Source organism: Lentzea flava (assembly GCF_014648475.1).
GTDB classification, from domain to species: domain Bacteria; phylum Actinomycetota; class Actinomycetes; order Mycobacteriales; family Pseudonocardiaceae; genus Lentzea; species Lentzea flava.
On record NZ_BMRE01000058.1, the window covers coordinates 1 to 45,593 of the forward strand.

Consider the following 45,593-nt stretch of genomic DNA (forward strand, 5'->3'; position numbering starts at 1 on the left):
CATATTACTGGCTGTGTTTCGGCACGCTGTTGAGTTCTCAAAGAACACGCGCTCACCGGATCCAATCTCCATTTCCGGAGAGTTTCACTCGGGGCTGGTGTGTCTGAAGCTTATTTGGTGTTTCTCGCCGGTGTCAAATCGGCCTCTAGGAGGCTTGTTCTCTCCGGCTTGTGCCCCGCTCGTTCCGGTTTTGATTTCCGGCCCGTTCCGCGCTGGCAGAGAGAACATTACACAAGCCCGTTTCGATCTCCAAATCGGGGGGTCCCGGTAGCCGCGGAACGTGCGACTACCAGGACAAATGCCCGAGTCAGGGTGCGGAGACCCCGACATCCGACGGCGTCAGCGGCTTCCGGGAAGCCGCAGAGCTGTACTCGTCCGCCCCCACATCGGGCTTGCCGACGCGCGACTGCGGGTCGAAGTCACGCGTCACGTAGGAGTAGGTGCCCGCGGAGGTCTCGATCGCGGGACTGCTGGACGACAGGCGCAGCAGCCCGTTGGAGTCCCGCACGAGCTTCGGGTCGACCGAGCGGTAGCCGGACGAGATGCCGGCGGTCCCGCCCCAGATGATGTTGCCCTCGTACTTCACCGTCGAGCCGCTCATCATGTCGACGAACTTCGACGACGAACCCTTGATGATGTTGTTCGCGAGGATGCAGTCCTTGGGTGCGTAGGTCCCGGTGTCGCTGTCGACCACCGCGCCCGTGCCGATCAGGGTGTTGAACGTGACGGCCACGCGGTCGGGGCGGTCGTGCGACGTCGAGGTCGGGCCGCTGTCGGTCTCCGAGCCCTTGCCGAACACGACCGCGCGGTCGCCGGTGTTCTCCACGTAGTTGTTGAACACCTTGTGGTCGTTCCCGTGGAACCGGATGCCGCTGCCGAACAGCAGGTTGCCCTCGACGGTGGAACGGTTGCCGTGCCGCAGGACGATGTAGCCCTTGCTGTTGCGGATCGTGTTGAAGCGGATCGTGTTGTCCGAGGACTTCACCGAGATGGCCTCGGGGTCGCCGTTGGCCTTGTCGAAGAGGTTGTGCTCGATGGTCGCGTACGCCGAGAGCGCCTGCTTGAAGCTGTAGCCGAGCCGGATCGACTCACCGCCGTTCGAGCCGGTGAAGCTGTGGTTGTAGAAGTAGTTGTGGTGGACCTGGGTGCGCTGGGCGATCGCGCCGTCGGGTCCGGTGATCTGCAGGTAGACGCCCTCGTTGGTGCGGTTCGAGAACGTGTTGTGGTCGACTTCGACGTCGTTGGCGCTGACGGTGAGCGAGGCACCGCTCTTGTCGCCGTTGAACGTGGTGCGGGTGATGCGGGTGCCCTCAGCCTCGGCCGGCACCGACAGGGTGCTGGTGCCGGAGAAGACGAAGCCCTCGACGGTCACGCCACGCACGGCGCCGAACTCGAAACCGCCGGTGTTGAACACCGCACGGCCGGCGCGCCTGGCCGCGATGGTGATCTTCGACTTCGTGATCTTGATCGGTTTGTCGGCGCGATGCACGCCGTCCGCGAGCACGATGCGTTGACCGGCTCTGGCGGCGTTGATCGCCGCTTGCAGGGCGGTCGCGTTCGGCACGCTGACGACCGCGGCGTGCGCGGGCGCCGGGAGCAAGGACGACAGCAGGGCGGCCGCACCCACTGCGGCCAGTGATCGGATCATTCGCCAACTCCTGTGGTGGCACCTCTGCGGCGGTGGACCGAAAGTACTGAGGAGTTCCGGCGGACGGGGCAGTTCGGCAAGGGCCGCTTGCCCCGTCCTGCGGAGACGGATCCGATGTCTGCCCTCAGGGGCTACGGCGCCGAGGGACCGACGTCCGCCTTGGTCAGCGGCTTGCGCGTCGCCGAGGTGCTGTACTCGTCCGCGCCGACGTCGGGCTTGCCGGAGCGTGCCTGCGGGTCGAAGTCACGCGTCACATAGGAGTAGGTGCCTACCGACGCGTCGATGGCAGGGCTACCGGACGCGAGCCGGAACAGCCCGTTGGCGTCCTTCACGAGCTTCGGGTCCACGGACTTGTAACCCGACGACGGCATGCTGCCGCCGGTGCCGCCCCAGATGACGTTGCCCTCGTACTTCACGACCGACCCGGCGTGCATCGAGACGACGCCACCGGACGAGCCGCGGATGATGTTGTTCGCGAGCACGCAGTCCTTGGGCTTGAAGTTGCCGCCATCGCTGTCCACGACCTCACCGGTGCCGATGAGCGTGTTGAACGCGACCGTCACGCGGTCCGGCCTGTCGTGTTCCTTCGAGGTCGGGCCGCTGTCCGCCTCGCTGCCGGAGCCGAACACCATCGCGCGGTCGCGGGTGTTCTCCACGTAGTTGTTGTAGATCTTGTGGTCGTTGCCGTGGAACCGGATGCCGCTGTTGAAGAGCAGGTTGCCCTCGACGGTGGTGCGGTTGCCGTGGCGCAGCACGATGTACCCGCGGCTGTTGCGGATCGTGTTGTAGCGGACCGTGTTGTCCGAGGACTTCACCGAGATCGCCTCGGAGTCGCCGTCCGCCTTCTCGAAGAGGTTGTACTCGATGATCGCGTTCGCCGACTTCGACTGCTTGTGGCTGTAGCCGAGCCGGATCGACTCGCCGCCGTTCGAGCCGGAGAACTGGTGGTTGTAGAAGTAGTTGTGGTGGATCCAGGTCCGCTTGGCGATCTCGCTGCCGGGACCGGTGATCTGCAGGTACACGCCCTGGTTCGTGCGGTTCGAGAACGTGTTGTGGTCGACCTGCACGTCGTCGGCGCTGACGCTGAGCGAGGCGCCGTCCTTGTTGCCGTTGTAGGTGTTGCGGGTGATGCGGGTGGCTTGTGCTCCCGGCGGCACCGACAGCGTGCTGGTGCCGTCGAACACGAAGCCCTCGACGGTCACGTTCCTGACGTCTCCCAGTTCGAACCCGCCGCTGGTGAACACCGTGCCGCCGACGGTCTGGGCGGCCACGGTGATCCCGGACTTCGTGATCTTGACGGGGTGGTCGGCCGCGTGCACGCCGCCGGCGAGCACCAGGCGCTGACCAGGGCGTGCCGAGTCGATCGCGGCCTGCAGGGAGGACACGCTCGACACGCTGACGACAGCGGCGTGCGCCGGTGCGTGGACGAAGGACGACAGCAGGGCGGCCGCGCCGACAGCGGCCAGTGATCGGATCATTCGCCAACTCCGTTGCTGGGCAGTTGGCGGCGGTAGCGCCTAAGTTAGCGCAAGATTCCGGCAGGCGGGGTAGTTCGGTACAAGCCAAGGGCTGTATCGACTGATGGCACGCGGTCCAGTTGTCCGATGTCTGCGAGTGGGAACCACTGCGCGAGGTCGGTCGTGCCGTCCACCTCGAACCGCAGATCGCCGCCCACGATCCGGACCTCGTACATGATCCTCAGCGCGTGGTAGTCGCGGTCGGGCTCCTCGCGGAACTCCGAGTCGATGCCGAGCAGGCGCAGCACCTCGACCTCGAAGCCGGTCTCCTCCTCGTACTCGCGGATGACCGCGTCGTGCGGGTGTTCGCCGTGGTCGATGCCGCCGCCGGGGAGGATCCAGCGCTTGCCGTTGGGGCCGAGCCAGCGCGCGAGCAGGATCTCGTCGTTCTCGTTGATGCACACGCCGTACGCGGCCACGCGCTGCTTCTTCGCCCTCATGCGGATCAGCCTAGCTGGCGATCACCCCGAAAAAGTGATATCACTTAGCTACTACTTCGCTAGGGGGTCTGGATGGTCGACACGACAGTGCACATGCCGGCGCCTGCTGTGCGTGAGAGGCACGCACAGGAGCTGCCCGGTCTGCCGATGTTCTTCGCAGGACTGGTGGTGTACGCGGTGGGTGCTTGGGTGCTCGTGCGGGAAATCGTGCAAGCCGCGGAGAGCGACATGAACCCGTCGACCGTGGTTCTGGTCATCGCGGTGCTGTTGCACCTGGCGGCGTCGCTGATCATGAAGGGGCTGTTCACCGTCGCACCCGGTGAGGCGCGCGTGTTGCAGTTCCTCGGCCGTTACGTGGGCACGGTGCGCACGGACGGTCTGCGGTGGGCGAACCCGTTCACCACGCGGGAGAAGATCTCGACCAGGATCCGCAACCACGAGACTCAGGCGCTGAAGGTCAACGACGCGGACGGCAACCCGATCGAGATCGCCGCCGTCGTCGTGTGGCAGGTGGAAGACACTGCGCGCGCACGGTTCGAGGTGGACGACTTCGTGCGGTTCGTCGGCATTCAGACCGAGACCGCCGTACGGCACATCGCGACCAGCTACCCGTACGACAGCCACGAGGAAGCCGGACTGTCGTTGCGGGAGAACGCGGACGAGATCACCGAGACGCTCGCGATCGAGATCGCGGCGCGCGTGCAGTCCGCGGGGGTGAAGGTGATCGAGTCACGGCTCACGCACCTCGCGTACGCCCCGGAGATCGCGCAGGCCATGTTGCAGCGACAGCAGGCGTCCGCGGTCGTGGCGGCGCGGACGCGGATCGTCGAGGGCGCCGTCGGCATGGTCGAGCTCGCGTTGCAGCGGCTCGCCGAGCAGGACGTCGTCGAGCTCGACGAGGAACGCAAGGCGGCGATGGTGTCGAACCTGCTCGTCGTCCTGTGCGGTGACCGTTCCACTCAGCCCGTGGTGAACGCAGGGTCGCTCTACACCTGATGGCTGACCGCAAAAGCGTTCTGCTCAGGCTCGATCCGGCAGTGCACGACGCGTTGAGCAGGTGGGCGAACGACGAGCTGCGCAGCACCAACGCGCAGATCGAGTTCCTGCTGCGGCGTGCGCTGGCGGACGCGGGCCGGTTGCCCGGCGAGGCGAAGAAGATGCCGCGCCGGGGCAGGCCGCCGAAAAAGCAAAACCCGGACGAACCGCCTGATTAGTGCGTACGTTGGGGTGGGCGGATCTCCAACTGTCTGACGCAAGATCACTCGCGTCGGCTCTGCGGGGGTTGTTCGAGGAGGCCAGGGCCCTGGTCTCCGAGGACGCGGAGTCGACGCTCGTCCGGATGGTCACGGGACACCTCGGGTGCCCGATGACGCAGGTACCGACCGTGACCGCGAGGTTCGAGGGCCGGGAGCACGCGAACGTGCACCGCGGCATCGAGGCCTACGTCGCCGAGCACTCGCCGGAAGCCGAGTGGCACGGCATCAGCGGGAACAAGATGCACATGTCCGTTGTGGACATGCTGGGCGCCCAGCAGCAGCACTTCAGCTTCGAACTGGGCGCGGTCGACTACATGACCGTGGCGACCGGCCCGGACACCACGATCGACGCGGTGCAGCTGGGGCTGATCGCCACGGTCGCGCCGGACGGCAGCCCGGTCGTGGTCGCCGTGCAGGGCCCGCACGAGGAGCGCGGCGACTTCCGCTGCACGCTCCAGGTGCTCGCGGCGTCCAGGGAGGCCTCGACCGCTGTGCGCGAGGCGGTCGAACGGCACATGCGCGAGCACGACGTGTTCCGCGGCCAGGTGATGGCGTTCGGGATCAGTGAGCACCGGGGGAACCAGCTGCTCACGTTCCTGCCCCGGCCGGCGTTGCGGCCGTCGGACGTGGTGCTGCCGGACGGCGTGCTGGACTCGATCGAACGCCACGTCGTCCGGACGGCGTCGCAAAGTGATCGGCTACGCGCGCATGGGCAGCATCTGAAGCGAGGGCTGCTCTTGTACGGGCCACCCGGTACCGGCAAGACGCACACAGTCCGGTACCTGATGGGACGCCTTGAGTCGTCAACGGTCCTCGTGCTGAGTGGTGTCGCGATGCTCCGGTACCTGCGTGCCGCTACGTCTCTCGCACGGCGCCTCGCGCCGTCGGTGATCGTCGTCGAGGACGTCGACCTCATCGCGCAGGACCGCTCGCACACCCGTGACGGCAACCCCGTGTTGTTCGAGCTGCTGAACGAGATGGACGGCATCGGATCCGAGGCCGACGTGACGTTCGTGCTCACCACCAACCGCGTGGACGTCATGGAGAAGGCGCTGTCCGAACGGCCGGGGCGCATCGACCTCGCGATGCAGGTGCCGCTGCCGGACGCCGACGGTCGCGAACGGCTGCTGCGGCTCTACGCGGCCGGCACGGAGCTCGACCTGCCGGACGCGTCGGCGATCGTGGCGGCCAGCGAGGGCGTGACGGCGTCGTTCGTGAAGGAGCTCGTGCGGCGGGCGACGTTGCGGGCACTCGACGACCAGCCGGGCGCCGCCCGCGTGCGGCTGGACGAGGCGGCGATCTCGGCCGCGCTGGCCGATCTGCTCGATGAAAAACAGGCGTTGACGCGCAGCTTGCTGGGTGGCTGAACAGGCGTTTCACCAGCATGAAACCGCTTCCACGGAGTTCCTCCGTTCGGCGGGTGTGCTGCCCGGCTCCTCCACGCGATCGTGTGCGGCGGGCGCACGGGAGCGTGGAGGAGTCTTGTCTTTGTTTTCCCGCAAGCGCGCCGGTCTCGGCGTGCTGGGCGTTGCTGTGCTCTTCGCGTCGCTGACACCCGCTGGTGGTCTCGCGGCGGGCAAGGAGATCTATGTGGACGCTCGGGCGTCGACCGAGCGGCGGGTCGAGGACCTGCTGCGGAGAATGACGCTCGAGGAGAAGATCGGGCAGATGGTGCAGATCCGCGTCGGGAAGCTGCACGGTGACTGCAACAACGCCAACGGACCGTTGGTCGAGTCGTGTCTGAAGGCGGTGCTTTCCGACGCGCACACCGGCTCGATCCTGTCCGGTGGTGGTGACGCACCGGTCGACAACACGCCGCGCGCATGGGCCGAGATGAACAACGCAATCCAGCGCTATGCGTTGGAGCACAACAGGTTGAAGATCCCGATCATCTACGGCGCCGACGGCGTGCACGGGCACAACAACGTCATCTCCGCGACAATGTTCCCGCACCAGATCGGGCTCGGCGCGACGTGGAACCCCGCGCTGCAGGAGCAGATCGGCGTGTCCGCGTCGAAGGCGTTGCGTGCGACCGGGGTGTTCTGGAACTTTGCGCCGGTGTCGGACATCGCGCGCGACACGCGGTGGGGGCGCTACTACGAGACGTACGGCGAGGACCCGTTCCTCGCGGGGCAGCTGGCGGCGGCGAACGTGCGCGGGCAGCAGTCGCATGTGGACGACACCGCGCAGCTGACCGCCACCGCGAAGCACTTCGCGGGGTACTCCGCGCCGGAGAACGGGCACGACCGGTCGCCCGCGCAGATTCCGATCCGGCAGCTGCAGGACGTCGTGCTGCCGTCGTTCCAGGCTCAGTTCGACGCGGGTGTGCGCACGGTGATGATCAACTCCGGGTCGATCAACGGCGTGCCGGTGCACGCGTCGAAGTACATGCTGCAGAAGCAACTCCGTGAGCGCATGGGCTTCAAGGGCGTGGCGGTCTCGGACTGGCAGGACATGAAGTACCTGGTGGACCGGCACAAGGTCGCGCCGGACTACAAGACGGCGATCGCGATGAGCGTCAACGCCGGCGTGGACATGGCGATGGAGCCGTCGAACGCGGCCGAGTTCACGTCGCTGCTGCTGGCGAACGTGCGCGACGGGTCCGTGTCGCGCGGGCGGATCGACCAGGCGGTGCGGCGCGTGCTGAAGCTCAAGTTCGACCTGGGGCTGTTCGAGAAGCCGTACGTGGACCCGGCGAAGGCCGACGGGGCCGTCGTGGGAGCGGACCGGGCGTTGGCGCGTCAGGCGGCCGCCGAGGGCACCGTGCTGCTGAAGAACGACGGCGTGCTGCCGTTGCCGACGTCGGCCAAGAAGATCGTCGTGACCGGCGAGACCGCGGACGACGTGCGCCGCCAGCTCGGCGGCTGGACCGTCGAGTGGCAGGGCGTGCCGGACGACTCGCCGCTGCCGCCGACCGCGACCGTGCTGACCGGTGTGCGTGAGGCCGTTCCAGGTGCTTCTGTCGTGCACGCCGCATCGCCCGCCGCCGCGGTGGCGGAGGCCGCCGGTGCGGACGCGGTCGTCGTCGTCCTGGGCGAGAAGCCCGGTGCGGAAGGTCCTGCCGACACGGAGAACCCGGCGCTGACGGCCGAGCAGCAGGCGTGGGTGGACGCGGTGCAGGCGACCGGCAGGCCGGTGGTCGTGGTGCTGCTGACCGCGCGCCCCCAGGTGCTGGGCGGCGCGGCGGACGCGAACGCGCTGCTCGCGGGCTGGCTGCCGGGCAGCGAGGGTGGCAGGGCGATCGCCGACGTGCTGTTCGGCGCGGTGAACCCGAGCGGCAGGCTGCCGGTGTCGTGGCCCAGGACCCTGGGCGATCCGACGCTCACCTACGACCAGCTGCCGGGCGCGAACACGTCGGCTTCCGCGAAGTACGACCCGCTGTACCCGTTCGGGCACGGGCTGTCGTACACGTCGTTCACGACGTCGGGCACGTCGGTGTCGGTTGATCGCTCGACGGGCGTGGTGAAGTTCACGGTGGCGAACACCGGTGGGCGTGCGGGCACCGTCGTGGTGCCGGTCCACGTGCGGCAGCCCGCCTCGCCCGTTCTGACGCCTGACCAGCGGTTGGTGGGCTGGGCGCGCGTCGAACTCGCCGCTGGTCAGTCGAAACAGGTCGAGGTGTCGTTCAAGCTCGCGCAGCTGGCGCTGACCGTCGGCGACGTGGACGGCGACGGACGCCGTGAGGTCGCGCGCGGTGCGTACGAGGCCGTGGTGGGTGCGGAGAAGGCCGCGTTCACGGTGCGCTGAGCTGGCCTGATATCCTTCCTCGTCGTGAACGCGCGGCACTCCGCCGTGGAGGAGAGCCGGCTCTTGCCGGTGCCGACCAAGCGCGTCACGAACTCCGGTTTCGACACAGAAGGGTGATGTCGCATGGCGAACATCAAGTCCCAGCTCAAGCGGATCAAGACCAACGAGAAGGCGCGCCTGCGCAACAAGTCGGTCAAGTCGTCCCTCAAGACGGCCATCCGCAAGTTCCGCGAGGCTGCCGAGGCCGGTGACAAGGCGAAGGCCCTGGAGCTGCTGCAGGACGCGTCCCGCAAGCTCGACAAGGCCGCCACCAAGGGTGTCATCCACCCGAACCAGGCCGCCAACAAGAAGTCGGCGATGGCTCTGCGCGCGAACCAGCTCGAGGGCTGAGTTCTCGCTCGGTTCTAGCCTCTGCAGAAGGGCCCGCTCCCTGTTGAGCGGGCCCTTTTCGCTGTCCTGGTGGCGATGAGGGTTCGGCGTGGGACCGCTACGGCCGGTGTCAACGGTGCCGATGTTCAGCGTGCGGATGGCTCCCGCGATCACGTCCCGAGCTCAACCACCACATGCACGAGCTGTGGACGAACCCGCTGGCGTTCGACCCGTAGCGGTTCAGCGAGGAGCGCGCCGAGGACAAGGTCCACCGGTGCGGCTGGACGCCGTTCGGTGACGGTCGTGTCGTTCCTGCGCATGTAAGGACGCGCGGAACTGCGGCGGATGGTCGACGGCCTGACCGGCACCGAGACGTTCAACTGGAAGATCGGTGTCGTGCCCGGCTTCACGGGGGCCCAGTACCTGATCGGGGTTCCTCGGCGGTGAGGGGATCTCACTCGCGTGGAGTGGGCCCCTGCCAGTCGCGCAGTTCCGTCGGCATTTGCCGCTCGGGGTCGAACAGTTCGATGCCGAGCAGTTCGCCGTCGGCACCGAAGTCGAGCACGGCGGCGGTGGTGCCGTCCTCGTCTGAGACCGCGAGCTGCTTGACCGCCTCACCGGGTCGGATCTCGCGGAACCCGATGTAGGCGGCGTCCGCCTCGCGATCCCATTTGGCGATGAAGGTGAACACCGGAGTGGCCTACCGACGGCCGTGGGCTGCCACGATCTTGAGCACCGCGCGCTCCAGCGCGTAGCCGGCGTCGGCCGCCACGCCCTTCACGTCGGCGTTCAGGCCCGCGACCACCTGCATCGCGTCGGCGAGGCCCGACTGGTCCCAGCCGCGGGCCTGGGCCTGTGCCTTCTTGATCTTCCACGGCGGCATGCCGAGGGGGCCGGCCAGGCTGAACGGGTCGGCTCGGCCCACGGCGGACACGCGCGCGACTGTGCGCACGGCGTCTGCCAGTGCGTCGGCTACCAGCACGTGCGGCACGCCCAGTTGCATGGCCCAGCGCAGCGCCTCCATCGCGCCCGCTCGGTCGCCAGTCACGGCCTTCTCGGCGACCGCGAAGCCGGTCACCTCGGCCTTGCCCTGGTGGTAGCGGCGGATCTCGTCGACCGTCACCTTGCCGTCGGTGTCGGAGACGAGCTGGGACGCCGCCGCGGCCAGCTCGCGCAGGTTCGTGCCCACGGCGTCGATGAGGGTGGCGACGGCCTCGGCGTCGATCTTGCCGCCCGCCTGCCGCACCTCGTTGCGGACGAACGCCTCGCGATCAGCCGGCTTGGTGATCTTGGGGCACTCGGTGACGACGGCGCCGGCCTTCTTCAGTTGTCCTGGCAGGTCCTTGGCCGCCTTGCTGCGGCCACCGCCCGTGTGCACGACGACGAGCGTGACCCCGTCCGCGGGCGCCTTGGCGTAGGAGACGACCGTGTCCGCGATCTCCTTGCTGATCTCCTGCGCGTTCTGCAGGACGATCACGCGACCCTCCGCGAACAGCGACGGGCTCACCAGTTCGGCCAGCTCGGGAGGCGTGAGATCAGTCACCTGCACGCGGGTCAGGTCGGCGTTCGGATCGGCCTTGCGTGCGGCCTCGAGAGCCGCCCGAACGGCCCGTTCGACCAGCAACTCCTCCTCGCCGACGACGAGGTGCAGTGACTCCGGTGCGCTCACGCTCCGCATCCTCCCACGTCCCGGATCGTGGACGTTGGTGGCTGAGCAACGGACGGTTGCCGTAGCTTGGTCACCACAACTGAACACCGCTCATCCAGAGGGGCAGAGGGACCGGCCCGAAGAAGCCCCGGCAACCGGCGTCAGCGCTGAAGTGCATCACTGCGCGCAGACGATCACGGTGCCAATTCCGACCCGTTCGATTTCGCGGGAAAGATGAGGAGATACCTCGCGATGACTGCTGTCTCTGTGCCCACGAGCACCACCTTCGACCTCGGCCCCGCCCGTGCACTGTTGTGCCGTGAGTGCGGAAATGAGACTCCTCTCGCTCCTGAATACGCCTGTCTTGAGTGTTTCGGGCCGCTGGAAGTGGCCTACGACTTCGGGAAGATCCGGCGCGAGGACATCGAAGCCGGCCCCAGGTCGATCTGGCGCTACCGCGGCCTTCTCCCCGTTCCGTCCACTGTGGAGCAGCACCCGAACACCGAACCCGGCGGCACCCGCCTGGTCGAGGCCCACAACCTCGCCAAGGCACTGGGCGTGCGCAAGGTCTGGGTGAAGGACGACACCGGCAACCCCACCCACTCCTTCAAGGACCGCGTGGTCGGCGTCGCGCTCGCAGCGGCCCGCGAACTCGGCTTCAAGGTGCTCGCCTGCCCGTCCACCGGCAACCTGGCGAACGCGGTCGCGGCGGCCGCGGCCCGCGCGGGCTGGCAGTCCGTGGTTCTCGTTCCCTCCTCTCTCGAGCGCGCCAAGATCCTGATGAGCGCCGTCTACGAAGGCGCCCTGATCGCCGTCGACGGCAACTACGACGACGTGAACCGCCTGGCCCAGGAACTCGCCGCGGAGCACGAGGACTGGGCGTTCGTGAACGTGAACGTCCGCCCCTACTACGCGGAGGGCTCGAAGACCCTCGGCTACGAGGTCGCCGAGCAGCTCGGCTGGCGCCTGCCCGACCAGATCGTCGTGCCCATCGCGTCCGGCTCGCAGCTCACCAAAGTCGACAAGGCGTTCCGCGAACTCGGCCAGCTCGACCTCGTCGAAGCCACCCCGTACCGCGTGTTCGGCGCCCAGGCCACCGGCTGCAGCCCGGTGTCGGCCGCCTACAAGGAAGGCCACGACGTCATCCGCCCGGTCCGCCCGGACACCATCGCCCGCTCGCTGGCGATCGGCGCCCCGGCCGACGGCCCCTACGTGCTCGACGCGGTCCGTCGCACCAACGGCGCCATCGAGGACGTGACCGACGAAGAGGTCGTCGAGGGCATCAAGCTCCTCGCCCGCACCGAGGGCATCTTCGCCGAGACCGCCGGCGGCGTGACCGTGGCGACGGCGAAGAAGCTGATCGAGTCGGGCCAGCTCGACCCGGACGGCGAGACCGTGCTGCTGATCACCGGCGACGGCCTCAAGACCCTCGACGCGCTCGGCGACACGATCGGCCCGCGCGCGACGGTGCCGCCGTCGGCCGAGGCCGTCATCAAGGCGCTGGCTTAGTTCACCTCCTTCCGGTCCGGGGACGCCTCCGCGTCCCCGGACCGCGTCGTACCGCGCGGCGGTCGGTGGTTGCTGTCATGCTCCGGGCATGGAGCTTCCCGAGCCCTGGACGGTCGTCGACGACGAGACCAGGACCGCGCTCGAGGACCAGCTGCGAACCGAAGTCGCCGACGGCCACGCGCTCTTCGGCAAGCCGGTCACAGCGGTTGCCCGCTGCGACCGTTGTGACGAGGTGCTGTACACCGTCGACGAGGAACCCGCGTGGTTCGCCCAGGTTCACCTCACCTGGCGGCGAACTCCGGACACCCCGCCGTGGCCACGGGCGAAGCGACTGCCCTCGCCGTTGACCGGGAGCCTCCTCGACCACCACTGAACCGTTGCGTCAGAAGGAGATCGCGTCCGTCCGCATCCAGCCGGTGCGCGGAAAGCGTTGCAGGCCTTCCATGACGTGCGGCCCGATCGGTTCCACATTCGCGCGCCACGCCACGATCCGTTGCGGCCAAGGGGCTTCCTCCTTCAGCAGGTTGTAGTAATGGGCGTGCCAGTCGTGCGGTGCGATCCGCAGCGCGTCGTCGAACACGTGGTCCGCGACGAGGTCGTACGCCTCTTCCGGCTTGGCGGCCTCGGTGGGCGGCAGCACGTGCGTGACCGTCGCCCGGTAGGTGAGGGCTCGGGTGCCGTCTTCGAGTGTTTCGCAGATGTAGTAACCGAAATCGGGTTTGAGCTCGTCGTGCGGCCATGGCGTCGCCGCGTAGTTCGTCTGCCACATGGCCCACGCGAGTCCGGGCGTGCCACCGGGAACCGGGTGGCGCGCGTTGTACAGCCTGATCCAGACCATCCTCTTCTCCTTCTCACTGTGCGGTTCCCCGGCAACACCGCCAGGTCTCCGTCTTCGTCCGTGCGCAACACCAGCGCACCTCCCGCCCGCAACATGTCGAGCACGTGCGGACTCGGGTGCCCGTAACGGTTGCCCGTGCCAACGCTCACCAGCGCCACCCGCGGCCGCACCGTCCTGAGGAAGGCGGGCAGCGAGTACCGCGAACCGTGGTGCGGCACCTTGAGCACTTCGGCCCCGAGGTCCCGCTCCCCCAGCAACGCCGACTGGCCTGCCAGCTCGACGTCACCGGTGAGCAGCACGCGGCCTGCTCTGGTGTGCGCCTTGAGCACGAGCGAGTAGTCGTTGACCGTTGTGTTCGCGTCGCCTGCCGTTGCCACGCGGCGCGGGCCCAGCACCTCCATTTCCAAACCGGGCCAGGCGAACCGCTCGCCTGCCTTCGGTTCCACCACCCGCACGCCGTGACTGCGGGCCTGCGCCCTGACCTCCTTCCACGCCCACGCGGGCTCCTTGAGCGGGCCGACGGCCACCGCGCCCACCGCACGCCCGGTGAGCACCGCCGGCAGGCCCTGGACGTGATCGGCGTGCAGGTGGGTCAGCACGACGAGCGGAATCCTCTTGATTCCCAACGTCTTCAGGCATCGGTCGACGGCTCCGGGATCGGGTCCGGTGTCCACCACGACCGCACGGTCGGCGTCGTCGGTCGCCAGGACCAGCGCGTCGCCCTGGCCCACGTCACAGGTGACGACCTTCCAGCCGTCCGGGGGCCACGCGGGTGCCACGATCTTCATCGGCACCAGCACCACGAACCCGCCGATCAGCACCGCGACGACCAACGTCCGTGCCTTCTTCAGGCGCAGCAACAACACGACCGCTGCCACGACCACGATCAGCGCGATGGCCCCGGCCCAGCCTTCTGGCCAGCCCACGGACGCGCCGGGCACGGACGCCGCCTGCCGCCCGACCTGGACGAGCCAGGTCACCGCGGGTCCAGCGACGTGCACGAGCAGTTCGGCTGCCGAGCCCCACAGCGGCGCGACGGCTGCCGCCGCCACACCCAGCACCGTCGCCGGTGCGACCACCGGGCCCGCGACCAGGTTGGCCACGATCGCCACGAGGCTGATCTGACCGGAGATACCGGCGACCAACGGCGCCGTCGCCAGGCTGGCGGCCGTGGGTACGACGATCGCCTCGGCGAGGCCGTTCGGCACACCTCGTGCCTTCAGCGCTCGCGACCACTTCGGCGCAACCAGCACCAGCGCTGCCGTGGCCACCACGGAGAGCGCGAACCCCGGATCGCCGCCCAGCGCCGGGTCGATGAGGACCAGCACCAGGACCGCCGTCGCGAGGCTCGGGAGCGTCGACCGCCGACGCCCCAGCACCAACGCCAGCAGCGTCACCGCACCCATGACCGCGGCCCTGAGGACGCTCGGCTCCGGGCCCGCCAGGACCACGAACCCGACCAACGCCGCCATCGCCGCGGCCGCCGCCGTTCGCGGACCGGCCCTGAACCGCTTGGCCAGCAGGTAGACCGCGCCGCACACGATGGCGAGGTTTGCGCCGCTCACCGCCAGCAGGTGAGCGAGGCCGGCGGTGCGGAACTCGTCGACGACGCGCGGCACCATCCGGTCGCTGTCGCCCACCACCAGTGCCGGGAGCAGCCCGGCTTCCTCGTCGCCGAGGACCGCGCTGGCTTCTCGCAGGCCGTCACGGAGATGGTCTGCCCAGCTTTGCCAGATCGGGGGTGGTTGCGGGTTGATCGGCGGGCCGCGGACTCGGAGCAGAGCCGATGTCAGGTCGCCACGCCGAGGCGGCGCGAGCGTGCCCTTGGCCGTGACCTCCTGACCCGGCAACAGGTTTCGCCACCTGTCGGCCGGAGCCAGCAGGACCAGGTGGGCGCCGTTCGCGGTGGCGGTGATGACCACGTGGTCGACGCCTGCCTGATGCCCACCGAAGCCCGCGGCCCTGATGCCTCTGGGTCTGGTGCTGAGCTCGACCGTGAGGGTGGTGGCGCGGCCTTCGTCGGCGGCCAGGCGAAGCGGATGGGTCTCGGCTCTCAGGACGTTGCCTCCCACCCACGCCGCGGCCAGCGGGCCTGAGATCAGCAGGGCCATGGCGCACGTTCTGGTCCACCACGCTCGGCGCCACGCGGCCAGGCCGACGGCTCCCGCCGCCAGTCCGAGGAGGACTGCCGCCTGCCAGCTCAGGAAGAGACCGGCGACGGCGGTGGCCCACACGGCTGTCGCGGCCGGGACCAGGCGGTAGTCGTGGGTTATCGGATGTCTGCGGACCACTGCGGCCTCCGGTGTCCGGCGGGAGGTCGCGGGGACCACTGGCCTGGAGGCCGAGGTGCGGCTTGGCAGGTGATGCGGATGAATCGCATGACGAGGCTCCTGGTGGTGGCCGAGCTAGGTGATGACCGCCGCACACAGGCGGCAGCGCGGTTTCTCCACCAGCGGCGGGGCCGGGAGTGGAGGTGCGACGGGGAAAGAGCGCAGCAGGTAGCGGACCGCGGCAGCCAGCAAGCGGCGGCGGCGACGGCGGCGGAGTGTGCGGGTGCGAGGGTGGTGGAGCGGGAAGGCGAGCTCGATCGGGCGGGACGGGTGGTAGCTGTCGGCCGCCGGCGGGGTGGGCTTCGTCAGGTGGTGGAACTGGGCCTTGGTGCGGAAGTAGAGGGACAGGGCCGTGGCGACGAGGGTCATGTGTGGACCAGGTCGGCCAGTTTGGCGAGTTTGGAGTCGCCTATGCCTTCCACCTCGCGGAGCTGGTCGACCGAGGCGAACGGGCCCTTGCGGGTGCGGTGGTCGACTATGCGCTGGGCCGTCACCGGCCCCACACCGGGAAGGGCGTCCAGTTCGGAGGCCGTGGCCGAGTTCAGGTCCAGCTTGGACGGAACGGCCGCGGGCCCGGCCGGAGGTGGGATGCCCACGGCTATCTGCTCACCGTCGGTGAGTTTGCGGGCCAGGTTCAGGTTGTGGAGATCGGTGCCCGGCTTGATGCCTCCGGCCAGGCGGACGGCGTCGGCCACTCGGGCGCCGGACGTCACCGTCACCAGGCCCGGGGTGGTCACCTCGCCGACCACGTTCACCACCAGCTCAGGCGCCGGGGCCGTGGTGCTCACGAGGGCCAGCGCAGGGGCCGGTTCCGCGGCGGGGCTCTGCCACCAGCTGCCCAGGCCGATCACGGTGCAGGCGACGGCCACGCCCAGGGCCAGAAGGCCTCGGCGGGGAACGCGCGGCAGACGGAAGCGGCGGCGGGGTGTGCCGTGTTCGTCCGAGTCTTCCGAGCGTGCGTAGACCAGGGTCGGGTCGGCGCGGACCTTGGCGGCCAGAGCGGCCAGGCGTTCGCTCGGGCTGTCGGCCGGGTGGGGGCGGGGGAGCATGGGGGCGACGTTACGGAGCGGGGCGGGTGGGGTGGCCGCGTTGACTCCGGGGCTGTGGATTACTCGCGAGTTGTGGACAGGTCGCGATCACTCGGGGCTTGGCGACGGGGAATTGTCGGGGGTCTGTGGGAGGATGTCGGGTCCTCCTGGCAGCACCACCACGCCCAGCACTCCTGGGCCGGTGTGGGCGCCGATCACCGCACCGACCTCGGAGATCACGCACCCCGTCGAGCCGGGCAGCCGTTCGTCGAGACGCGTGGCCAGTTCGGCGGCGCGTTCGGGAGCCGCCAGGTGGTGCACGGCCAGACCCACCGGGCCGTCCCCCGCCGCTGCCGCCGCCAGGTCGACCAGGCGGCCCACGGCCCGGCTCATCGTGCGGACCTTCTCCAGCGGCACGATCCGGCCGTCGTCCATGTGCAGCAACGGCTTCACGGCCAGCGCGGTCCCCACCAGCGCCGCCGCCGTGCCGATCCGCCCGCCGCGGCGCAGGTGGTCCAGGGTTTCGAGGCAGAAGAACATCCGGGTCTGCGCGGCCGCGGAGGAAGCCGCCTCCTCCACGGCAGCGTGCGAACGCCCGTCGGCAACGGCCGCACACGCGCGCAACACCGCGAAACCGAGCCCCATGCCCGTCGAGCGCGAGTCGACCACTCGAATCCGGGACGGGTCGATCTCCTCGGCCGCCAGTCGTGCGGCCTCCCACGTCCCGGACAACTCACGAGAGAGATGAACGGACACGATCGCGTCCGACGACGAGAGGACGTCCCGGTACACGGCAGCCATCTCGCCGGGCGTCGGACGGGACGTGGTCACGCGGCGGTGCTCGGCCAGAGCAGCGGCCAGCTCGAAAGGACCGAAGTCGACGCCGTCGAGGCGTCCAGCACCGTCCACCGCCACGTGCAGCGGCACAACGGTGATCGAATGGCGCTTCGCGAACCCCTCGGGCAGGTATGCCGTGGAGTCGGTGACGATGGAGATGCGCACGAGCGACGAGCCTACGGGGCTCACTCCTCCGAGGGACTCAACGCCACGGACGAGGAAGAGATCAACTCCGCCATCGCCCTGCCCACCAGCTCGTGGCCCTCCCAGCCCCAGTGCATCCCGTCCGGATTCCCGGCGCCGGACCGCACGTGCTCCCCGATCACGGCAGGAAGATCCAGCAACGGCACCCCCGCACGTGCGGCCCACCCACGCACAGCCGCAACCGCAGCCGCGTGCCCGTCGTGCACGAACCGGTACGTAGGAGCCCGATGGACAGACGGCACGATCCCCACGGCCGGCATCTTGTACTCGAGATTGCGCACCGACTGCAGCATGTCCCGCAGGTACCGCGCAGTCAGCGCCGGAGGCAACGCCGTGCGCGCGTAGGGCGCCAATCGCGGCTGAACGTCCAGATAACGCGCACGCACCCACCGTCGTAGCCAGTCAGGCCGCACATAGCGCAGCCCCTCGCGCAGATACGTGGGCAACGGCGACGGAAGCGTGTCCATGCTGCCCACCGCGAACACCAGCACGTCGGTGCGAGGCAGCAACGACCAGATCCGCGGATCCCCGGTCAACGCCCACCAGGCGTCCCGCGCCGTCCACCCGAACCCGGCCGCCAGCTCCGCCGATCCACCCAGCTCAGCGGCACAGATGTTGTGCCACAGCCGCGGATGGTCAGCGGGTAACGGCCCGGAAGGCCCGAAGAACGACAGCGAGTCCCCGAGGACGAGCAGTCTCAACGCGTGGTGCCCGCGTTGTACGACGTCAGCCGCCACCGGTCGTTGCGGCGGGTGAACACCGTCCAGTGGCAGTTCGAGATGCCGCCGAGCTGCGACCAGGTCTGCACCGGCAGATCCAGCAGCCGCCCGGTCAACGCGCTGATCAGCCCACCGTGCGCGCACAGCATGACGGTCCCGGAGAACTCCGCGTCCACCTCGTGCACGACCTGGATGGCCCGCTCGGCCACCTCGACGCGCGACTCGCCGTCCGGCGGCGTGTAGGTGGGGTCCGTGCGCCAGATGGTGACCGCGCCCGGCCACTCCTGCTCGACCTCGGCCGTGGTCAGGCCCTGCCACTTGCCCAGGTGGGTCTCACGCAGCCGTGCGTCGATCCGCAGCGGGATGTCGGTCGACGACGCGAACACGCCCGCGGTGTTCCGCGCGCGTTGCAGGTCGGAGGCGACCACGATCTCCGGCTCGAACCCGGCGAGCACCGGGACGGCGAACCTGGCCTGGTTCAAGCCGGTCTCGGTGAGCGCCGAGTCCAGATGACCCTGCAGACGACCTGTCGCGTTGTAGTCGGTCTCACCGTGCCGCCACAGCACGAGCCGGCTCAGGGCCATCCTCTACCTCATTCAGCCGTGGACTCGGCGGGGACGTCCGCTTCGAACTCGATGCGCGGGCAGTCCTTCCACAGCCGCTCCAGGCCGTAGAAGCTGCGCTCCTCCGTGTGCTGCACGTGCACCACGACGTCCACGAAGTCCAGCAGCACCCAACGGCCCTCACGGGCCCCTTCGCGGCGCACCGGCTTCGTGCCGGCCTCCCGCAGCTTCTCCTCGATGTTGTCGACGATCGCGCCGACCTGCCGCTCGTTCGGAGCGGACGCGATCACGAACACGTCGGTGATCACGAGCTGGTCGGAGACGTCGAGCACCATCACGTCGTGCGCCTTCTTGTCGGCCGCTGCGTTCGCCGCGACCAGCGCCAGCCGTCGTGCCTCGTCGGTGGCTGCCACGTCACTCCTCTGACTTCCGGCGGGCGTCGATACGCCCACACGAGTTACTGAGGGTACCGGCGACCGCCAACCGTTACGTCGCACGCGGGCATGAGGAAGGCCACCCCAGCGCCCTGGAGTGGCCTTGACCTGCGCCGAAGCTTAGAGCGGGCGGACCTGCTGGGCCTGCGGGCCCTTCTGTCCCTGCCCGACCTCGAACTCGACCTTCTGGTTCTCCTCGAGCGAGCGGAACCCCTTGGCCTGGATCTCCGAGTAGTGCACGAAGACGTCAGCCGAGCCGTCGTCGGGGGCGATGAAACCGAACCCCTTCTCGGCGTTGAACCACTTCACGGTGCCTGTAGCCAAAGCCTTGCCTTTCACCAACCAGCAACAACGCGATGATTGTTGCTCCCCGAGACCGCGGATGCACGCGAAATCCACCCAAACGTGGTCACGACTCGGAGTACAAGCCGGTTTTGGCGATGTACTGGACCACACCGTCTGGGACCAAATACCAAACCGGCTGGCCGGAGGCGGTCCGCGCGCGGCATCCGGTCGACGAGATGGCCATCGCCGGGACCTCGATGAGCGACACCGCTCCTGGCGGCAGGTGATGGTCGTTCAGCGTGTAACCCGGACGGGTGACCCCGATGAAGTGGGCCAGCTCGAACGCGTCGGCGGCGCGCTTCCACGACAGGATCTGCTCCAGCGCGTCGGCACCGGTGATGAAGAACAGGTCGGCGTCCGGGTACTGCTTCTTCAGGTCCGTGAGCGTGTCCACCGTGTACGTGGGGCCGTCGCGGTCGATGTCCACGCGACTGACCGAGAACCGGGGGTTGGACGCGGTGGCGATGACCGTCATCAGGTAGCGGTCCTCGGCGGGCGAGACCTCGCGCGACGACTTCTGCCAGGGCTGACCCGTCGGCACGAAGATCACGCGGTCCAGGTCGAACCTGGCCTGCACCTCGCTGGCGGCCACGAGGTGGCCGTGGTGGATGGGGTCGAACGTGCCACCCATGACGCCGATGCGCATCAAAACAGCGTAGACGGGCGCGGACCGCTCCCATGGTCCAGCGCCCGTCGTGCTGATCACACCGGACGGCCCTGGGGGAGGACGGGCCGTACGGCGCGCGGCCCACCCCGAAGCAGAGCCGCGCACTGGAGGAACGCACGCACGCGTTCCCCCTTACGCGGTTCGGCCAAGATTTTTCCTACCAGGCGACGACGAGCTTCAAAGGCCCCCTGACCAGCGATCCTTTGCGGAACTCGACGGGTTCGACCAGCCGCAGGCCGGGCATCCGGCGCAGCACGGTGCCGAGCGCCACCTGCAGCTCCATCCGCGCGAGCTGCGAGCCGAGGCAGAAGTGGATGCCGTGCCCGAACTGCAGGTGCTGGCCCACCTCGCGCTCAAGGTCGAGCTCGTCGCTCTTCGCGTACACGGACTCGTCGCGGTTCGCCGACGACACGACCACCAGTACGGCGTCGCCTTCCTTCACGAGCACGTTGCCGACCTGGACGTCCTCGGTGGCGATGCGCGTGAAGCCGGCGCCACTACCCAATGGGATGAACCGCAGCAGCTCCTCGATCGCGTTCGGGAGCTTGTCCGGGTTCTCCCGCAGGCGCCGCACGTCGTCCGGGCGCTCCAGCAGCGTGACGATGCTGTTGGCGAGCATGTTCGCCGTCGTCTCGTGGCCCGCGACGAGCAACGTGATGCCGAACCGGACGAGCTCGTCCTCGGTCAGCCGGTCGTCGTTGTCCCGAGCGGCGACGAGTGCGCTCATCAGGTCGTTCGCGGGCTGTTCACGGCGTTTCGCAACGAGGTCGGTGAAGTAGGCGTGCAGCTTCAGCATGCCGTTCATCGCCTCTTCCGGCGTGTAGCTGCCGACCGTGGAGAGCACCTGGTCGGACCACTTGCGGAAGTCCGCGCGGTCCTCGAACGGCACGCCGAGCAGCTCGCAGATGATCGTGATCGGGAACGGCATGGTGAAGCCCTCGACCAGGTCGCCGGGGTTGTCCATGCGGTCGAGCAGCTCGTCGGTGATCTGCTGCGCGCGCGGACGCAGTTCCTCGATCCGCCGCACCGTGAACGCCTTGGACACGAGGCGACGCATGCGCGCGTGGTCCTCGCCATCGTGCGTGAGGATCGACCCACCGGGTGCGATGAGGGGCTGCATCCTCGGCACGTCCTGGTTGACCGTTCGCGCTCGGCTGAACCGCGGGTCACCCAGGACGAACTTCGTCTCTTCGTAGGACGTGACGAGCCAGCCCTCGCCGCCGTACGGGTACGTCACGCGTGTGACGGGCTCTTCACGCCGTAGACGTTCATACGTCGGATCGAGGGCCAGGCCGTCGGTTTCGGAGAACGGGTAGGTGGGAGCCATGCCTCCGAAGGTAGAGCTATCCCTTGGGGCGCGTGTGACCTTCGCCCCAGACGACCCATTTCGAGGACGTCAGCTCGGTGAGGCCCATCGGACCGCGGGCGTGCAGCTTCTGCGTGGAGATGCCGATCTCCGCGCCCATGCCGAACTCCGCACCGTCCGTGAACGCCGTGGAGGCGTTGACGAACACCGCCGCCGCGTCGACCCGCGTCGTGAACTTCCGTGCTGCCGCAACGTCGTTCGTGACGATGGCCTCGCTGTGGCCGGAGCCGTACGTGGCGATGTGCCGCACCGCTTCGTCGAGCGAGTCGACCACCTTCGCGGCGATGTCGAGGCTCAGGTACTCGGTGCCCCAGTCGTCCTCGGTCGCTTCCTGGACGTCGGGCTGCTCGGCGAACGTGGCGTCACCGTGGATGGTCACGCTCTCCTGCTGCAACGCCTTGGTGATGCGCGGGACGAACTCCTGGGCGACGTCCTTGTGCACCAGCAGCGATTCCGCCGCGTTGCACACGCTCGTGCGCCGGGTCTTGGCGTTCAGGACGATGGCCTCGGCCATGTCGAGGTCGGCGTTCTTGTCGACGTAGACGTGGCAGTTGCCGACGCCGGTCTCGATCGTGGGAACAGTCGCCTGCTCCACGACGGCGTTGATCAAACCCGCGCCACCGCGCGGAATCACCAGGTCGACCAGGCCGCGCGCGGTGATGAGGTGCGTGACGGAGGCGCGGTCGTGGCACGGCAGCAGCTGCACGCTGTCGGCCGGCAGGTTCACGCTTTCGAGTGCATCGCGCAGGACGGCGACGAGCGTGGTGTTGGAGTGCTCGGCGGTCGAGGAACCCCGCAGCAGCGCGGCGTTGCCCGACTTCAGCGCGAGACCGGCGGCGTCGACCGTGACGTTCGGGCGGCCCTCGTAGACCATGCCGACGACGCCCATCGGGACGCGGACCTGCTTGAGCTCCAGACCGTTCGGCAGGACGCCGCCGCGGATGACCTCGCCGACCGGGTCGTTTTGTCCCGCAACGGTTTCGAGGCCGACGGCGACGCTTTCGATGCGGGCTTGGGTGAGCGTGAGGCGGTCCAGGATGTTGTCCGGCAGGCCTGCCGCCTTGCCCGCTTCGAGGTCCTTCTGGTTGGCCTCGATGATCTCTGGCGCGCGTTCGCGGAGGGCGGCTGCCATCGCGTGCAGCGCGGCGTCCTTGCGCTCACGGGTGGCGAGGACGAGTTCGTCGGCGGCGACGCGGGCGCGGCGGGCTGCTGCGTGCACCTGGTCGCGCAGGTCATCAGTCACGCTGCACAGCTTACGACCTGCGGTTCGAGGCCAGAAAAAGGTTTTCGCCCTCGCGAGTTCGCGTCGGTCGTCCGGTCACCTCTTCGGGTCAACCGCCGCAGGCGATTCGGGCCGAAGCGGTGACCGGACGGCCGACTTCAGGGCGAACTCGCCGCCGTCTGCGGAGCAGCGGCAATCCAACACTGTCAGAGTGGCCTGGCAAGCTTGCTCTCCATGGACGACATCGCGTTGCGAGAGCTGGCCGAAGAGCGGTTGCGGGCACTGGCGGGCCCGCAGGCCGTGCTGCGCGAGGACCAGTGGACCGCGATCCACACCCTCGTGGCCCAGCGCCGCAGAGCTCTCGTCGTCCAGCGCACCGGCTGGGGCAAGTCGGCCGTGTACTTCATCGCCACGGCGTTGCTGCGCCAGCTCGGTGAGGGACCGACCGTCATCGTCTCGCCACTGCTCGCGTTGATGCGCAACCAGATCGACGCGGCGGCGCGGGCCGGTGTGCACGCGGTGACCATCAACTCGGCGAACACCGACGAGTGGGACGCCGTGCAGGAGCAGGTCGCGGCCGGTGACGTCGACGTGCTCCTGGTGAGTCCGGAACGGCTGAACAACCCCGATTTCCGCGATGCCGTGCTGCCCTCGCTGACCGCCTCGGCGGGCATGCTCGTGGTCGACGAGGCGCACTGCATCTCCGACTGGGGCCACGACTTCCGGCCGGACTACCGCAGGCTGCGGACGTTGCTGACGGAGCTGCCACCGGGCGTGCCGGTGCTGGCGACGACGGCGACGGCCAACGACCGCGTGGTCCACGACGTCACCGAGCAGCTGGGGCTCGGGGCCGACGAGGGCACGCTGGTCCTGCGCGGGCCGCTGGACCGCGACAGCCTGCGTCTGTCGGTCGCTCTGCTGCCGACCGCCGAGGCGCGCCTCGGGTGGCTCGCGGAGCAGCTCGACCGGCTGCCCGGCTCCGGCATCATCTACACGCTCACGGTCGCGGCGGCGGACGACATCGCGGCGTTCCTGTCCTCGCGCGGTTTTGCCGTGGCCGCGTACTCGGGCAAGACCGAGCCCGCCGAACGCGAACGCGCCGAGGAGGACCTGCTGAACAACCGGGTCAAAGCGCTGGTCGCCACCTCTGCTCTGGGCATGGGTTTCGACAAGCCGGACCTGGGGTTCGTCGTGCACGTCGGCGCGCCGTCCTCGCCGATCGCCTACTACCAGCAGATCGGCCGGGCCGGCCGCGGTGTCGATCGGGCCGAGGTGATCCTGCTGCCGGGGCACGAGGACCGCGACATCTGGGCGTACTTCTCGTCGCTGGCGTTCCCGCCGGAGGTCGTGGTGCGCCAGGTGCTGTCCGCGCTGGCCGGCGCGGGCAGGCCGTTGTCGACGGCGGCGCTGGAACCGATGGTCGAGCTGTCCCGCGGCAGGCTCGAGGTCGTGCTGAAGGTGCTGGACGTCGACGGCGCGGTGCGGCGGGTGCGCGGTGGCTGGGAGGCGACCGGCCGGCCGTGGGAGTACGACGGCGACCGGTACGCGCGCATCGCGGAGGCGCGCAAGGCCGAGCAGCAGGTGATGCTCGACTACCTGCGCACGCCGTCGTGCCGGATGAAGTTCCTGCAGGACCAGCTCGACGACCCGACCGCGCACGACTGCGGCCGGTGCGACAACTGCACGGGTGAACGGCTGTCGCTGGACGTCTCGGAGACCGCGGCGGGTGCGGCCCGCGAACGTCTGCTGCGGCCCGGCCTCGACGTGGCGCCGCGCAAGATGTGGCCCACCGGGATGGCCGCGATCGGGGTGCCGCTGTCCGGCAAGATCGGGCCGGCGGAGGTCGCGGCGACGGGCCGGGCGCTGGGCCGCCTCACCGACATCGGCTGGGGCACCCGCCTGCGCGATCTGCTCGCCGACGGCGACCGCGAGATCCCCGAGGACGTGTTCGCGGCCTGCGTGAAGGTGCTGTCGGCGTGGGACTGGGACGAGCGCCCGGTCGGTGTGGTGACCGTCGGCTCCCGGCGCCGGCCTGCCCTGGTCGGCAGCTTCGGCCGGCGCATCGCGTCGATCGGGCGGCTGCCGTTCCTCGGCACCGTGTGGCTCGGTGAGTCGACGCACCGGGCCAACAGCGCCCAACGGCTGGCCGGGCTCGTGAGGTCGGGCGAGACACCGGATGTGTCCGGTGTGGACGGTCCGGTGCTGCTGGTGGACGACCACATCGACACCGGCTGGACGATGACGGTGGCCGCTCGGATGCTCAGGAAGGAGGGGGTGCCCGCGGTGCTGCCGTTCGCACTGGCCGTCACCAACTGACCTCGAGTTGTTCTCGCTGCTGCGGAGCGAGAAACTCCAGCGCATGATCTCGCCTGGACCGGCCACGCCTCGCACGCGCAGGTCGTGGTTGCGGATGTTCTTCGTGGGACTGGCGCTGTGGGTCGCGACGATGGTGATCACCTACATCACCGGCAACGCCAACCTGATTCCGACGATCGTGCTGCTGGGCAGTTTCCTGGTACCGGCGACGTTCGTGGTGTGGGCGTTCGAGCACAGTCACTCCGGCGAAGTGACTGGCGAGATCGTGTTCCGGACGTTCGCGGTCGGCGGTGTGCTGGGGGTGCTCGGGGCGTCGCTGCTGGAGACGTATCTCCTCCACCCGTCGCCGTGGCTGTTCGTGGGCGTCGGGCTGATCGAGGAAGCGGTCAAGCTCGGGGCGCTGGCACTGCTCACGCGGCACCTGGTGCACAAGTCCGCGCGGGACGGGCTGGTGCTCGGAGCCAGCGTCGGGTTCGGGTTCGCGGCGTTCGAGTCGGCCGGGTACGCGCTCACGGCGACGTTGACCGAGAACGGGCTGTCGTTGATGGACCTGGTCACGACCGAGCTGTTGCGGGGCTTCCTCGCTCCGTTCGGGCACGGGCTGTGGACGGCCATCCTCGGTGGCGTGTTGTTCTCGCGCAGTGTTCGCGAGCACTTCATGCTCACGCGAGGGCTGTTGTGGGCCTACCTCGGGGTGTCGTTGCTGCACGCGCTGTGGGACTCCATGAACAGCATCGCCATCGTGGTCACGCTGGTGCTGACGGATCAGCCGTGGCAGGAGCGGGCGTGGGAGGCCGGGTACATGCCGCAGCCGACGCCGACGCAGGTGCAGCTGTTCACGCTCTTCACGTGGCTCGGGCTGGCGTTCATCTCGATGATCGGGCTGGCCTGGCTGCTGCGGCTGGTGGTGGCGTCCCGGCGGGAGTTCGCGCCGGTCCGCGGCTATCCGCTGCGCACCGACGCGCCGTGGTGGCCGGGAGGCCGCTAGCTCCTGCCGCCGAGGAAGCGCAGCACGGCGTCGCGGAACTCGCCCGGACGTGTGCTGTGGACGCGGTGGCCCGCGTTGATCGTGATCAGTTCGGCGTGCGGAATCTCCGCGGTCAGTTCCTCCAGGCTGGCCAGGGGAACGTGGCTGCGCGGGCCGCCGCTGATCACCAGGGTCGGGGCCTTGATCGCGGCCAGGCCGTCCCACCACGCCGGGTCGGGGGCGCGGAGCTGGGTCAGGATCTGCGGCACCATCCGGCGGTCGAACGCGCGCAGCAGGCCTTGCAGCGCAAGGGTCAGCGCCACGCCTCGCTTCGGCGGGCGGGGCTCGCCCGAGCGGGGTGGCGGCGGTGGGTCTTCCAGGACGAGTTTGCGGACGCGGTCCGGGCGGCGGCCTGCCAGCAGCGCCGCGATGTGGGCACCCAGCGAGTGGCCGATCAGGTCGAACTCGGCGATGTCGAGTGCGTCGAGCACGCCCACGACGTCGCGTTGCACCGAGTCGAGGCGGTAGTCGCCGGTCCAGGCGCTGTGGCCGTGGCCGCGCAGGTCGGGGGCGATCACGAGGCGGCCGGCGGAGACCAGGTCGCGGGTGAGGCCGGTCCACGTCGCCGAGTTGCTGGCGAGGGCGTGGAGCAGGACGGTCGGCTGACCTTCCAGTGGGCCGTCCAGGCGGTAGGCGACGGTCACACCGCCGACGTTCAACGTGGGCAGTGGAACCATTGCTGACCGTCCCCCGGTGCGGTGTGGCACTGTCGTTGCCATGATTCCGGACGTCGTGCGGTTTCGGCAGGCCGATCTTCTTTCCGGTCTGCACCGGCGGTTCGGGCCGGTGGTGCGGATGGGGCCGTACACCTACCTGCTCGGGCCGGAGGCGAACCAGTTCGTGTTCGCCAACTCCGAGCTGTTCGAGGTGGAGCGGGCGTTCCAGGTGCTGGTGCCGGTGGACGGGCCCACGTCGTTGATCGTCAGCGACGGTGAGGACCACAAGCGGCGGCGTCGGCTCGTACAGCCCGCGTTGGTGCACCGGCAGATCGCGAACTACGTGCCGGTCATGCGCGCCAACGCCGAGGCGACGCTCGACGCGTGGCGGCCAGGGGAGGTCGTGGACGCCTACCAGGAGTTCCGGAGGGCGATCCGGCGCAGCACGATCCACGCGTTGTTCGGTGAGAAGCTGGCGCGGGACGCGGACTTCTTCGGTGCGCACCTGCAGGTGCTGATCAACCTGATCGACCACAACCCCGCGGTGGTCACGTGGCTGCGGCGGACGAAGGCTCCTGCCTGGCGCAACGCGATGAGGGCTCGGCGGGCCGTGGACGCGCGGGTGTACCAGGCGATCGAGGAGGCTCGGCAGAAAGCTGCCGACGACGACCACGTGCTCGCGTCGCTGGTGCGGGAGAAGGACGGGCTGAGCGATCTCGAGGTGCGCGACCAGGTCGTCACGCTGATCGCGGCCGGGTATGAGACGACCAGTGGCGCGATGGCGTGGGCGGTGTTCAACTTGTTGCGGCACAACGGGGTTTGGGAACGCGCGCGAGAGGACGACGACTATCTCGCCAACGTCGTCAACGAGACGTTGCGGCTCTATCCACCAGCTGTGGTGTCGGCGCGGGTCGCGGCGCAGCCGTTCGAGTTCGCCGGGAAGAAGATCAAGCAGGGCACGTTCCTGTTGTACAGCCCCTATGTCACGCATCGGCTGGCCGAGGTGTGGCCGGATCCGTTGCGGTTCGATCCCGATCGCTGGGAGCGCAAGCCCGCGCCGCACGAGTTCCTGCCGTTCGGTGGTGGGCCGCACCGGTGCATCGGCGCCGGGCTCGCCACGACGGAGCTCACCGTGATGCTGAAAGCGTTGCTGCGACGGCAGAAGCCGGAGCTGCTCCCCCAGCGCATCACGCCCACGAGCGTCGCCGCGATGCGCCCGAAGCACGGCCTCAGAATCCGAGCAGCAGGGTGATCATCGAGGCCAGGCAGGCGAGGCCGCGCACGTGGTTCCAGATCGTCCACTTGCGCAGGTACTCCGGCCAGTAGGTGTCGTCGGCCCGCTCCAGACGGTTGTTCATCGGCACGTTGACGAACATCGTCAGCAGGAACGAGCCCACGATGTAGAGCAGGCCACCGCCGATCCGGCCCTGGAAGACCTCGATCCCGCACAGGATCACGTTGCCGGTGAACACCAGCAGGAACACCGGGTTCTGGATGCGAACGTTGATGCGGCGCATGGCACTGCGGGCGTGCTCGGCGGGCAAATCGGCGAGACCCGGCATGACGGCGGTGGAGAACGAGAAGAACAGGCCGGCCATCAGACCGGACGCGGCGGCTGCGATCAGCGTGATTGTCCCCATGGCGCCAACTGTGGCGCGCGCGGGCCGGACTCTCAATGACAGTTCATCGCGTGCGCTTGCTCGTTCGTCCAGACTGGGAGCATGACGGACGCGTTGGGCGAGGCGCTGCACCTGATGAGGATGTCCGGCACGTTCTACTGCCGGACCGAGCTCACCGAGCCGTGGGGGCTGACGATGCCCGACATGGCGGACTGCCTGTGGTTCCACGTGCTCACCAGCGGCCGCTGCGACATCGAGGTCAACGGCGCGATCACGACGCTCGAACCCGGCGACGTGCTGCTCGTGCCGGGAGGCCAGGGACATCGGCTCTTCTGCGGAGACGCGGAAACCCCGCTCGTCACGACACTGCCGCACGAGTTCGAGACCGACAACTACGCGATCCTGCGGCATGGCGGCGGTGGGGCCGTGACGCATCTCGTGTGTGGTGCGGTCAAGTTCGACCACCCAGCCGCGAAGCACCTCATCAAGGTGCTGCCGCACGTGCTGTACGTGCGGCAGGCCGACGACATGCGCGCCACCATCGACCTGATGGCCGCGGAGGCGCGAAACCTGCGCCCCGGCGGCGAAGCGGTGATCACCAGGCTCGCCGACGTGCTGGTGATCCAGACGATCCGCTCGTGGCTCGCCAACGACCCGGCCGCGCGCACCGGATGGCTGGGTGCGTTGCAGGACCAGCAGATCGGACAGGCACTGGCGTTGATCCACCGCGATCCCGCGCAACCGTGGACCGTCGAACGCCTGGCGCACCAGACCGCGATGTCCCGGTCGGCGTTCGCGGCGCGGTTCACCGATCTGGTCGGCGAACCGGCCATGCGGTACGTGACGCGATGGCGCATGCACGTGGCCATGAACCGCCTCAAAGACCGCGACAGCACGGTCAGCGAGATCGCCCGCGGTCTCGGCTACGAGTCGGAGGCGGCGTTCAGCCGGGCGTTCAAGCGGATCGTGGGTGTCTCGCCGGGTCAGGCGCGAGGCTGAAGCAGATCCCAGCGGTTGCCGTACAGGTCTTCGAAAACGGCCACGCGACCGTAGACCTCGTCACGCGGCGTCTCCAGGAAGCGAACACCGAACTCGGTCATGCGGGCGTGGTCGCGGTCGAAGTCGTCGGTGTTGAGGAAGAACCCGACACGGCCACCGGTCTGGTCACCGATCCGTGCGACCTGCTCCTCCGAAGAGGCCTCCGCCAACAACAACGACGCGCCACCGCCAGCAGAAACGACGACCCAGCGCTTGTCGCCCTGCGGCTCGTCTTCCACCAACGTGAACCCGAGACCGTCCACGTAGAAGCGGATCGCCTCGTCGTAGTCGCGGACCACCAACGTCACCAAACCAAGAGAACGCACGCCCAGGAGTATCGACGAGCCAGTTGAGACGTTCACCCGAGGCACCCTGGTCTGTGAGAAAGTGCCCACATGGCGGTGACCACGGAAACTCATCGACTGCCCGTGCGCAAGCTCGTCGCGGCGTCCGCCGGCAACGCCGTGGAGTGGTACGACTGGGGCATCTACACGGCGTTCAGCATCTACTTCGCCACCCAGATCTTCCCCAAGGGCAACGAGGCCGCGGCCCTGCTGAGCACGTTCGCCACGTTCGCGCTGGCGTTCTTCTTCCGACCGCTCGGCGGGTATCTGCTCGGCCGGTACGCGGACGTCAAAGGCCGCCGCACCGCGATGTTGCTGACCATCGCGTTGATGTCGGGCGGGTCGGTCGTGATCGGGTTGCTGCCCACGTTCGAGCAGGTCGGGTGGCTGTCCCCGGCACTGCTGGTGCTCGCCCGCATCGCCCAGGGCATGGCGCTCGGCGGTGAGGTGTCCAACGCGTCGGCCTACCTCGGGGAGATCGCGAGGCCCAGCCACCGCGGCCGGTACTCGTCGTTCTTCTACATCTCCACCGGGGCTGCGGTGCTCGTGGCGTCGTTGCTCGGGTTCTTCCTCAGCCGCAACCTCGACGCCGCCGCGATGGCGTCCTACGGGTGGCGCGTGCCGTTCCTGATCGGCGGCGTGCTCGGGCTGATCGGGTTGTGGTTGCGGCGGGAGCTGCCGGAGACCGAGCAGTTCGAGGACAACCGCGCCAAGGCCGAGAAGCTGCGCAATCCGCTGCTGACCACGCTCAAGGAACACCCGAAGGCCGTTGGTCAGCTCGTCGGGTTCACGCTGCTGTCGACGTTGTGCTTCTACACGTTCTTCTCAGCGCTGACGCCGTTCGCGGTGAAGACCAGGCACGCCAACGACTTCGACGTGTTCCTGGCGCTGTCGATCGCGACGGTGCTGTTCATCGTGCTGCAGTACCCGATGGGGTGGCTCGCGGACCGGTTCGGCCGCAAGCCGCAGATGCTCGTGTGGTCGGCCGCGACGGCGCTGCTGATCGTGCCGCTGTCCTCGCTGGTGAAGCCGGGCCTGGCGAACCTGGTGATCGTGTTCTGCGTCGGCCTCGGCCTCTACACGGCGATCACGTCGATCGCGCCCGCGATCATGAGCGAGCTGTTCCCGACCGAGCTGCGCGGGCTGGGCATCGGCGCCTGGTACAACCTCACGGTCGCGTTGTTCGGTGGCACGGCACCGCTGGTCATCCAGGCGCTGCCCGGCACGACGTTCTTCTGGTACGTCGCGGCGGGCGCGGTGATCACGTTCCTGGTGATCCTCACGTTGCCCGAGACCAAGGGCGTCGAACTCACCTAGCGAGCGGCACCAGGTCGTCCGCGTGCACGACCTCGCGGCGCTGCTCCTCCGGCAGGTCGTGGGTCTTGCGGCCGATCAACGACGGCAGCTCCGCCGAGTCGTAGCAGACCACCCCGCGGGCCACGACCTCACCCGCGTGGCTGACCAGCTCCACGACGTCGCCCGCCTCGAAGTCGCCGTCCACACCCGTGATTCCCGCCGCCAGCAACGAGCGGCGCCTGCCCACGACAGCGGCGACCGCGCCGTCGTCGAGGTGCAGACGGCCGTTCGCGTCGGTGGCGTAGCCGAGCCAGAAGCGGCGCGCGGTGAGACGCGAACCCGTAGCGGCGAAAGCAGTGCCGACGTCGGCGGTCGACAACGCCCGAAGTGCGTCGGAGGCACCGGCCAGCAGCACCGGGATACCGGCTGAGGACGCCAGCCGCGCCGCCGCCAGCTTCGACGCCATACCGCCGGTGCCGAGGCCGGACGCACCGGACGTGCCAGCCTGCACACCGTCCACATCGGACGCACCAGCCACCTCGGAGATGCGCACGGCACCGGGCTTGCGCGGGTCACCCGAGTAGAGAGCGTCCACATCGGACAGCAGGAACAACGCGTCGGCGCCGACCAGGTGTGCCACGAGCGCGGCGAGCCGATCGTTGTCGCCGAAGCGGATCTCGTCCGTGGCAACGGTGTCGTTCTCGTTCACCACCGGAACGGCACCGAGCGCCAGCAGCCGCGAGAACGTGCGCTGAGCGTTGCGGTAGTGGGCGCGACGCACCACGTCGTCCGCGGTCAGCAGCACCTGGCCGACGGTCAGCGAGTAGCGGCCGAACGAGTTCGCGTAGGCGTGCGCCAGCGTCAGCTGGCCCACACTCGCCGCGGCCTGCTGGCTCGCGAGGTCACGCGGACGGCGGGACAACCCCAGCGGGGCGAGACCCGCGGCGATCGCGCCGGACGAGACCAGCACCACCTGGCTGCCCGCGGCACAACGGGCGGCCAGGGCGTCGACCAGGGAGTCGAGGCGCGCCGGGTCAAGGCCGCCTTCCGCCGTGGTCAACGAAGAAGAACCGACCTTCACCACGATGCGGTTCGCCGAAGCGACCGCGCGCCGTGCGTGTGAGACCACGGGGGCCGTCACGGGCTTACTCCTCGTCGAAGAAGTCCTCGTCTGCGGAACCGGGCACGCGGCGGGCCTTCTTGGCCGCCTTGCGCTCCGTCGCACCGATGCGGTCGTTGCGCTCGAGGCGGGCGTCCGTGCCACGTCCGGTCATCGTCATCGCGATGCCCGCCGGCGTGGACGGCTCCCAGTCGAACACCAGGTCGCCGATCGTGACCTGGCAGCCGGGGACGGCGCCCATCTTCACGAGCTGATCCTCGACACCCAGCCTGTTCAGGCGGTCGGCGAGGTAACCGACGGCTTCGTCGTTGGAGAAGTCGGTCTGGCGGATCCAGCGCTCGGGACGGTCGCCCCTGACGATGAAGCCACCCTCGACCGAGGGGTCCTCGGTCACGGTGAACCCGGCGTCGTCGACGGCGGTCGGCCGCAGCACGATGCGGGTCGCTTCCTTGGCCGGCTGGGCAGCGCGGTACTCGCGGACGACCTCGGCCAGCTTGAACGTGAGCTCCCGCAGGCCTTCGCGGGACACCGTCGACACCTCGAACACCGGCAGGCCGCGTGCCTCGATCTCCGGGCGGACGATGTCGGCCAGGTCCTTGGCGTCCAGGATGTCGATCTTGTTCAGGATCACCACGCGCGGTCGGTCGGCGAGGTTGCCGCCCAGCGACGGGGTGTACTGCGCCAGCTCGTTCTCCAGCGCGTCGATGTCCGCCAGCGGGTCGCGGCCCGGCTCGTACGTCGCGCAGTCGACGACGTGCGCGAGAACGGCCGTGCGCTCGATGTGGCGCAGGAAGTCGAGGCCGAGGCCCTTGCCCTGCGACGCGCCGGGGATCAGGCCGGGGACGTCCGCCATCGTGAAGACGGTGTCGCCCGCGGTGATCACGCCGAGGTTCGGCACCAGCGTGGTGAACGGGTAGTCGGCGATCTTGGGCTTCGCGGCTGAGAGCACCGAGATCAACGACGACTTGCCGGCGCTCGGGAAGCCGAGCAGGCCGACGTCCGCGACGGACTTGAGCTCCAGCACCAGGTCCCGCGTCTCGCCCGGCTCACCGAGCAACGCGAAACCGGGCGCCTTGCGGGCCTTGGACGCGAGCGCGGCGTTGCCGAGGCCACCGCGGCCACCCGCGGCGGCGATGAGCGTGGTGCCTTCGCCGACCAGGTCAGCGACGACCTCGCCGTCCTCGGTCAGCACCACGGTGCCGTCCGGGACGCGCAGGATCAGGTCCTCGCCGTTCGCGCCGTCGCGGTTCGCACCCGCGCCCGCCTTGCCGTTGGTGGCGGTGGCGTGCGGGCGGAAGTGGAAGTCGAGCAGGGTGTGCACCTGCGAGTCGACGACGAGCACGACGTCGCCGCCCTTGCCGCCGTCGCCGCCGTCCGGGCCGCCGAGCGGCTTGAACTTCTCGCGGTGCACGGAAGCGCAACCGTTGCCCCCGTTGCCGGCGGCAGCGTGGATCACCACCCGGTCTACGAAGCGGGCCACGGAACTACTTCCTCTCGTGTGCATGCACGCATGCATATGTCTGAACAAACAACGAGGGGCGGTGCCGGATGACCGGTCCCGCCCCTCGTCGAGGTGTCTAACTACGTTCGCGGAGCGGTCTCTCTCAGACCGCGGCCGGAACGATGTTGACGGTCTTGCGACCACGCTTGGTGCCGAACTCCACCGCACCGGCGGCGAGGGCGAACAGCGTGTCGTCCTTGCCGCGGCCGACGTTGACGCCGGGGTGGAACTTGGTGCCGCGCTGGCGGATCAGGATCTCGCCGGCCTTGACGACCTGACCGCCGAACCGCTTCACCCCCAGGTACTGGGGGTTGGAGTCACGGCCGTTACGGGAACTGGACGCACCCTTTTTGTGTGCCATGAGAAGTCAGGTCCTCACTTACCGGTGATGCCGGTGACCTCGACGCGGGTCAGCTTCTGGCGGTGACCCTGGCGCTTGTGGTAGCCGGTCTTGTTCTTGAACTTGTGGATGCGGATCTTCGGGCCCTTGGTGTGCTCGACGACCTTGCCGGTCACCGAGAACTTCTCCAGAGCCGCCGCGTCAGCGGTGACGTTGGTGCCGTCGACCACGAGCAGCGTCTGGAGGGAGATTTCGGTGCCCGGCTCGCCCTCGAGCTTCTCGACCTCGACGATGTCGCCGACAGCGACCTTGTACTGCTTGCCGCCGGTCTTGACGATCGCGTACATCAGGACGGAAGTCTCCTGCTACTCGATGGTGACGGGCCATGCGCCAACCGATCTGCGAGAAAACCAGCAGAGGGGGCACACGACAGGACCCGTCGGATAACGGGCCGTCGACAAGGTTACGGGAGTGGGTACAGCTGGAGCAAACCGGGGTGCCCTGATCGCGTTTGCGCAGGCTGTGCCGTCCCTCACAGCCACCCCCGCACCTGGTCGCCGGAACGCACGCGGGGACCTTTCGTACCGACATGCAGTACGAAAGGTCCCCGCGTGCGTCGAGCGGACGGCGCGTCAGCCCTCCTGGACCGGCGGGCCCGCGGGCCGCGACACGGCGCGGCGCCTGCGGGTGGTGGTGACCACCGGGGCGGGCAACTGGATCTCCGGCTGCTTGGGCACCTCGACGACCAGCGGGGCGGGCGCGTCGTGCACGACCGGCGCACCGGCGGCGCGCTTGGCCGCACGGCGGCGCGGACGGGCCGCAGCCGTGGTCACCGGAGTGGCCACAGGAACCTCTGCAGCGGGCGCTGCGGGCTCTTCTGCCACCGCCGGTGCCTCCACGGGGGCGACGGGCTCAGCGGCGATCTCGGCCACCTCAGCGGCTTCCTCGACGGCTTCCTCGGCCACCGGCACCGGCTCGACGAGCTCCGGCGCCGCCTCGTCGATGACCTCGGCGGCAGGCTCCTCCGCCGAGACCTCCTCCGAGACCTCTTCCGCGACATCCTCTGCCACGACGGGCTCGACCTCGATCGGCGCCGGGTCCTCGGCGACCTCGTGCGGCACGTGACCGTTGAGCACCTGCTCCTCGGCCACGACCGCGTCGACGACCGCCTGCTGCTCCTTGTCGCGGCGACGACGACGGCGACGACGGCCGCCGTGGCCCTCGTGCTCCTGGTCGGCGGCGACGACGGCCTCGGAGGTGTCCTCCGGCTCACCCGGCTCGACGGCCTCGGGAACGACCTCGGGCTCGACGGGCGCCTCGACGGCGGCCTCGACAACGTCGGCGACCTGCTCCGACCCGCCCTTGTTGCGGCGGGACTTGCGGCCGCCGCCCTGGGACTGCTGCTGGCCGCCGCCGTTGCCACCGCCGTGCGTGTGCACGGGCTCGGTGGACACGATCACGCCACGGCCGCGGCAGTGCTCACACGTCTGGCTGAACGCCTCCAGCAGACCGGTGCCGACCCGCTTGCGGGTCATCTGCACCAGGCCGAGCGAGGTGACCTCGGCGACCTGGTGACGCGTGCGGTCGCGGCCCAGGCACTCGGTCAGGCGGCGCAGCACCAGGTCGCGGTTCGACTCCAGGACCATGTCGATGAAGTCGATGACGATGATGCCGCCGATGTCGCGCAGCCGGAGCTGGCGGACGATCTCCTCGGCGGACTCCAGGTTGTTCCTGGTGACCGTCTCTTCGAGGTTTCCGCCCGATCCGGTGAACTTGCCGGTGTTGACGTCGATGACCGTCATCGCCTCGGTGCGGTCGATGATCAGGTAGCCACCCGACGGCAGCCACACCTTGCGGTCCAGCGCCTTCATCAGCTGCTCGTCGATGCGGTACTCGACGAACGCGTCGTTGTTGCCGACGTGCTTCTTCAGGCGGTCCTGCAGGTCCGGCGCCACGTGGCGGACGTAGCCGTCGATGACGTCCCACGCCTCGTCGCCCTGGACGACGAGCTGGGCGAAGTCCTCGGTGAAGAGGTCGCGGACGACCTTCACCAGCAGGTCCGGCTCCTCGTAGAGCAGCGTCGGGGCCTTGGTGGAGGTGCTCTCGGACTTCTCCTTGATGACCTTCCACTGCGCCTGCAGACGCGTGACGTCGCGCGCCAGTTCCTCCTCGGAGATGCCCTCAGAGGCGGTGCGGATGATCACGCCGGCGTCCTCGGGGACGACCCGCTTGAGGATGTCCTTGAGGCGCTTGCGCTCGTTGTCCGGCAGCTTGCGGCTGATGCCCGTGGCACCACCGCCCGGCACGTAGACCAGGAAGCGGCCGGGCAGGCTGATCTGCGTCGTCAGGCGGGCGCCCTTGTGGCCGACCGGGTCCTTGGTGACCTGGACGAGCACGGAGTCGCCGCTGCTCAACGCCTGTTCGATCTTGCGGGACTTGCCCTCGAGACCGGCGGCGTCCCAGTCGACCTCACCGGCGTAGAGCACGGCGTTGCGGCCGCGGCCGATGTCGATGAACGCGGCCTCCATGCTCGGCAGCACGTTCTGCACGCGGCCGAGGTAGACGTTGCCCACGATCGAGCCGCTGCCCGACGACGTGACGAAGTGTTCGACCAGCACGCCGTCCTCGAGCACGCCGATCTGGGTGCGGTCGCCGCGCTCGCGGACGACCATCGTGCGGTTCACGGCCTCGCGGCGGGCAAGGAACTCGGCCTCGGTCAGCACCGGGGCACGGCGGCGGCCGGCCTCGCGACCGTCGCGGCGGCGCTGGCGCTTGGCCTCCAGGCGCGTCGAGCCGCGGATGCTGCGGACCTCGCTCTGGGCGGCCTCGGAGTCGGCCTTGTCGTCACGCGCGTCGCGGGACTCGCGGACGTGCACCACCGTGTTCGGCGGGTCGTCCTCGGACGTCACGTCGTCGTCCGCGCCGGTCTTGCGGCGACGGCGACGGCGGCGACGGCGGGTCGAGCTCTCCTCGCCCTCGTCCTCTGCGGCCTCGTCGGCGGCGTCGGCCTCCGCGGCGGCCTCGGCGTCCTCGGTGCCTTCCTCGGTCTCCTCGGCGCCGTTCTCGGCCTCCGCGCCCTTGCCGCGGCCACGGCCACGACGGCCGCGGCGACGGCGGCGACGGCCTTCGCCCTCGTCCTCACCCTCGGCCTCGGCGGCGTCGAGCTCGTCCGCCGCGATCTCGCCGACGGACTTCTCCTCTTCCGCCGGCTCCTCCTCGACGACGAACGGCGAGGCCTGCGCCTTGGGCCGTTCGATCGGCTGCGGCGGCAGGAACACCGCGCTCGGCGCGGCGAAGACCGGCGCGAGCGCGGGCGCCTCGAACGCGGGGATCGCCGGGGCCTCGTAGTCCTCGGTGACCTCGCCGGTGACGACGTCGTCCCAGTCCAGCAGGGTCTCGGCGACCTTGATCGCGACGTCGCGGCTCACGCTGGACTGCGCGCTGCGGGCGACCTCGCCGAGGTCGGCCAGCGCCGTCATCACGTCCTTGCTGCTGACGTCCAGCAGCTTCGCCAGTGCGTGCACCCGCAGCTTGTCCGGCAGATCTGCCAGCTCAGGGCGTGCGGATACCACACCCTGCCCGCCGGCCCGGCCGGCAGGCTTGTCCTTGTTCGACATGCAGCTCCTCCACCCCCGGGCGCGTCCCGTGAGGACGCGGCCGCGCAGGGGCCTCTCTTGTCTCTCTCCACCGCTGCTCGCGGCGGGAATCCTTGCCTCGCGCGCAGCGGCGTGGCGCCTCACCGGGCGCACGCTTGCGCAGGTCCCACGACGACGCTTCTGTCAGCGCCGCTCCTCCTCATGCGTCGCGGCTTGACCCAAAAGATCAAACACCGCCAACGCTCCTGCGTCAGGACTCTCTGTCCTGTTGGAGCGGGTCCACCAGCCTGCCTTCGTCGTCGAGCCGTCCCTGGGCCATCCGGGTTGCTCTCGCAGGTACCGGCGGCACGAGGTCGGCGACGACACGAAGCGCATTCAGCACGTCGTCGGGCCGCACGGTAGGCGTTACCTGCCGGACGACCGTCATGAGTATCCCACACGGTTGTGACAATCCGGCCTCATCGTGTCCGGCGTCGCTCGAACGTGGTTCGACCAGGGCGGACACGACGGCAGGCCGCACGTCGATGATCTTCTTGCCGTCCTTGGTGAGACGCTCGACCTCGACCCGCTCCTGTGCGAGGAAGAGACTCACCGCTTCCGCGAGCGCCTCCGGCTCGACCCCGTCGAGCTCGATGCGCCACTCGCTCGCGTCGATGCGTTCGGTGAGGTTGCCACCGCGCGCCTGCACGACGTCGACCACGTCGATGCCGGGCGGCAACGCCTGGTCGAGCGCGGCCTTCAGCGCTTCCGGGTCGACCCGTTCGACCACGGACACCTCGACGTACTCCGCCTCGCTGGCGACACCGGTCGGCGCGGCGCCGACCCACGACACCTTCGGGTGAGGGCTGAAGCCCTGCGAATACGCCATCGGTACGCCTGCCCTGCGCAGCGCGCGCTCGAACGTACGAGCGATGTCGCGGTGCGAAGTGAAACGCAACCTCCCCCGCTTGGTGTAGCGGAGGCGCAGTTTCTGCACGGCTGCGGCAGACGGGTTGTTGGGCTGGTGGCGGCTCAGTGGTGCTCCCAGGTGGTGTACCGACGGGTGAGCGGTCCCATCGGCGCAGGCTGTTCGTCCGGTAGGACGGTACCGTGAACCCGATTCAGAACGTTCAGCTTGTCTAGATCGTTGCGCGTGGCTACGGTCCGGCTGACTGGACGCCTTGCCAACCTGGAGGTCCCCGGTGCCTCTGCTCCACCGCGCACGGGCGGCGGCGATGACCGCGCTGCTCGCGGCCGGGTGCATGGCGGCGTCCCTGCCCGCGGGTGCGGAGCCGGACGTCAACTCGTGCATCCAGCCGGGTCCGAACCTGCGCTACCTCGTCGTGTTCTCCCAGCTCACGACCCCTGAGGTGGCGAACGCCGAGATCGCGGGAGCCTGCGGCACCACGACCGTGTACTACCCGGAGATCGGGGTGGCCGTGGCCACCTCTCCCGACCCCGGCTTCCTGAAGCGGATCGGCCCGCAGCGCGCGTACAGCGCCCAGGCCGAGAGCATTGCCAAGCGCTCGGTGAAGCGCAAGAAGGACGACACGGAGCTGTTCCGCCCGTCCGGACTGCGCTCGGGCGAGCAGTGGGACATGGATCTCATCAAGGCCCCGGCGGCCCACGCGATCTCCCGCGGCTCCAGCTCCGTCGTGGTCGGCGTGCTGGACTCCGGCGTCGACCCGCGCCACCCGGACCTGGTTCACGCGCTGGCACCGGAGCTGTCCGCTGGCTGCCTCACCGGCAAGCCCGACACGTCCCCCTCGGCCTGGGCCCCGACGACCTCGGCCCACGGCACGCACGTCGCCGGCACCATCGCCGCAGCTGACGACGGCCGCGGCACCACGGGCGTCGCGCCGGGCGTGCGCATCGCGTCGGTGAAGGTCGTCGACGACGAAGGGTTCATCTACCCTGAATACGCGGTGTGCGGCTTCATGTGGGCCGCCGCGCAGGGCATGACCATCACGAACAACAGCTACTTCATCGACCCGTACCTGTTCACGTGCCAGAGCGAGCCCGGTCAGCGCGTCATCTACGAGGCCGTACGTCGCGCCGTCGACTACGCGACCTCCCGCAACGTGCTGACGGTCGCCGCGGCGGGGAACAACGCGGCGGATCTGTCCCGGCCGGGACGCGACTCGTCGTCACCGACGAACGGCGACCCGCAGACCCGGACGGTCGACTCGACCTGCGTGCTGTTGCCGGCGCAGCTCAAGAACGTGGTCGGGGTGTCGGCCGTGGAGTCGACGAAGACCAAGGCCGGGTACAGCTCCTACGGGCTCGGGGCGATCGACGTGACCGCGCCGGGCGGTGACACGCGGGCGCCCGGCGGGTGTGTGCTGTCGACCGTGCCGTCCGGCTACGACTACTCGTGCGGCACGTCGATGGCTGCTCCGCACGCGGCCGGGGTGGCGGCGTTGATCGCGTCGACGCATCCGGACACCGACGCGCTGTCGTTGGGACGGATGTTGAACGCGCAGGCGGAAACCCTGGCCTGTCCTGCGGATTACGACCTGAACGGGACCGGGGTGCAGGACGCGTTCTGCACCGGGTACTCGGAGTACAACTCCTTCTACGGCCACGGGCTGGTCGACGCGCTGGCCGCCGTCACGAAGTAGCCGACGGGCTCCGCAGGTACCAGTTGACACCTGCGGACGCCCGAACAGCCTCACGACTTGGTCAGCGCCGGGTTCTTCACGGGCGAGCCGACGCCGACCGGGGAGATCGGCAGCAGCTTGCGGCCCGTCGGGCCGACCTCGATGTCGGTGCCCATGGCCGGACACACGCCGCAGTCGAAGCACGGCGTCCAGCGGCAGTCGTCCTGCTCGCGCTCGTCGAGGGCGTCCTGCCAGTCGGCCCAGAGCCATTCCTTGTCGAGGCCCGAGTCGAGGTGGTCCCAGGGCAGGACCTCCAGCTCCTCGCGCTCGCGGGTGGTGTACCAGGCGAGGTCGACGCCGAGCGGCTCCAGCTCCTCCGCGGCCTTGGTGGTCCAGCGGTCGTAGGAGAAGTGCTCGGTCCAGCCGTCGAACCGGCCGCCGTCGCGCCACACGGCCTCGATGACCTTGCCGACGCGGCGGTCACCGCGGCTGAGCAGGCCTTCGATGAGGCTGGGCTTGCCGTCGTGGTAACGCATGCCGATGTTGCGGCCGAGGCTGCGGTCGGAGTTGACGGCCTCGCGGAGCTTGCGCAGGCGGTCGTCGACCGTGTCCGGGTCGCACTGCGGGGCCCACTGGAACGGCGTGTGCGGCTTGGGCACGAACCCGCCGATCGAGATGGTGCAGCGGATGTCGTTGCGGCCGCTGGCCTGGCGGCCCGCGCGGATGACGTTCTTGGCCATCTCCGCGATCTGCAGGACGTCCTCGTCCTCCTCGGTCGGCAGGCCGCACATGAAGTAGAGCTTGACCTGACGCCAGCCGTTCGCGAACGCGGCGGAGACCGTCCTGATGAGGTCCTCTTCGGACACCATCTTGTTGATGACGCGGCGCATCCGCTCGCTGCCGCCCTCGGGGGCGAAGGTCAGGCCCGAGCGCCTTCCGTTGCGGGACAACTCGTTCGCGAGGTCCACGTTGAACGCGTCGACGCGCGTGCTCGGCAGGCTCAGGCCCGTGTTCGTGCCCTCGTAGCGGTCCGCGAGGCCCTTGGTGATCTCGGCGATCTCGCTGTGGTCGGCGCTGCTCAACGACAGGAGCCCGACCTCCTCGAAGCCGGTCGCCTCCAGGCCGCGCTGGACCATCGCGCCGATGCCCTCGATGGACCGTTCGCGCACCGGGCGGGTGATCATGCCCGCCTGGCAGAAGCGGCAGCCTCGGGTGCAGCCGCGGAAGATCTCGACGCTCATCCGCTCGTGGACGCTCTCGGCGAGCGGCACCAGCGGCTGCTTCGGGTACGGCCACGCGTCGAGGTCCATCGTGGTCCGCTTGAACACGCGGTACGGCACGCGGTCGCGATTCGGCACGACGCGTTGGATGCGGCCGTCCGGCAGGTACTCCACGTCGTAGAAGCGCGGGATGTACACGCCGCCGGTCTCGGCGAGCCTGGTCAGCACCTCGTCGCGGCCGCCGGGGCGGCCCTCGGCCTTCCACGTCTTCACGATCTCGGTGATCTCGAGGACGGCCTCCTCGCCGTCGCCGAGCACCGCCGCGTCGATGAAGTCCGCGATCGGCTCCGGGTTGAACGCCGCGTGCCCGCCGGCGACCACGATCGGGTCGTCCTCGGTGCGGTCGGCCGCGTGGAGCGGGATGCCCGCGAGGTCCAACGCCGTGAGCATGTTCGTGTAGCCCAGCTCCGTCGCGAAGCTGATGCCCATCAGGTCGAACGCCTTCACCGGCCGGTGCGCGTCCACCGTGAACTGCGGCACCCCGTGCTCACGCATGAGCTTCTCGAGGTCCGGCCACACGGCGTAGGTGCGCTCGGCGAGCACGTCGGGCAGCTCGTTGAGGATTTCGTAGAGGATCATGACGCCCTGGTTGGGCAGTCCGACCTCGTACGCGTCGGGGTACATCAACGCCCAGCGCACGGACGCCGCGTCCCAGTCCTTGACGGTCGCGTTGAGCTCCCCGCCGACGTACTGCACCGGCTTGGAGATCCGCGGCAGCAGAGGCTCCAACCTGGGGAAAACAGACTCGACACTCACGCTTCCAGAGTAACGGCCCCTGTGCTGAGCGCCGAATCGCGTGCCAGAACCAGTCATGCTCAGTCCAGCAACAACGACCCCAGGCGCCTCGCCGCCACCACCGTTCCCACGGCCGCCAGCACCGCGAAGTAGACGACGTGCCCGAGCATCCCCCACCCGACGACGCCCAGCGTGAGCCCGCGCATCAGCTCGATCGCGTGGTAGAGCGGCGTCCACGTCACCACGGCCTGCAACCAGCCGGGGTAGACCGACAGCGGGAAGAACGTCGTGGAGAACAGGAACATCGGCAACACCGCGAGCTGCACCAGGTCGAAGTCCTGCCACGACCGCATGAACGTCGTCGCCGCCATGCCCACCGCCCCGAACGCGAACGCCACCAGCAACGCCGCCGGTAGAGCGAGCAACGCCCACGGCGAGGCGATGAGCCCCATCCCGAGCATCACGGCGAGGAAGCCCGCCGAGTACAGCCCGCCCCGCAGCAACGCCCAGGCGATCTCGCCCATCGCGATGTCCAGCGGCCCCATCGGCGTGGCCAGCATCGCGTCGTACAACTTGGCGTACTTGAACTTGAAGAACACGTTGAACGTGGCGTCGTACACGGCCCCGTTCATCGCCGACGCCGCCAGCAGCGCGGGCGCCACGAACGCCGCGTAGCTGACCGGCTGCCCGTCGGGCCCGGCGACCGACGCCACGAACTGCCCGAAGCCGAGCCCCAGCGACCACAGGAAGAGGATCGGCTCGAACGCCCCGCCGACGAGCACGAACCACCCGCGCCGGTTCACGAGCGCCGACCGTTCCACGAGCGTGCTGGCCCTGCCCCCGTAGAGCCCTGGCGGGATGATCCGCCACACCAGGCCGACGCTGGCGGGCGCCGTCCTGTTCGCGGGGTCGAGTGTCCGGGTCATGTCACACCGCCAGCCTGCGATGGAAGAAGCGAACGGAGAAGAACAGGCCCACCGCGATCATCGCGACCAGGTAGGCGGTGTGCCCGAGCGCCGGCAGCAACCCGAGCGTCCCGAACGTCGCACCCCTCGCGAGCTCGATGCCGTGCCAGGCCGGGGTGAGCCACACCAGCGGCAGCAGCCAGTTCGGCAGCTGGCTGACCGGGAAGAACGCCCCGGTGAAGAGCGTCATCGGCATGAGCACGAACCGGAAGACGGTGTTGAAGCTGTCCGGCTTGTCCAACGTCGCGCTGTACGCGATCAGCGGACAGCTGAACGCCAGCCCGGCGAGCGTCGCGAAGAGGACGGCCAGCCCGATGCCCGGCCCACCGGCGGCACCGAGCGCCACCGCGATGACCACGAACACCACCGACCGCACGAACAGCTGCGACCCGATCCACATGACCTGCCCGTAGACCACCTGCGCGGGCGTGATCGGGGTGGCCACCATGCCGATGTACGTCTTCTGCCACAGGAACGACGACATGATCGCGTACGTCGACTCGAACGTGGCGCCCTGCACGGCCGTGATGACCACCAGCGCCGGCGCGAGGTACTGCAGGTACGGCACACCACCGATCAACGCCGTCGACTGCACCTGCGACCCGAACCCGAGCCCGAGCGCGACCAGGAACAACAGCGGCGACAGAAAACTCGACACCGCCGTGGCCCGCCAGTTGCGCCGGTACCACAACCAGTGCTTCTCGAAGCCGAACCAGGACGCCCTGAGTGTCTGCATCAGTCCACCAACGTCCTGCCGGTGAGCCTCAGGAACACGTCCTCCAGCGAACTGCGCCGCACCAGGCTCTGAATCGGCTGCACCCCGTGCTCGTGCACCTTGGCCAGTGTGTGCTCACCGTCCTGCGTGTACAACAGCAACCGGTCCGGCAGCACCTCGACCCGCTCCGCGAACCGCTCCAGATCCGGCTTCTCGGCCCCCGGCTGGAACCGCAGCTCCAGCACTTCCCTGGTCGAGTACCGGTTGATCAGCTCACTCGGCGACCCCTCAGCCGCGATCCGCCCACCGTCCATCACCACGAGCCGATCGCAGAGCTGCTCGGCCTCGTCCATGTAATGCGTGGTGATGATGAGCGTGACACCGTCCTGCTTGAGCCGGAACAGCCTGTCCCACAACAGATGCCGCGCCTGCGGGTCCAACCCGGTGGTCGGCTCGTCGAGCAACAGCAACTCGGGATCGTTGACCAACGACCGCGCAATGGTCAGCCGCCGCTTCATCCCCCCGCTCAGCGGTTCGACCTCGTGATCGGCCCGATCCGCGAGCTGCGCGAACTCCAGCAACTCCACGGCCTTCTCGCGACACCGCTGCCGCGACATCCCGAAGTACCTTCCATAAATCTGGAGGTTCTGCCGGACCGTCAACTCGAGATCCAGGTTGTCCAGCTGCGGCACAACCCCGATCCGCGCCCGGATCTTCGGCCCGTCCCGGTCCGGATCCATGCCGAGGACCTTCAACTCCCCGCCCGTGCGCCCCGAAACACACGCGACCATCCGCATGGTCGACGACTTCCCGGCCCCGTTGGGCCCGAGAAACCCGAAGGCCTCACCACGACGCACCTCGACATCGATGCCGCGAACGGCCTCGAACGTCCCGAAGTGCTTGGTCAGCGCCTTGGCCTCGACGAGGTTCTCCACTCCCCCGACGTTAACGAACACCTCCGACAATTTTCGACGCAATTACGATCGCCCCATGCCCGAGATCGAACTGCGGTGGCTGACCGAGGCCGACGACCGGCTGCGCGCCGAAATCCACACAGTCGTGCACGACGTGGTCGCCGCAGGCGGCGCCGTCGGCTACCACGAACCCCCGTCGTTCGACCGCATCTCCACCTGGCTCGACGGCGTGCTCAAGCAAACCCGCGACAACAACGCGGCCTTCGCCGCCGCCACAGTGGACGGCGTGGTCCGGGCAGTGGGCCTGTGGCGACGCGGCAGCACCGCCGTGTTCCAGCACCGCGCAGAAATCCAGCAGGTCATGGCCCACCCGTCGGCCCGCGGCCTGGGCCTGGGCAAGCTGGTGGTGCAGGGCCTGGTGGACCGAGCCCGCGAGGCACACATCGAAATCGTCATGCTCGGCACCCGAGGCAACAACCACGGCGCGATCGAGCTCTACGAGAGCATCGGTTTCCGCGAATACGGCCGCATGCCGAACGCCATCGCCGTGGGCAACGAACGCTGGGACGCGGTGGACATGTACCTGCCGCTCGGCTACCCGGAGGGCACGATCCTGAACGGAGCGAAGCCAGGCGGCCTGGGCTCAAGCCCACGCCGGTCCTGACCACACCCCAAATCTCTCGCGAAGGCGATGGCGAAGCCGAGCGGCGATGGCGCAGCCGAGCCGCCCCGAAGCCGCAGGCGAGGCACGCGAAGCCGCAGGCGAGCCCAAGCGAAGGCGCAGCCGAGCAGTCCTTGGCATACCCGGCTGGTGGGGTGGGTCCCGTCACGAGTCGTGCCTGATCGTCTGCCGCGCCCAGGGAGG

43 protein-coding genes and 1 riboswitch are annotated in these 45,593 nt (G+C 69.1%); of the genes, 14 read left to right on the forward strand and 29 right to left on the reverse strand.

The features are described from left to right. Positions 1 to 307: 307 nt before the first annotated feature. The 3 genes from IEZ09_RS38885 to IEZ09_RS38895 form a co-directional block, all read right to left on the reverse strand. A complete protein-coding gene (locus IEZ09_RS38885; RefSeq protein ID WP_189258855.1) occupies positions 308 to 1,648 on the reverse strand; it encodes a polysaccharide lyase 6 family protein in 1,341 nt (446 codons plus the stop codon). A gap of 131 nt (positions 1,649 to 1,779) precedes the next feature. After that, the gene (locus tag IEZ09_RS38890; RefSeq protein ID WP_189258856.1) at positions 1,780 to 3,126 is read right to left on the reverse strand and encodes a polysaccharide lyase 6 family protein; all 1,347 of its coding nucleotides are present in this window, start codon (positions 3,124 to 3,126) and stop codon (positions 1,780 to 1,782) included. A gap of 44 nt (positions 3,127 to 3,170) precedes the next feature. Further along, complete coding sequence (locus IEZ09_RS38895; protein WP_189258857.1) at positions 3,171 to 3,605, reverse strand: NUDIX hydrolase; 435 nt, start codon at positions 3,603 to 3,605, stop codon at positions 3,171 to 3,173. 72 nt (positions 3,606 to 3,677) lie between these two features. On the opposite strand from IEZ09_RS38895, the gene IEZ09_RS38900 reads away from it, so the two are divergent. The 5 genes from IEZ09_RS38900 (at position 3,678) to rpsT (ending at position 8,998) form a co-directional block, all read left to right on the forward strand. Continuing rightward, complete coding sequence (locus IEZ09_RS38900; RefSeq protein ID WP_189258858.1) at positions 3,678 to 4,601, forward strand: SPFH domain-containing protein; 924 nt, start codon at positions 3,678 to 3,680, stop codon at positions 4,599 to 4,601. Then, complete coding sequence (locus tag IEZ09_RS38905) at positions 4,601 to 4,819, forward strand: type II toxin-antitoxin system antitoxin (protein ID WP_189258859.1); 219 nt, start codon at positions 4,601 to 4,603, stop codon at positions 4,817 to 4,819. The genes IEZ09_RS38900 and IEZ09_RS38905 overlap by 1 nt, the downstream gene beginning before the upstream one ends. Before the next feature lie 68 nt (positions 4,820 to 4,887). After that, positions 4,888 to 6,228 carry an AAA family ATPase gene (locus tag IEZ09_RS38910; protein WP_229813335.1) on the forward strand — a complete coding sequence of 447 codons (1,341 nt, stop codon included), beginning with the start codon at positions 4,888 to 4,890 and terminating at the stop codon, positions 6,226 to 6,228. 115 nt (positions 6,229 to 6,343) lie between these two features. Further along, positions 6,344 to 8,608: a beta-glucosidase gene (locus tag IEZ09_RS38915; RefSeq protein WP_189258860.1), complete on the forward strand. Its 2,265-nt coding sequence runs from the start codon at positions 6,344 to 6,346 to the stop codon at positions 8,606 to 8,608. Positions 8,609 to 8,731: 123 nt separating this feature from the next. Then, positions 8,732 to 8,998 carry a 30S ribosomal protein S20 gene (rpsT, locus tag IEZ09_RS38920; RefSeq protein WP_109642775.1) on the forward strand — a complete coding sequence of 89 codons (267 nt, stop codon included), beginning with the start codon at positions 8,732 to 8,734 and terminating at the stop codon, positions 8,996 to 8,998. Between the two features lie 433 nt (positions 8,999 to 9,431). Here rpsT and IEZ09_RS38925 read toward each other — a convergent pair whose 3' ends face one another. Further along, positions 9,432 to 9,668 carry a DUF2283 domain-containing protein gene (locus tag IEZ09_RS38925; protein ID WP_189258861.1) on the reverse strand — a complete coding sequence of 79 codons (237 nt, stop codon included), beginning with the start codon at positions 9,666 to 9,668 and terminating at the stop codon, positions 9,432 to 9,434. Between the two features lie 9 nt (positions 9,669 to 9,677). Next, on the reverse strand, positions 9,678 to 10,655 hold the full coding sequence (holA, locus tag IEZ09_RS38930; RefSeq protein ID WP_189258862.1) for a DNA polymerase III subunit delta: 978 nt from the start codon (positions 10,653 to 10,655) through the stop codon (positions 9,678 to 9,680). A gap of 78 nt (positions 10,656 to 10,733) precedes the next feature. Next, positions 10,734 to 10,866, forward strand: a riboswitch (SAM riboswitch). Between the two features lie 11 nt (positions 10,867 to 10,877). Here holA and thrC point away from each other — a divergent pair. Continuing rightward, positions 10,878 to 12,134, forward strand: coding sequence for a threonine synthase (gene thrC, locus IEZ09_RS38935; protein ID WP_189258863.1), 1,257 nt, complete (start codon positions 10,878 to 10,880; stop codon positions 12,132 to 12,134). An 88-nt stretch (positions 12,135 to 12,222) separates the two neighbouring features. Then, positions 12,223 to 12,507 (forward strand): hypothetical protein, encoded by a 285-nt coding sequence (locus tag IEZ09_RS38940; RefSeq protein ID WP_189258864.1) that lies wholly within the window; start codon positions 12,223 to 12,225, stop codon positions 12,505 to 12,507. 143 nt (positions 12,508 to 12,650) lie between these two features. Here the strand turns inward: IEZ09_RS38940 and IEZ09_RS38950 are convergent, their stop codons facing one another. The 11 genes from IEZ09_RS38950 to IEZ09_RS39000 all read right to left on the reverse strand — a co-directional run bounded on the left by IEZ09_RS38950 (position 12,651) and on the right by IEZ09_RS39000 (position 22,708). Beyond that, positions 12,651 to 15,263, reverse strand: coding sequence for a DNA internalization-related competence protein ComEC/Rec2 (locus IEZ09_RS38950; protein ID WP_229813337.1), 2,613 nt, complete (start codon positions 15,261 to 15,263; stop codon positions 12,651 to 12,653). 114 nt (positions 15,264 to 15,377) lie between these two features. Continuing rightward, positions 15,378 to 15,671 carry a hypothetical protein gene (locus IEZ09_RS38955; RefSeq protein WP_189258866.1) on the reverse strand — a complete coding sequence of 98 codons (294 nt, stop codon included), beginning with the start codon at positions 15,669 to 15,671 and terminating at the stop codon, positions 15,378 to 15,380. Continuing rightward, the gene (locus IEZ09_RS38960) at positions 15,668 to 16,351 is read right to left on the reverse strand and encodes a ComEA family DNA-binding protein (RefSeq protein WP_189258867.1); all 684 of its coding nucleotides are present in this window, start codon (positions 16,349 to 16,351) and stop codon (positions 15,668 to 15,670) included. Before IEZ09_RS38960 ends, IEZ09_RS38955 begins: the two co-directional genes overlap by 4 nt. An 87-nt stretch (positions 16,352 to 16,438) precedes the next feature. Further along, on the reverse strand, positions 16,439 to 17,332 hold the full coding sequence (locus tag IEZ09_RS38965) for a DegV family protein (RefSeq protein WP_189258868.1): 894 nt from the start codon (positions 17,330 to 17,332) through the stop codon (positions 16,439 to 16,441). A 20-nt stretch (positions 17,333 to 17,352) separates the two neighbouring features. After that, on the reverse strand, positions 17,353 to 18,072 hold the full coding sequence (gene octT / locus IEZ09_RS38970) for a diglucosylglycerate octanoyltransferase (protein ID WP_189258869.1): 720 nt from the start codon (positions 18,070 to 18,072) through the stop codon (positions 17,353 to 17,355). After that, entirely contained in the window at positions 18,069 to 18,674 is a 606-nt protein-coding gene (locus tag IEZ09_RS38975; protein ID WP_189258870.1) for a histidine phosphatase family protein, read from the reverse strand. The genes octT and IEZ09_RS38975 overlap by 4 nt, the downstream gene beginning before the upstream one ends. Positions 18,675 to 18,682: 8 nt before the next feature. Continuing rightward, positions 18,683 to 19,066 (reverse strand): ribosome silencing factor, encoded by a 384-nt coding sequence (gene rsfS / locus IEZ09_RS38980; RefSeq protein WP_189258871.1) that lies wholly within the window; start codon positions 19,064 to 19,066, stop codon positions 18,683 to 18,685. 141 nt (positions 19,067 to 19,207) lie between these two features. Next, complete coding sequence (gene cspE / locus IEZ09_RS38985) at positions 19,208 to 19,411, reverse strand: transcription antiterminator/RNA stability regulator CspE (protein WP_189258872.1); 204 nt, start codon at positions 19,409 to 19,411, stop codon at positions 19,208 to 19,210. An 85-nt stretch (positions 19,412 to 19,496) separates the two neighbouring features. Then, positions 19,497 to 20,078 (reverse strand): nicotinate-nucleotide adenylyltransferase, encoded by a 582-nt coding sequence (gene nadD / locus IEZ09_RS38990; protein WP_189258873.1) that lies wholly within the window; start codon positions 20,076 to 20,078, stop codon positions 19,497 to 19,499. Positions 20,079 to 20,256: 178 nt separating this feature from the next. Further along, entirely contained in the window at positions 20,257 to 21,426 is a 1,170-nt protein-coding gene (locus IEZ09_RS38995) for a cytochrome P450 (RefSeq protein ID WP_189258874.1), read from the reverse strand. A 16-nt stretch (positions 21,427 to 21,442) separates the two neighbouring features. Continuing rightward, the gene (locus IEZ09_RS39000) at positions 21,443 to 22,708 is read right to left on the reverse strand and encodes a glutamate-5-semialdehyde dehydrogenase (protein ID WP_229813338.1); all 1,266 of its coding nucleotides are present in this window, start codon (positions 22,706 to 22,708) and stop codon (positions 21,443 to 21,445) included. Between the two features lie 213 nt (positions 22,709 to 22,921). Between IEZ09_RS39000 and IEZ09_RS39005 the strand changes: the two genes are divergently transcribed. Both IEZ09_RS39005 and IEZ09_RS39010 read left to right on the forward strand, forming a co-directional pair. Then, complete coding sequence (locus IEZ09_RS39005) at positions 22,922 to 25,003, forward strand: RecQ family ATP-dependent DNA helicase (protein ID WP_189258875.1); 2,082 nt, start codon at positions 22,922 to 22,924, stop codon at positions 25,001 to 25,003. A 43-nt stretch (positions 25,004 to 25,046) separates the two neighbouring features. Beyond that, positions 25,047 to 25,991, forward strand: coding sequence for a PrsW family intramembrane metalloprotease (locus IEZ09_RS39010; RefSeq protein ID WP_189258876.1), 945 nt, complete (start codon positions 25,047 to 25,049; stop codon positions 25,989 to 25,991). On the opposite strand, the gene IEZ09_RS39015 is transcribed toward IEZ09_RS39010, so the two are convergent. After that, positions 25,988 to 26,707 (reverse strand): alpha/beta fold hydrolase, encoded by a 720-nt coding sequence (locus IEZ09_RS39015; RefSeq protein ID WP_189258877.1) that lies wholly within the window; start codon positions 26,705 to 26,707, stop codon positions 25,988 to 25,990. The two genes, IEZ09_RS39010 and IEZ09_RS39015, sit on opposite strands and share 4 nt — an antisense overlap. Positions 26,708 to 26,747: 40 nt before the next feature. Between IEZ09_RS39015 and IEZ09_RS39020 the strand changes: the two genes are divergently transcribed. Then, positions 26,748 to 27,938 carry a cytochrome P450 gene (locus IEZ09_RS39020; RefSeq protein WP_229813339.1) on the forward strand — a complete coding sequence of 397 codons (1,191 nt, stop codon included), beginning with the start codon at positions 26,748 to 26,750 and terminating at the stop codon, positions 27,936 to 27,938. Here the strand turns inward: IEZ09_RS39020 and IEZ09_RS39025 are convergent. Continuing rightward, positions 27,916 to 28,326: an anthrone oxygenase family protein gene (locus tag IEZ09_RS39025; protein WP_189258878.1), complete on the reverse strand. Its 411-nt coding sequence runs from the start codon at positions 28,324 to 28,326 to the stop codon at positions 27,916 to 27,918. The genes IEZ09_RS39020 and IEZ09_RS39025 overlap by 23 nt on opposite strands. An 81-nt stretch (positions 28,327 to 28,407) precedes the next feature. Between IEZ09_RS39025 and IEZ09_RS39030 the strand changes: the two genes are divergently transcribed. Beyond that, positions 28,408 to 29,304, forward strand: coding sequence for an AraC family transcriptional regulator (locus tag IEZ09_RS39030; RefSeq protein WP_189258879.1), 897 nt, complete (start codon positions 28,408 to 28,410; stop codon positions 29,302 to 29,304). On the opposite strand, the gene IEZ09_RS39035 is transcribed toward IEZ09_RS39030, so the two are convergent. Further along, positions 29,289 to 29,669 carry a VOC family protein gene (locus tag IEZ09_RS39035; protein WP_189258880.1) on the reverse strand — a complete coding sequence of 127 codons (381 nt, stop codon included), beginning with the start codon at positions 29,667 to 29,669 and terminating at the stop codon, positions 29,289 to 29,291. The two genes, IEZ09_RS39030 and IEZ09_RS39035, sit on opposite strands and share 16 nt — an antisense overlap. A 69-nt stretch (positions 29,670 to 29,738) precedes the next feature. Between IEZ09_RS39035 and IEZ09_RS39040 the strand changes: the two genes are divergently transcribed. After that, the gene (locus tag IEZ09_RS39040; protein ID WP_189258881.1) at positions 29,739 to 31,004 is read left to right on the forward strand and encodes an MFS transporter; all 1,266 of its coding nucleotides are present in this window, start codon (positions 29,739 to 29,741) and stop codon (positions 31,002 to 31,004) included. Here IEZ09_RS39040 and proB read toward each other — a convergent pair. The 6 genes from proB to IEZ09_RS39070 all read right to left on the reverse strand — a co-directional run bounded on the left by proB (position 30,997) and on the right by IEZ09_RS39070 (position 38,516). After that, positions 30,997 to 32,124, reverse strand: a complete 1,128-nt coding sequence (proB, locus tag IEZ09_RS39045; RefSeq protein ID WP_189258882.1) for a glutamate 5-kinase — start codon at positions 32,122 to 32,124, stop codon at positions 30,997 to 30,999. The genes IEZ09_RS39040 and proB overlap by 8 nt on opposite strands. 4 nt (positions 32,125 to 32,128) lie before the next feature. Continuing rightward, positions 32,129 to 33,583 carry a GTPase ObgE gene (gene obgE, locus IEZ09_RS39050; protein ID WP_229813340.1) on the reverse strand — a complete coding sequence of 485 codons (1,455 nt, stop codon included), beginning with the start codon at positions 33,581 to 33,583 and terminating at the stop codon, positions 32,129 to 32,131. Positions 33,584 to 33,707: 124 nt separating this feature from the next. Beyond that, positions 33,708 to 33,965, reverse strand: coding sequence for a 50S ribosomal protein L27 (gene rpmA / locus IEZ09_RS39055; RefSeq protein ID WP_189258884.1), 258 nt, complete (start codon positions 33,963 to 33,965; stop codon positions 33,708 to 33,710). Between the two features lie 14 nt (positions 33,966 to 33,979). Beyond that, on the reverse strand, positions 33,980 to 34,291 hold the full coding sequence (rplU, locus tag IEZ09_RS39060; protein WP_189258885.1) for a 50S ribosomal protein L21: 312 nt from the start codon (positions 34,289 to 34,291) through the stop codon (positions 33,980 to 33,982). A gap of 285 nt (positions 34,292 to 34,576) precedes the next feature. Continuing rightward, positions 34,577 to 37,561, reverse strand: coding sequence for a translation initiation factor IF-2 N-terminal domain-containing protein (locus IEZ09_RS39065; protein ID WP_189258886.1), 2,985 nt, complete (start codon positions 37,559 to 37,561; stop codon positions 34,577 to 34,579). Between the two features lie 229 nt (positions 37,562 to 37,790). After that, positions 37,791 to 38,516: a TIGR03936 family radical SAM-associated protein gene (locus IEZ09_RS39070; protein WP_189258887.1), complete on the reverse strand. Its 726-nt coding sequence runs from the start codon at positions 38,514 to 38,516 to the stop codon at positions 37,791 to 37,793. A gap of 205 nt (positions 38,517 to 38,721) precedes the next feature. Between IEZ09_RS39070 and IEZ09_RS39075 the strand changes: the two genes are divergently transcribed. Continuing rightward, a complete protein-coding gene (locus tag IEZ09_RS39075) occupies positions 38,722 to 40,140 on the forward strand; it encodes a S8 family peptidase (protein WP_229813341.1) in 1,419 nt (472 codons plus the stop codon). Positions 40,141 to 40,190: 50 nt separating this feature from the next. Here IEZ09_RS39075 and IEZ09_RS39080 read toward each other — a convergent pair whose 3' ends face one another. Genes IEZ09_RS39080 through IEZ09_RS39095 form a run of 4 tightly spaced genes read right to left on the reverse strand, consistent with a single transcriptional unit; the run spans position 40,191 to position 44,749 of the window. Continuing rightward, the gene (locus tag IEZ09_RS39080; RefSeq protein WP_189258888.1) at positions 40,191 to 42,155 is read right to left on the reverse strand and encodes a TIGR03960 family B12-binding radical SAM protein; all 1,965 of its coding nucleotides are present in this window, start codon (positions 42,153 to 42,155) and stop codon (positions 40,191 to 40,193) included. Positions 42,156 to 42,214: 59 nt separating this feature from the next. Next, positions 42,215 to 43,060, reverse strand: a complete 846-nt coding sequence (locus IEZ09_RS39085) for an ABC transporter permease (RefSeq protein WP_189258889.1) — start codon at positions 43,058 to 43,060, stop codon at positions 42,215 to 42,217. Between the two features lies 1 nt (position 43,061). Next, positions 43,062 to 43,835 (reverse strand): ABC transporter permease, encoded by a 774-nt coding sequence (locus IEZ09_RS39090; RefSeq protein ID WP_189258890.1) that lies wholly within the window; start codon positions 43,833 to 43,835, stop codon positions 43,062 to 43,064. Then, complete coding sequence (locus IEZ09_RS39095) at positions 43,835 to 44,749, reverse strand: ABC transporter ATP-binding protein (RefSeq protein WP_189258891.1); 915 nt, start codon at positions 44,747 to 44,749, stop codon at positions 43,835 to 43,837. Before IEZ09_RS39095 ends, IEZ09_RS39090 begins: the two co-directional genes overlap by 1 nt. A gap of 55 nt (positions 44,750 to 44,804) precedes the next feature. Between IEZ09_RS39095 and IEZ09_RS39100 the strand changes: the two genes are divergently transcribed. Then, positions 44,805 to 45,392, forward strand: coding sequence for a GNAT family N-acetyltransferase (locus tag IEZ09_RS39100; protein WP_189258892.1), 588 nt, complete (start codon positions 44,805 to 44,807; stop codon positions 45,390 to 45,392). Positions 45,393 to 45,593: the final 201 nt, after the last annotated feature.

What these genes read in the sequence shown, in the direction of transcription:
- IEZ09_RS38885 (WP_189258855.1), bottom strand. Translation starts at nt 1,648, where the DNA reads ATGATCCGATCACTGGCCGCAGTGGGTGCGGCCGCCCTGCTGTCGTCC.
- IEZ09_RS38890 (WP_189258856.1), bottom strand. Translation starts at nt 3,126, where the DNA reads ATGATCCGATCACTGGCCGCTGTCGGCGCGGCCGCCCTGCTGTCGTCC.
- IEZ09_RS38895 (WP_189258857.1), bottom strand. Translation starts at nt 3,605, where the DNA reads ATGAGGGCGAAGAAGCAGCGCGTGGCCGCGTACGGCGTGTGCATCAAC.
- IEZ09_RS38900 (WP_189258858.1), top strand. Translation starts at nt 3,678, where the DNA reads ATGGTCGACACGACAGTGCACATGCCGGCGCCTGCTGTGCGTGAGAGG.
- IEZ09_RS38905 (WP_189258859.1), top strand. Translation starts at nt 4,601, where the DNA reads ATGGCTGACCGCAAAAGCGTTCTGCTCAGGCTCGATCCGGCAGTGCAC.
- rpsT (WP_109642775.1), top strand. Translation starts at nt 8,732, where the DNA reads ATGGCGAACATCAAGTCCCAGCTCAAGCGGATCAAGACCAACGAGAAG.
- holA (WP_189258862.1), bottom strand. Translation starts at nt 10,655, where the DNA reads ATGCGGAGCGTGAGCGCACCGGAGTCACTGCACCTCGTCGTCGGCGAG.
- thrC (WP_189258863.1), top strand. Translation starts at nt 10,878, where the DNA reads ATGACTGCTGTCTCTGTGCCCACGAGCACCACCTTCGACCTCGGCCCC.
- IEZ09_RS38940 (WP_189258864.1), top strand. Translation starts at nt 12,223, where the DNA reads ATGGAGCTTCCCGAGCCCTGGACGGTCGTCGACGACGAGACCAGGACC.
- IEZ09_RS38955 (WP_189258866.1), bottom strand. Translation starts at nt 15,671, where the DNA reads ATGACCCTCGTCGCCACGGCCCTGTCCCTCTACTTCCGCACCAAGGCC.
- IEZ09_RS38960 (WP_189258867.1), bottom strand. Translation starts at nt 16,351, where the DNA reads ATGCTCCCCCGCCCCCACCCGGCCGACAGCCCGAGCGAACGCCTGGCC.
- IEZ09_RS38975 (WP_189258870.1), bottom strand. Translation starts at nt 18,674, where the DNA reads ATGGCCCTGAGCCGGCTCGTGCTGTGGCGGCACGGTGAGACCGACTAC.
- nadD (WP_189258873.1), bottom strand. Translation starts at nt 20,078, where the DNA reads ATGCGCATCGGCGTCATGGGTGGCACGTTCGACCCCATCCACCACGGC.
- IEZ09_RS38995 (WP_189258874.1), bottom strand. Translation starts at nt 21,426, where the DNA reads ATGGCTCCCACCTACCCGTTCTCCGAAACCGACGGCCTGGCCCTCGAT.
- IEZ09_RS39005 (WP_189258875.1), top strand. Translation starts at nt 22,922, where the DNA reads ATGGACGACATCGCGTTGCGAGAGCTGGCCGAAGAGCGGTTGCGGGCA.
- IEZ09_RS39010 (WP_189258876.1), top strand. Translation starts at nt 25,047, where the DNA reads ATGATCTCGCCTGGACCGGCCACGCCTCGCACGCGCAGGTCGTGGTTG.
- IEZ09_RS39015 (WP_189258877.1), bottom strand. Translation starts at nt 26,707, where the DNA reads ATGGTTCCACTGCCCACGTTGAACGTCGGCGGTGTGACCGTCGCCTAC.
- IEZ09_RS39020 (WP_229813339.1), top strand. Translation starts at nt 26,748, where the DNA reads ATGATTCCGGACGTCGTGCGGTTTCGGCAGGCCGATCTTCTTTCCGGT.
- IEZ09_RS39025 (WP_189258878.1), bottom strand. Translation starts at nt 28,326, where the DNA reads ATGGGGACAATCACGCTGATCGCAGCCGCCGCGTCCGGTCTGATGGCC.
- IEZ09_RS39030 (WP_189258879.1), top strand. Translation starts at nt 28,408, where the DNA reads ATGACGGACGCGTTGGGCGAGGCGCTGCACCTGATGAGGATGTCCGGC.
- IEZ09_RS39040 (WP_189258881.1), top strand. Translation starts at nt 29,739, where the DNA reads ATGGCGGTGACCACGGAAACTCATCGACTGCCCGTGCGCAAGCTCGTC.
- rpmA (WP_189258884.1), bottom strand. Translation starts at nt 33,965, where the DNA reads ATGGCACACAAAAAGGGTGCGTCCAGTTCCCGTAACGGCCGTGACTCC.
- rplU (WP_189258885.1), bottom strand. Translation starts at nt 34,291, where the DNA reads ATGTACGCGATCGTCAAGACCGGCGGCAAGCAGTACAAGGTCGCTGTC.
- IEZ09_RS39065 (WP_189258886.1), bottom strand. Translation starts at nt 37,561, where the DNA reads ATGTCGAACAAGGACAAGCCTGCCGGCCGGGCCGGCGGGCAGGGTGTG.
- IEZ09_RS39085 (WP_189258889.1), bottom strand. Translation starts at nt 43,060, where the DNA reads ATGACCCGGACACTCGACCCCGCGAACAGGACGGCGCCCGCCAGCGTC.
- IEZ09_RS39090 (WP_189258890.1), bottom strand. Translation starts at nt 43,835, where the DNA reads ATGCAGACACTCAGGGCGTCCTGGTTCGGCTTCGAGAAGCACTGGTTG.
- IEZ09_RS39100 (WP_189258892.1), top strand. Translation starts at nt 44,805, where the DNA reads ATGCCCGAGATCGAACTGCGGTGGCTGACCGAGGCCGACGACCGGCTG.